The sequence below is a fragment of the Pseudonocardia sp. TRM90224 genome (assembly GCF_021245725.1).
GTDB lineage: Bacteria > Actinomycetota > Actinomycetes > Mycobacteriales > Pseudonocardiaceae > Pseudonocardia.
This window is the reverse complement of the sequence record NZ_JAJGSX010000056.1, coordinates 1-45,166: the sequence shown is the minus strand read 5'-3', so window position 1 is coordinate 45,166 and position 45,166 is coordinate 1. Positions and strand designations below refer to the sequence as shown.

39 protein-coding genes and 1 pseudogene are annotated in these 45,166 nt (G+C 70.3%); 18 read left to right on the top strand and 22 right to left on the bottom strand.

Annotated features, from left to right (window positions below):
* The first annotated feature begins 124 nt into the window (after positions 1–124).
* Positions 125–814, top strand: coding sequence for an HNH endonuclease signature motif containing protein (locus LL648_RS39620; RefSeq protein ID WP_374112179.1), 690 nt, complete (start codon positions 125–127; stop codon positions 812–814).
* Between the two features lie 2 nt (positions 815–816).
* Here the strand turns inward: LL648_RS39620 and LL648_RS39615 are convergent.
* Positions 817–1,299, bottom strand: a pseudogene (locus LL648_RS39615) (DinB family protein).
* 66 nt (positions 1,300–1,365) lie between these two features.
* Here LL648_RS39615 and LL648_RS39610 point away from each other — a divergent pair.
* On the top strand, positions 1,366–1,953 hold the full coding sequence (locus tag LL648_RS39610) for a helix-turn-helix domain-containing protein (RefSeq protein WP_232668110.1): 588 nt from the start codon (positions 1,366–1,368) through the stop codon (positions 1,951–1,953).
* Here the strand turns inward: LL648_RS39610 and LL648_RS39605 are convergent.
* Positions 1,938–2,876 (bottom strand): AraC family transcriptional regulator, encoded by a 939-nt coding sequence (locus LL648_RS39605; RefSeq protein ID WP_232668109.1) that lies wholly within the window; start codon positions 2,874–2,876, stop codon positions 1,938–1,940. The two genes, LL648_RS39610 and LL648_RS39605, sit on opposite strands and share 16 nt — an antisense overlap.
* Positions 2,877–2,949: 73 nt before the next feature.
* Here LL648_RS39605 and LL648_RS39600 point away from each other — a divergent pair, with 73 nt between their 5' ends.
* Positions 2,950–4,335, top strand: a complete 1,386-nt coding sequence (locus tag LL648_RS39600) for a mercuric reductase (RefSeq protein ID WP_232668108.1) — start codon at positions 2,950–2,952, stop codon at positions 4,333–4,335.
* Between the two features lie 89 nt (positions 4,336–4,424).
* Here LL648_RS39600 and LL648_RS39595 read toward each other — a convergent pair whose 3' ends face one another.
* The 8 genes from LL648_RS39595 to LL648_RS39555 all read right to left on the bottom strand — a co-directional run bounded on the left by LL648_RS39595 (position 4,425) and on the right by LL648_RS39555 (position 14,627).
* Positions 4,425–5,096: an RICIN domain-containing protein gene (locus LL648_RS39595; protein ID WP_374112178.1), complete on the bottom strand. Its 672-nt coding sequence runs from the start codon at positions 5,094–5,096 to the stop codon at positions 4,425–4,427.
* Positions 5,097–5,105: 9 nt separating this feature from the next.
* On the bottom strand, positions 5,106–5,426 hold the full coding sequence (locus LL648_RS39585; protein WP_232668106.1) for an RICIN domain-containing protein: 321 nt from the start codon (positions 5,424–5,426) through the stop codon (positions 5,106–5,108).
* A gap of 167 nt (positions 5,427–5,593) precedes the next feature.
* Entirely contained in the window at positions 5,594–6,607 is a 1,014-nt protein-coding gene (gene speB, locus LL648_RS39580) for an agmatinase (protein WP_232668105.1), read from the bottom strand.
* A complete protein-coding gene (locus LL648_RS39575; RefSeq protein ID WP_232668104.1) occupies positions 6,608–8,050 on the bottom strand; it encodes an aminobutyraldehyde dehydrogenase in 1,443 nt (480 codons plus the stop codon).
* Between the two features lie 22 nt (positions 8,051–8,072).
* Positions 8,073–9,947: a primary-amine oxidase gene (locus LL648_RS39570; protein WP_232668103.1), complete on the bottom strand. Its 1,875-nt coding sequence runs from the start codon at positions 9,945–9,947 to the stop codon at positions 8,073–8,075.
* Positions 9,948–9,958: 11 nt separating this feature from the next.
* Entirely contained in the window at positions 9,959–11,488 is a 1,530-nt protein-coding gene (locus tag LL648_RS39565; RefSeq protein WP_232668102.1) for an APC family permease, read from the bottom strand.
* 60 nt (positions 11,489–11,548) lie between these two features.
* Positions 11,549–13,141 (bottom strand): biotin carboxylase, encoded by a 1,593-nt coding sequence (locus LL648_RS39560; protein ID WP_232668101.1) that lies wholly within the window; start codon positions 13,139–13,141, stop codon positions 11,549–11,551.
* A 61-nt stretch (positions 13,142–13,202) separates the two neighbouring features.
* Positions 13,203–14,627 carry an amidase gene (locus LL648_RS39555; RefSeq protein WP_232668100.1) on the bottom strand — a complete coding sequence of 475 codons (1,425 nt, stop codon included), beginning with the start codon at positions 14,625–14,627 and terminating at the stop codon, positions 13,203–13,205.
* Positions 14,628–14,818: 191 nt separating this feature from the next.
* Between LL648_RS39555 and gabT the strand changes: the two genes are divergently transcribed.
* Positions 14,819–16,150 (top strand): 4-aminobutyrate--2-oxoglutarate transaminase, encoded by a 1,332-nt coding sequence (gene gabT / locus LL648_RS39550; protein WP_232668099.1) that lies wholly within the window; start codon positions 14,819–14,821, stop codon positions 16,148–16,150.
* A complete protein-coding gene (locus tag LL648_RS39545) occupies positions 16,147–17,520 on the top strand; it encodes an aldehyde dehydrogenase family protein (RefSeq protein ID WP_374112177.1) in 1,374 nt (457 codons plus the stop codon). The genes gabT and LL648_RS39545 overlap by 4 nt, the downstream gene beginning before the upstream one ends.
* Before the next feature lie 89 nt (positions 17,521–17,609).
* On the opposite strand, the gene LL648_RS39540 is transcribed toward LL648_RS39545, so the two are convergent.
* Genes LL648_RS39540 through LL648_RS39525 form a run of 4 tightly spaced genes read right to left on the bottom strand, consistent with a single transcriptional unit; the run spans position 17,610 to position 22,224 of the window.
* Positions 17,610–18,626: a C45 family autoproteolytic acyltransferase/hydolase gene (locus tag LL648_RS39540; protein WP_232668098.1), complete on the bottom strand. Its 1,017-nt coding sequence runs from the start codon at positions 18,624–18,626 to the stop codon at positions 17,610–17,612.
* 9 nt (positions 18,627–18,635) lie between these two features.
* Entirely contained in the window at positions 18,636–19,904 is a 1,269-nt protein-coding gene (gene lysA / locus LL648_RS39535) for a diaminopimelate decarboxylase (protein ID WP_232668097.1), read from the bottom strand.
* Positions 19,901–20,764, bottom strand: a complete 864-nt coding sequence (locus LL648_RS39530; RefSeq protein WP_232668096.1) for a universal stress protein — start codon at positions 20,762–20,764, stop codon at positions 19,901–19,903. Before LL648_RS39530 ends, lysA begins: the two co-directional genes overlap by 4 nt.
* Positions 20,761–22,224, bottom strand: a complete 1,464-nt coding sequence (locus LL648_RS39525) for an amino acid permease (RefSeq protein ID WP_232668095.1) — start codon at positions 22,222–22,224, stop codon at positions 20,761–20,763. The genes LL648_RS39530 and LL648_RS39525 overlap by 4 nt, the downstream gene beginning before the upstream one ends.
* Positions 22,225–22,444: 220 nt before the next feature.
* Between LL648_RS39525 and LL648_RS39520 the strand changes: the two genes are divergently transcribed.
* Both LL648_RS39520 and LL648_RS39515 read left to right on the top strand, forming a co-directional pair.
* Complete coding sequence (locus LL648_RS39520; RefSeq protein ID WP_232668094.1) at positions 22,445–23,980, top strand: PucR family transcriptional regulator; 1,536 nt, start codon at positions 22,445–22,447, stop codon at positions 23,978–23,980.
* 85 nt (positions 23,981–24,065) lie between these two features.
* Positions 24,066–24,902, top strand: a complete 837-nt coding sequence (locus tag LL648_RS39515) for a fumarylacetoacetate hydrolase family protein (RefSeq protein WP_232668093.1) — start codon at positions 24,066–24,068, stop codon at positions 24,900–24,902.
* 85 nt (positions 24,903–24,987) lie between these two features.
* On the opposite strand, the gene LL648_RS39510 is transcribed toward LL648_RS39515, so the two are convergent.
* The gene (locus tag LL648_RS39510) at positions 24,988–25,362 is read right to left on the bottom strand and encodes a DUF427 domain-containing protein (protein WP_232668092.1); all 375 of its coding nucleotides are present in this window, start codon (positions 25,360–25,362) and stop codon (positions 24,988–24,990) included.
* A 123-nt stretch (positions 25,363–25,485) separates the two neighbouring features.
* Here LL648_RS39510 and LL648_RS39505 point away from each other — a divergent pair, with 123 nt between their 5' ends.
* Positions 25,486–26,844 carry a pyridoxal phosphate-dependent decarboxylase family protein gene (locus tag LL648_RS39505; protein ID WP_232668091.1) on the top strand — a complete coding sequence of 453 codons (1,359 nt, stop codon included), beginning with the start codon at positions 25,486–25,488 and terminating at the stop codon, positions 26,842–26,844.
* Between the two features lie 21 nt (positions 26,845–26,865).
* On the opposite strand, the gene LL648_RS39500 is transcribed toward LL648_RS39505, so the two are convergent.
* Positions 26,866–27,975: a DUF4328 domain-containing protein gene (locus LL648_RS39500; protein ID WP_232668090.1), complete on the bottom strand. Its 1,110-nt coding sequence runs from the start codon at positions 27,973–27,975 to the stop codon at positions 26,866–26,868.
* Positions 27,976–28,046: 71 nt separating this feature from the next.
* Positions 28,047–29,069, bottom strand: coding sequence for a tetratricopeptide repeat protein (locus LL648_RS39495; protein WP_232668089.1), 1,023 nt, complete (start codon positions 29,067–29,069; stop codon positions 28,047–28,049).
* Between the two features lie 105 nt (positions 29,070–29,174).
* Here LL648_RS39495 and LL648_RS39490 point away from each other — a divergent pair, with 105 nt between their 5' ends.
* Positions 29,175–30,197 carry a polyprenyl synthetase family protein gene (locus LL648_RS39490; protein ID WP_232668088.1) on the top strand — a complete coding sequence of 341 codons (1,023 nt, stop codon included), beginning with the start codon at positions 29,175–29,177 and terminating at the stop codon, positions 30,195–30,197.
* A 10-nt stretch (positions 30,198–30,207) separates the two neighbouring features.
* Here LL648_RS39490 and LL648_RS39485 read toward each other — a convergent pair whose 3' ends face one another.
* The 3 genes from LL648_RS39485 to LL648_RS39475 form a co-directional block, all read right to left on the bottom strand.
* Positions 30,208–31,290, bottom strand: coding sequence for a Rieske 2Fe-2S domain-containing protein (locus LL648_RS39485; protein ID WP_232668087.1), 1,083 nt, complete (start codon positions 31,288–31,290; stop codon positions 30,208–30,210).
* 150 nt (positions 31,291–31,440) lie between these two features.
* Positions 31,441–31,860 carry an ester cyclase gene (locus LL648_RS39480; protein WP_232668086.1) on the bottom strand — a complete coding sequence of 140 codons (420 nt, stop codon included), beginning with the start codon at positions 31,858–31,860 and terminating at the stop codon, positions 31,441–31,443.
* Between the two features lie 26 nt (positions 31,861–31,886).
* Positions 31,887–32,771, bottom strand: a complete 885-nt coding sequence (locus LL648_RS39475; protein WP_232668085.1) for an AraC family transcriptional regulator — start codon at positions 32,769–32,771, stop codon at positions 31,887–31,889.
* Between the two features lie 291 nt (positions 32,772–33,062).
* Here LL648_RS39475 and LL648_RS39470 point away from each other — a divergent pair, with 291 nt between their 5' ends.
* The 4 genes from LL648_RS39470 to LL648_RS39455 all read left to right on the top strand — a co-directional run bounded on the left by LL648_RS39470 (position 33,063) and on the right by LL648_RS39455 (position 37,203).
* Entirely contained in the window at positions 33,063–33,734 is a 672-nt protein-coding gene (locus tag LL648_RS39470) for a winged helix-turn-helix domain-containing protein (protein WP_232668084.1), read from the top strand.
* A 113-nt stretch (positions 33,735–33,847) separates the two neighbouring features.
* Positions 33,848–35,371 (top strand): ABC transporter substrate-binding protein, encoded by a 1,524-nt coding sequence (locus tag LL648_RS39465; RefSeq protein ID WP_232668083.1) that lies wholly within the window; start codon positions 33,848–33,850, stop codon positions 35,369–35,371.
* 55 nt (positions 35,372–35,426) lie between these two features.
* A complete protein-coding gene (locus LL648_RS39460; protein WP_232668082.1) occupies positions 35,427–36,368 on the top strand; it encodes a carbohydrate ABC transporter permease in 942 nt (313 codons plus the stop codon).
* Between the two features lies 1 nt (position 36,369).
* Complete coding sequence (locus LL648_RS39455; protein WP_232668081.1) at positions 36,370–37,203, top strand: carbohydrate ABC transporter permease; 834 nt, start codon at positions 36,370–36,372, stop codon at positions 37,201–37,203.
* 61 nt (positions 37,204–37,264) lie between these two features.
* Here LL648_RS39455 and LL648_RS39450 read toward each other — a convergent pair whose 3' ends face one another.
* Together LL648_RS39450 and LL648_RS39445 are read right to left on the bottom strand one after the other, a co-directional pair.
* Positions 37,265–38,668: an alpha-L-fucosidase gene (locus LL648_RS39450; protein WP_232668080.1), complete on the bottom strand. Its 1,404-nt coding sequence runs from the start codon at positions 38,666–38,668 to the stop codon at positions 37,265–37,267.
* A gap of 120 nt (positions 38,669–38,788) precedes the next feature.
* Positions 38,789–39,055 carry a hypothetical protein gene (locus LL648_RS39445; RefSeq protein WP_232668079.1) on the bottom strand — a complete coding sequence of 89 codons (267 nt, stop codon included), beginning with the start codon at positions 39,053–39,055 and terminating at the stop codon, positions 38,789–38,791.
* A gap of 247 nt (positions 39,056–39,302) precedes the next feature.
* Here LL648_RS39445 and LL648_RS39440 point away from each other — a divergent pair, with 247 nt between their 5' ends.
* The 5 genes from LL648_RS39440 to LL648_RS39420 are packed head-to-tail and all read left to right on the top strand — an operon-like array spanning position 39,303 to position 44,675.
* Positions 39,303–39,740 carry a hypothetical protein gene (locus tag LL648_RS39440; RefSeq protein WP_232668078.1) on the top strand — a complete coding sequence of 146 codons (438 nt, stop codon included), beginning with the start codon at positions 39,303–39,305 and terminating at the stop codon, positions 39,738–39,740.
* Complete coding sequence (gene cysD, locus LL648_RS39435) at positions 39,724–40,635, top strand: sulfate adenylyltransferase subunit CysD (protein ID WP_232668077.1); 912 nt, start codon at positions 39,724–39,726, stop codon at positions 40,633–40,635. Before LL648_RS39440 ends, cysD begins: the two co-directional genes overlap by 17 nt.
* Positions 40,635–42,461 (top strand): adenylyl-sulfate kinase, encoded by a 1,827-nt coding sequence (gene cysC / locus LL648_RS39430; protein WP_232668076.1) that lies wholly within the window; start codon positions 40,635–40,637, stop codon positions 42,459–42,461. Before cysD ends, cysC begins: the two co-directional genes overlap by 1 nt.
* A gap of 13 nt (positions 42,462–42,474) precedes the next feature.
* Positions 42,475–43,347, top strand: coding sequence for a LysR substrate-binding domain-containing protein (locus LL648_RS39425; protein ID WP_232668075.1), 873 nt, complete (start codon positions 42,475–42,477; stop codon positions 43,345–43,347).
* Positions 43,344–44,675 (top strand): FAD/NAD(P)-binding protein, encoded by a 1,332-nt coding sequence (locus tag LL648_RS39420; protein ID WP_232668074.1) that lies wholly within the window; start codon positions 43,344–43,346, stop codon positions 44,673–44,675. Before LL648_RS39425 ends, LL648_RS39420 begins: the two co-directional genes overlap by 4 nt.
* Positions 44,676–45,166: the final 491 nt, after the last annotated feature.

Sequence of the window (45,166 nt, the reverse complement as noted above, 5' to 3'; positions counted from 1 at the left end):
ACTTCCCCGGACGACTCCCCCTGTGATACGTTAACAATCAGTCCACCCGTGGCTTACACGGGAAAAATGACAGGCTCAGGACGGGCCCGAACCCGACGACGGCCCGGAGTCCGAGGTCAACGAGCTGACCATCACCCGCCATCCCGACCGGGCCGGCGGGACGATCAAGGGACGGTTCGACAACCCGGTCCTGTTCGCCACCATCGCCACGTTGATCGATGCGAAGTCGAAGCCGGCCGGCGCCGACGACCAGCGCAGCAGCAAGGAACGCCAAGTCGAAGGACTCGCGGACATCTGCGGCTACGTGCTCGACCACGGCGACGTACCCCATGCCGGTGGCCACCGCCCGCACCTCAACGTGCACATCCCACTCGAAGAGCTGGAAACCCGGGTCCGGACCGCGATCCTCGACTTCGGCGGCACTATCACCACCAAGGATCTGCGGCTGCTCGCCTGCAACGCCGGTGTCATCCCGATCGTCATGAACGGCGACAGCCAGCCACTCGACATCGGCCGCGCAAACCGGGTGATTCCCGACGGAATGCGCCGTGCCGTCGCCGCCCGTGACCGCGGATGCGCGAGGTGTGGTTGCCCGGCGAGTTGGTGCGACATCCACCATATTGCTGAATGGCAGAACGGCGGACCAACCGAAATCAACAACTTGGTGATGCTGTGCAAAATGCATCACCGGGAGATCCATGCCACGGAATGGTTCGTGCGAATAGTGGATGGCCTGCCGGAGTTCATCCCGCCCAGATGGGTGGATCCGGATCAGGTGCCACGACGAAGTCCGAGTCATGTCTTCGCCGCCTGAACTCAGCGTCCGGTCGCGCCGTCGATCAGCTCGCGGAGGATGTCGGCGTGGCCGGCGTGCCGGCCCGTCTCCTCGATCATGTGGGTGAGCGCCCAGCGGGCGCTCGGTCCGGCGCCCGACCGGCCGGGAACCGGCGCGCCCAGGTCGGTGCAGCCGTCGAGCACGGCGTTGGCCTGTTCGACGGTCGCGCGGTAGCGGTCGACGACGTCGGCCACCGTGTCGTCGGGTGCTGCCCGGAACGTCCGCTACCAGTTGGTGACCCGCTCGCCGAGGAACATCGCGCGCTCGACGAACGTGAGGTGGTTGAGCAGGCCGAGCAGGTTCGTGCCCGACGCCACCGCGGCGGCGCGGACCTGCGGTTCCGGGGCGCCGACGACCTTTGCGGCGACCGAGGAGCGGAGGTAGTCGAGGAAGCCGCGCAGCACCTCCGCCTCGCTGCCGCCGGTGCGAGGCGGAGGGGTATCGCGGCGGCGGGTGGTGGGCATGCGGCCAGTCTTGGCAAGCGCCGGCGAAATGGCACGGGATCTTGCGGTTCTGGCAAGGTGAACCCGGTGGACCACGGAACCGACGACGTGCTCGACGCCGTCGGACCGCGGCTCCGCGCGCTGCGCCGCGACCGGGGCATCACCCTCGCCGACCTCGCCGCGACGACCGGGATCTCGGAGAGCACGCTGTCGCGCCTGGAGAACGGGCAGCGCCGGGCGACGCTGGAGCTGCTGCTGCCGCTGTCACGCACCTACGACGTGCCGCTGGACGACCTCGTCGGCGCGCCGCGCACCGGCGACCCCCGGATCCACCTGAAGCCGATCAAGCGGTTCGGCATGGTGTTCATCCCGCTGTCGCGGCGGCCGGGCGGCACCCAGGCCTTCAAGATGATCATCCCGGCGGTGCCCGAGCCGCTCGAACCGGCGCCGCAGACCCACGATGGCTTCGAATGGCTCTACGTGCTCAACGGCCGGCTGCGGCTGGTGGTCGGCGACCGCGACCTGACCCTGCCACCGGGTGAGGCGGCCGAGTTCGACACCTCCCTCCCGCACTGGCTGGGCAGCGCTGACGGTGGTGTGGTCGAGCTGCTGATCCTCTTCGGGCTGCAGGGGATGCGGGCACACGTGCGGAGCGGGCCTCAGCCGACGTCGTGAGGCTGCCGACGTCTGCGCTGGTCGATCCGGTACCGCGCCGGGGTGGTGCCGACCTCGCCGCGGAAGGCGCGGGAGAACGCGGACTCCGACCGGTAGCCGACCGATCCGGCGATGTTGGCGACGGTAGCGTCGCTGGAGTCGAGCAGCTCCGCCGCCGCCATCACCCGGGCGCGGGCGAGGAAGGCGCCCACGGTCGTGCCGGTCTCCCGCCCGAAGTGGCGGAGGAACGTCGCGCGTGACATCGCGGCGGCGCCGCTGAGCCGTTCGATCGTCCACTCGGCACCCGGATCGGCCAGCACGGAGTCGACGGCCTCGGCGATCCGGCTGTCGGCCGCTGCCGTCCACAACGCCGTTGTCGTGGTGGCGCCACGTGACGACCGCAGCACCATCGCCAGCAGGACCGTGGAGAGCGCCGACAGGATGGCGGCGGAGCCCGCGCCCTCCTGCCGCCCCTCCGCGCGCATCAGCGCGCTGACCGAGCGCAGCATCTCGGCGCTCTCGGGGGAACTTCCGAAGGAGACGTGCACGGGATCGGGCAGGCTGCGCAAGAGCACCGCGCCCGCGCCCCGGTCGAACACGTAGCTCCCGCAGAACAGGTCGATGACGGCAGCGCCACCACCAGCGCTGCGGGTGGTCGTGAACGCCTCTCCGACGGTCTCGCTGGTTCCCCGCAGCCGACCCGCCCCGGACGTCGTCACATGATGGGCGGCCCCGCCCGGGATCAGCACGACGTCACCGGTGCGCAGGTGGAGCACCGTGGCGCCGACCTGCAGCCGGCACTCGCCCTCCAGCAGGGCGTGGAACGGCGCCTCCAGCTCGGGGCTGCCGGCGACGTCCATCTGCGTGGCACCGCCCAGCAGGCAGCGTTTGTCGAGGCGGGCGTTGGGCCGCGCCGCGCGCAGCAACCGGCTGACAGTGTCCATGATGAGACTTTCAGGCTGGAAACTGAGACAGAAGCAGCTATTCATATCACCACAGCTGTCTTAGCTTCGCGGCATGGGTCAAGAGCAGTACGACGCGATCGTGATCGGGACCAGTCAAGGCGGCCGGTTCCTCCCCGTCGACCTGGCGAAGGCGGGGATGCGGGTGGCGCTCGTCGAGCGCGACCAGCTCGGCGGCGTCTGCGTCAATACCGGCTGCACCCCGACGAAGACGATGGTCGCGAGCGCCCGCCTCGCCCACCAGGCGCGCCGCGCCGCGGAGTACGGCGTGCGGGTCGGTCCCGTGTCGGTGGACCTGGCCGCGGTGCGCGAGCGCAAGCGGGCCATGGTCGCCGGCGCGCGGCAGAACTACGCGAGCCGTCTCGCGCACGACGGGCTCGACCTGATCGAGGGCGAGGCCCGGTTCAGCGGCCCGAAGACGATCGAGGTCGCGCTGCGCGCCGGCGGGACGCGGCACCTCGCTGCGCCGCTCGTCGTCGTCGATGCCGGTGCGCGGACCAAGCCGCTGGAGATCCCCGGCGCGAGCGACGTCACCGTGCTCGACTCGACGTCGATCATGGAGCTGGACGAGCTGCCGGAGCACCTCGTCGTGCTCGGCGGCGGCTACATCGGGCTGGAGTTCGGGCAGATGTTCCGCCGGTTCGGCAGCCGGGTGACGATCGTCCAGAACGCCGCGCGGCTGATGATGCCCGAGGACGACGACGTCTCGGAGGCGGTTGCCGCGATCCTGCGCGACGAGGGGATCACGGTGCTTACCTCGGCGACCCCGCTGCGGGTCGAACCGGCCGCCGGGGGTGTGCGGCTGACCGTCCGCACCGACGACGGCGACGAGGTGATCGACGGTTCACACCTGCTCTCGGCCATCGGCCGCATCCCGAACACCGAGGCACTCACGGTCGACGCGGCCGGCATCCGGCTCGACGAGCGCGGCTACATCGAGGTCGACGAGCGGCTGGAGACCAGCGTCCCCGGCGTCTACGCGATGGGCGACATCACGGCCGGACCGGCGTTCACCCACCTCTCCTTCGACGACTACCGCGTCCTGCACACCAACCTCGTCGAGCACGGGAAGGCGAGCACACGGGAGCGGGCCGTCCCGTACGCGGTGTTCATCGACCCGCAGCTAGGCCGGGTCGGTATCACCGAACGTGAGGCTCGGGCGCAAGGGCGCGCGATCAGGGTCGCGAAGCTCCCGATGAGCGCCGTCGTCCGTGCGATCGAGACCGGCGAGACCAGCGGTTTCATGAAGGCGATCATCGACGCCGAGAGCGGGCGGATCCTGGGCTGCGCGGTGCTCGGCAGTGAGGGCGGCGAGGTCATGACCGTGGTTCAGGTGGCCATGCTCGGCGGGCTCACGTATGCCGCCATGGCCGACGCGATCTTCACGCACCCGTTGCTGGCGGAGGGCCTCAACTCACTGTTCGCGAGCTTCGACGGCTGACCGGGCGCCGGTGATGGTGCCCGCACGCTGGACATTGCCTTCTTGGCACGCCATGTCTGCGGGCACCACCAGCTGTGTGCGATCGATCGTCAGGCCGAGTTCAGCCAGCGCCGCGACGGGTCGGCGTCGCAGTTGAACTGCAGCGCCTCGACGTTGTTCTCGGTGCTGACGCCGCCGGCGATGGTGAGGCACTTGCCGGTCTTCACGTTCCTCAGCTGGAACGTGTCGCCGCTCGGGTTGATCTTCGCCCAGCGCCGGGACGGGTCGGCGTCGCACTCGTACTGCAGCGCGACGACGTTGTTCTCGGTGCTGACGCCGCCGGCGATGGTGAGGCATTTGCCGGTCTTGGCGTTCTGCAGCTGGAACGAACCGCCGCTCTGGTTGATCTCGTACCAGCGGCGCGACAGGTCGGAATCGCAGTTGAACTGCAGCGCATGCACGTTGTTCTCCGCGCTGACACCGCCGGCGATCGTGAGGCACTTGCCGGTTCGCACGTTCTGGTACTGGACGTAGTTGTCGCTGTTGAACAAGCTCATCGCCCAGCGCCGCGACGGGTCGGTATCGCAGTTGAACTGCAGCGCCTCGACGTTGTTCTCGGTGCTGACGCCGCCGGCGATGGTGAGGCACTTCTGGGTCTGGACGTTCCGGAGCTGGAACGTGTCACCGCTCTCGTTGATCTTGCTCCAGCGGCGCGACGGGTCGGAGTCGCAGTTGTACTGGAGCGCGACGACGTTGTTCTCGGTGCTGCGCCCGCCCGCGATGGTGAGGCACTACAGCGTCCGCTCGTTCTTGATCTGGTAGGAGGCGCCGCCGTCGACGCTCGTCATGAGCCATTGGCGGGAGAAGTCGTTGTCGCAGGTGAACTGCAGCGCGTGGACGTTGTTCTCCGTGCTGCTGCCGCCGGCGATGGTGAGGCACTTCCCGGTCTGCACGTTCTTGAACATGACGTGCGGGATCGCGATGGCCGTCGGGTACGGGCCCGCGGGGGCTGCCGCTGCGGGACCGGCGATCCCCAGCAGCAATCCGGCGACGAGGACGGCGAGCGCGCCGAGCACTCCGGCGATCCTTCGGGGTCTGGTGGCAGCAGCCATGGCCTTTCCTTTCGGAAATGTGGACGTTGCCCCAGACGGTGCGCTCCGGAACCCGCGTGGACACGCGTAGTTCGCTACGCGGGTAGGCCACCGAAGTTCCCCACCGTTTTGCCTACTTGCACAGCCTGGAGGGCGTGCAGGTTGGCAAACGGTGGGGAAGTTGCGGGTCAGCGGTCGTCGAGCAGCGGCTGCTCCGGGTCCCACGTCGTGCCGTCGGCCGCGTCCTTGCGCTTGCGCGCGATGCCGGAGAGGGCCTCCAGCACCACCCGGTTCGCCAGGAACGAGGTGATCTCGGCGTGGTCGTACGGCGGCGACACCTCCACCACGTCGATCCCGACGACCGGCAGCTCGTAGGCGATCCGGCGCACCGAGTCGAGCAGCTGCCGCGCGGAGAACCCGCCCGGTTCCGGGGTGCCGGTGCCGGGTGCGTGGCCCGGGTCGCAGACGTCGATGTCGACCGACAGGAACACCCCGTCGCAGTCGTCGGTGGCGATCGCGAACGCCTCGGTGAGGCATTCGGTGAGCCCGCGCGCGACGATCTCCGTCATCTCGTACGAGCGCATGCCCTGCTCGGCCATCCAGCCCAGCGTCTCCGGCTCCGGCCAGTAGCCGCGCAGCCCGATCTGCAGGAACCGGTCGCCGCGCAGCGCGCCCGACTCGATCAGCCGCCGCATCGGTTGCCCGTGCCCGATCAGCGACCCGAACTCGATGTTGCCGGTGTCGGCGTGCGCATCGAAGTGGATCATCGAGACGCGACCCTGTCCGAGGTGCTGCGCCACCCCGGCCGCGTCGGGCCAGGCGATCGTGTGATCGCCGCCGAGCACGAGCGGGATGGCTCCGGCGCTGGTCACCGCGTAGACGGCGGCCTGCAGGTCGCGCACCGAACGCTCAGCGTCGCCGGAGAACATCTCGACGTCACCGGCGTCGTAGACCCGCAGGTCCTTCAGCCCGTCCACCCGCAGCGCCAGCGACGGACGGGATCCGTCGTGCGGCAGGTAGCAGGTCTGGCGGATGTACTGCGGGCCGAACCGCGTGCCGGAACGGTGCGACGTGCCCCCGTCGAACGGCGCGCCGAGGATCACCACGTCGGCGTCGGGGTAGGTGGACGCATCGGCCCAGTCGCAGCGGTCGACACCGAGGAACGTGATGTCCGGGCCGAACTGGGCGCCGTAGCGGGCCACTCATTCCCCCAGGTAGGACATGACGTGCTTGACCCGCGTGTACTCCTCGAGCGAGTACGCCGAGAGGTCCTTGCCGTACCCGGACTGCTTGACCCCGCCGTGCGGCATCTCGGCCACGAGCGGGATGTGGCAGTTGATCCAGACGCAACCGGTGTCGATCCCGGCCGAGACGCGCAGCGCGCGCCGGTGGTCGTTCGTCCAGACGCTGCTGGCGAGCCCGTACTCGGTGTCGTTGGCCAGCCGGATGGCGTCGGCCTCGTCGGTGAACGTCTGGACGGTGATCACCGGGCCGAAGATCTCCGTGCGGATCAGCTCGTCGCCCTCGTGCAGGCCGTCGATGAGGGTCGGGGTGTAGAAGTACCCGGCCTCGCCGGACCGCTCGCCGCCGCTGACGACACTCGCGTGCGACGGCGCGCGCGACACCAGCCCGGAGACGTGCCCGAGCTGGTTCACGTTGTTGACCGGCGGGATGTAGAAGCCGTCGTCGTCCTGCTCGTCGCGCGAGAGCTGCACGCTCGCGGCCTGCTCGGCGAGCGCGGCGACGAGGTCGTCGCGCAGCCCCTCCTGGACGAGCACGCGGGTTGCGGCGGTGCAGTCCTGACCGGCGTTGAAGTACCCGGCGACGGCGATGTTCTCGGCGGCCAGCGCGAGATCGGCGTCGTTGAAGACGATCACCGGGGCCTTGCCGCCCAGCTCGAGGTGCGCCCGCTTGACGGTGTCGGCCGCCGCCCGCGCGACCGCCTTGCCGGCCGCGGTGCTCCCGGTGATCGACACCATCGCCGGGATCGGGTTGGCGGTGAGCGCGGCACCGGTGGAGCGGTCGCCGCAGACGACGTTGAACACCCCGGGCGGGAGGATGTCGGCGAACAGCTTCGCCATGTGCACGGCGCTGGCCGGCGTGGTGTCGGAGGGCTTGAGCACCATCGTGTTGCCCGCGGCGAGCGCCGGCGCGAACTTCCAGACGGCCATCATCATCGGGTAGTTCCACGGCGCGACCGAGCCGATCACACCCACCGGCTCGCGGCGGATCGAGGAGCTGTAGCCGCGCATGTACTCCGCGGTCGCCTTGCCCTCCAGCAGCCGCGCGGCGCCGGCGAAGAACTTGATCTGGTCGACCATGGGCGGGATCTCCTCGCTCATGGTCAACCCCACCGGCTTGCCGGTGTTCTCGTGCTCGGTCCGCACGAGCGCCTCGGCGTCGGCCTCGATCGCGGCCGCCATCTTCAGCAGGTACTCCATCCGCTCGCCGGGAGTGGTCTTCTTCCACTCCGGGAACGCCGCGGCTGCCGCCTTGCAGGCGGCGTCGACGTCATCGGCCGACGACAGCGGCGCCGAGGTGTACGCCTCACCCGTCGAGGGGTTGATGACGTCGGTATAGGCGCCGCCCGCGGGCGGGACGAACTCTCCGTTGACGAAGTTGGCCAGCTGCTTGCTCTCGCTCATCTTCCGTGCCCTCCAGTAGTGCTCAGTGATCCGTCGGCGCGACGTCGAGCGCCGGGTTGAAGTCGAAGAAACCAGTCGGTTTGAGCCAGAACGAGACCGTGTCGGCCGGCATGATCGGCCAGTCCTCGATCCGCGGCACGTGGTGGATACCGAAGACGTACCAGAGCACGACGTCGGTGTTCTCGATCGAGCGGTTCGCCCGGGTCCATTTCGGGAGGCCCTCGTCGACCGCGCTCTGGTTGACGAACTCACCGCACGGCCACCGCTCCTCTGCGTCGAACGGCGTCACCCACAGCGTGTGCCCGAGCACCTGCGCGCGCTGGAACACCGGCGAGGAGTGGTCGAGCATCGGCGGGATCGCCGCGCCGGGCACCAGCTTGTACGCCACCGGCGTGCCGACCTTGTTGCGCCGGCCGGGGTTGGTGACCTTCCAGGCCCGCTGCGTCTCCCAGCGGTAGTCCTGCTTGCCCTCGGCCTCTGTGCGCAGCGGCACGGACCGCTGGGTGAGCGCCAGCCCGTACGGGTTGGCGGCGTCGATCGGCAGCTGCTCGGTCTCGGTCATGACGACCGTGTTGTACGGCCCGTCGACCTCCATGTCGAGCCTGGCGACGATGAAGTGCTGGTGGATCGGCGCGTAGGTCTGCGTGTCGACGACCGTGCCGTACGGCGGCGCCGTGCTGCCCTCGAACGGGGTGGTCACCATGATCCCGGTGGCGCGCACCTCGCACTCGATCGAGCCGTCCTCGTAGAAGCGCCAGTAGACGAGGTACTCGTAGTTCGCCACGGTCACGTGCGTCGAGACGACGAGCCGCCGCATCCGGCGCACCTCGGCGCCCGCCCGGTCGTCGACGTGCTTCCACAGGACCCCGTTGTCCTCCTCGTGCACGCAGATCGCGTTGGGGATCGGTGTCGGCTCGCCCGAGCTGTCGTGCAGCACGGCGTCGAGGTAGCGGATCTCGCCGAGGCAGTCGCAGCCCAGCATCAGCGACCGGGTCATGAACCCGAGGCCCCACTCACCGATGTCGTACGCGGTGCGCCGCACGTGGTCGGGGGTCGGGTCGCGGTACGGCACGACCATCTCCGCGAACGACATGCGGTGCGCCACCGAGCGTCCGGCGTACTCGACGCGGTGCAGGAGCAGACCTTCGCGGTAGTTGAAGCCGATCCGCATGCCCCAGCCCTGCCAGCGCAGCTCGTGGCCGTCGATGGTGAACGACGGGCCGTCGGGCTGGGTGATCGCGAGCGGTTTGCGGTCGGTCCGGGCCTGGTAGCCGGGGACGAACTCGGGGGTGTACTCGCCCTGCACCGGCGGGAACGCGGCGCCGCCGGTGTCCTCGATCTCCAGCAGCTCGACGGTGTTGAGGTCGACGACCAGCTTGAGCCCGCTGACGGGGTGCGCGTACGGGTTGGACGTGCGGTGCTCGCGCAGCCAGATGTCGCACCAGCCGATCCGCCGGCCCGCGTACCGCTCGGGGATCAGGTGCGCCCCGTACGTCCAGACGTCGATCAGCACGAGGTCCATGTCGGTGACCCCGCGGGCCGCGAGCGCCTCGGCGACCCGGCTGTCCTTGCGCATCGTGTCGTCGACGGCGTGCCACTCGTCGGAGGTGGCGTTGGGCTGGTGCCCCGGCTCGCCACGGCTGCCGAGCAACACGTCGTCGGTCAGCGACACGAGCGCGGTGTACGCGGCGCCGTCCGGGAGGTGCCACAGGACGACCCGCGCCTCGCGGGTGATCGCGTCGCCCGGGCGGAAGGCGCGCACCACGTCCTTCGCGGGCTCGCGCAGCTCGATCGAGGCGTACCGCCAGCCGTCGTCCATCCGGAGGTCGCGCCGCAGGATCTCCCTGACCTGGCTGATCTCCGCCGCGGACAGCGGATCGAGCGGGTGTGCGGTCACGGTTGCGCCTTTCACTCGGGAACGATCAACGCAGGGGTGTCGCGGCGGAGTGTGCCGCCGATGAAGAACTCGGGGTCGCGGACACGCTGGATCACCATCAGCCCGGCTCCGAGCACCAGCAGGCCCAGTGCCAGCACGAACACCAGCCCGACGCCGCCGACCGCGGCGCCGCTGCCGTTCGCCGGGTCGTAGCTGTCGATCATGGAGATGACGAACACGACCGTCAGCATGACCGCGCCGAGCAGCGGGAAGAGGAACTTGAACACGAAGTTGAACCTGTTGCGGAACAGCTCCTTGCGGAAGTACCAGACGCACGCGAACGCGGTCAGCCCGTAGTAGAAGCAGATCATGATCCCGAGCGTGAGGATCGTGTCGGAGAGCACGCTCTCCGAGAGCAGCGTCAGCAGGCTGTAGAACACCGCCGTGCCGATCCCGCAGGCCAGCGTCGCGTAGCTGGGGATGAGGAACCGCGGGTGGATCCGCGCGAAGCGTGCGGGCACCGCCCGGTAGACGCCCATCGCCAGCAGCGTGCGGGCCGGCGGTAGGAACGTCGTCTGCAGGCTCGCCGCGCTGGAGGCCAGCACCGCGAGGAACAGCAGCATCGACGCCCACGGGCCGAGCACCGGCTCGGCGAGCGCGCCGAACACGTTGTCCGAGGTCTCCTCGTTGCCGAGGCCGAGCCCGTCGGTGCCTACCCCGGCGTAGACCATCGCGGCGATCCCGACGAGCAGGTACGACACGAGGATCAGCACCACGGTGACCACCGCGGCCCGGCCGGGCGTGCGGTCGAGGTCGGTGCTCTCCTCGTTGACGGTCAGGCAGGTGTCCCAGCCCCAGAACGCGAAGATCGAGCCGATCAGGCCGGCCGTGAACGCGGTGAGGGTCAGCCCGGTGAACGGGTTGAACCAGTCCCACTCGAACGCGATGGCCGTCGGCGAAGCGGTCGCACCGGCGAACGCGGCGATGACGAACATCGCCAGCACCACCATCTGGAAGACCACCAGAGCGACCTGCACGCGCTTCGTCGTGGTGATGCCCCGGTAGGCGACGAACGTCGCGGCGGCCACGAACGCCACGCAGGTGACGATGTTGACGATCTTGTCGGCGGCCAGCTCGGCGATCGACTCGATCCCGGTGATCCGGGCGATGAACAGGTAGAAGAACGAGACCGCGACCCCGGCCAGGTTGGACAGGACGATCACCGTCGCGATGATCGCGCCCCAGCCGCACATCCAGCCGACGTACGTGCCGAACGCCTTCGTCGCCCATGTGAACGACGTCCCGCAGTCGGGGATCGCGCGGTTCAGCTCGCGGTAGGCGTACGCGGTCAGGAACATCGGGATGAACCCGGCGACGATCACGGCCGGCATCTTCACCGCCACTGCGGCGGCGAGGATCCCCAGCGTGGCGGTCAACGCGTAGGCCGGCGCGACGCTGGAGACCCCGAGCGTGACGCTGCCCCACAACCCCACCGAGCCGCCGGACAGGCCCTTCTCGTGCACGTCGTCCTGGACGACACCGACCTGCGGTGGACGGGCCACGGCAGCCTCCAAGGGGATGGGTCCGCCAGTCTTCAGACCGGGGACGGTTCGGGCTAGGTGTCAGGCGCTCTTCACACCCGCAGGGGCGGAACCGAGCGGCAGCTCGTCGAGCGGGGTGGCCGCGACGAGCCCCCGGATGCCGTTCACCCAGCGCTTGCAGAGCGGGGTGAGCCGGAAGTCGTTGGACTGGAGGCGCCCGCGACTGACCAGGATGCCGATGTCGGCGCCCTTGTAGAGGTAGTCGCCGGGCCCCGCGACCCGCAGGTAGAAGCCCTCGTCGTCGGCCTGCAGGTCGTGCCAGTCGGTGGCGGGACGAGCGAAGCGCAGCTTGCCGCGCGGCCCGCTGCGCCAGATCCCGGTGTCCGGCGATGCGGTGATGAGCCCGATCGAGTCGTCGGTCTGCTTGATCACCACCTGGCTCCAGACGTCGACGGTGTCCGGGTCCGACCAGCGCGCGTTGATCTCCGCGACGTCGATCTCGTAGTCGACGTCGAGGTACTCCAGTAGGTGGAACAGGAACAGCGGCAGCTCCGCGTACGCGCCCGCGGTCACGTTGGTCATCGACGAGATGCCGGAAAGGCGCGGGTTGAGCTCGCCGAGGTACAGCTCGCCGGTGTCGGTGTCGACGAGGTAGTCGACCTCGAAGAACCCGCGGTAGCCCTCGCTGCCCATGCGGTCGCCGAGGTTCTGCGTGAGCACCCGGGCCCGCGACCGCTGCTCCTCGGTGAGCACGTCGAGGTAGACGTCGTTGCCGGCCCAGCCGCCCTTGTACGGGGTCAGCTCCTCGTAGCCGGTGATGTCGGCCATGATCGGCCCGACCAGCGTGCCGTGCCGGGTCAGCACCGCCTCGACGGCCACCGCGCGGCAGTTGATCCGCTTCATCACCTTCATCTCGACGTCGGTCAGCTCGTGCTCGGCGACAGCCTCGTCCCAGGCCTCCCGCCCGTCGATGAAGAACGTCGTCTTGCCGGAGTCGCCCCACGGCAGCTGCACCACCAGGTCGTCACCGAGGCCGTGCGAGCGGGAGAGCTCGACCAGCCCGTCGTAGTCGGCGACGGTGCCCAGCACGTTCGGGACGCTCGGCACGCCGGCCTCGTTGCCCATGCGGGTCGTCACGAGCTTCGAGTCGAGCCGATGGCGCAGGTCGGCCGACGGCAGCGCGACCTGCAGCCCGAGCTCGCCGGCGAGCCGCTCGGTCTCCTCGTCGAACATCACGAAGACGGCCTTGCCCGGCCCCTTGTCCCGGACCAGGTCGTAGAACTCGGGGTGCGCGAGCAGGTGGTTGTTCAGCTCCTCCATCGAGCCGAAGTCGTCGTCGGCGCGGTGCTCGGGCACGAACACCCGCGGGTGCGTGCCGCCGAACGAGTCGTAGTAGTTGACGTAGTGGAAGTTGCTGATCCACCGGTCGACCCCGAGCAGGTTGAACGACGTGGGCGAGACGAAGTAGATCGGGGTCGTGTTCCGGCGGAAGAACGCCCGGATCGCCGAAACCCCGCGCAGCGGCTTGCGCGCCGGCGCCGTGCTCGCCTCCCGGGCCTTCGCCTTAGCGCCCTTCTTTGCGGCGCCCTTCCTTTCAGGGCCCTTCTTTTCAGGGCCCTTCTTTTCAGGGCCCTTCTTTTGGGGGGCCTTCTTCATCGGGGCCGACTTGGTCAACTGCTCGTCCTTCCTGGCGGTCGTCGTCGATGGCGTCGCTGCGGGGGAGCAGTTCTCGGGGTCAGATGGCGCGGGCGGGTTCGGTGCGGGCTGCGGAGCCGAGCGCCGCGGTGAGGACGGCGGCGGCGCGCAGGAGGCGGCGGTCGGACAGGCGCGGGCCCATGAGCTGCCCGCCGATGGGCAGCCCTGCCCGGTCGGCGCCGATCGGCACGGTGGTCGCCGGCAGGCCGGTGAGGTTGGCGTCGCACAGCAGCGGTGCCCAGTCGCGCCAGATCTCGTCGACGGGCACGCCGCCGATCCGCGCGGGGTAGTGCAGCGAGCCGTCGAACGCCGTCGTCCCGACGGTCGGGGTGAAAAGCGCCGTCGCGCCGGTCGCCGCGAAGAACTCCGCGTATACGGCGTGCAGGCGCTCGCGCGCGAACTGCGCGTTGACGTAGCTGACGGCGCTGATCGCCTCGCCGAACGCGAGGTAGTCGCGGACCTGCTCGGAGAGCAGCTCCGGGTACTGCTCGAACTCGACGGCCTCCGACCAGCGGGCCTCCGCGGTGGCGATGGTCGCCCAGGTGGCGATCGAGCTCGTGACCTGCGGTGCGGCCGCGACGACGTCGACGCCGGCCGCGGTGAGCGCGGCGACGGCATTGTCGAACGCGACCCGCACGGCGTCGTCGACGGGTGCGTACCCGAGGTCGGGGCTGACCGCGATCCGCAGCGGCGCGCCGCTCTCGGGCAGCAGCCCGACCGAGTGCCGGTCGAACGGGTCGGGCGCGGCGAGGACGGACATGAGCAGCTCGGCGTCCTCGACGGTCCGCGCGATCGGACCGACCGCCACGAGCGACTTCCAGCCGGGGCCCGACGGCTCGTGCGAGACCAGCCCGAACGTCGGCTTGTGCCCGACCAGCCCGCAGAACGCGGCCGGGATGCGGATCGAGCCGCCGCCGTCGCCGCCCAGCGCGAGCGGTCCGGCCCATGCCGCGACGTGCGCCGCCGCGCCGCTCGACGAGCCGCCCGCGGTGCGCGTGAGGTCGTGCGGGTTCGCTGTCACCCCGAAACCTGGGGCCGTCGACGTGGCGAAGTAGCAGAACTCCGTGGTCGTGGTCTTGGCGAAGACGACGGCGCCGGCGTCGAGCACCCGTTGCAGCGCGCCGACGGTGCGGTCGGGCACGAACCCGGCGCGGGCCGCGCTGCCCGACGTCGTCGGCACACCGGCGAGCCACTGCGAGTCCTTCGCAGAGATCGGCAGCCCTTCGAGCGAGCGGGCGGTGCCCGCGGCGATTCGCCGGTCGGACTCCGCCGCGGCCGCGCGGGCGGTGTCGTCGAGCCGCACGGCGAACGGGTTGACCTCGGCCGTGATCGCGTCGGCGCGCCCCAGCACCACTTCCAGCAGTTCGGCAGCGCCGACCTTGCGCTCGCGCAGCAGCGTCACCAGCTCGGTCGCCGAGGCCCGCAGCAGCGGCTCGTCCGGCGGCGAGGCGGGGGATCGGGGCATGACGGGAAGTCTGGGGCCGGCCCGTGGCGGCGCAGAACAGCCGGATCGTCCATCTTGCGGTGCGCAGGACGCCATTTCGGCACGTTGCCCGCGCGGCCCGATCCGAATATGTACGCCGTGTACAGGTCGCAGGATCGAATTGTCCGGTCCGGCGAGCCGGTGACGGGTGTTCCGAGGCCTACATTCCGGGCATGGTTGCGCAGAACGCCCAGCTCGTCACGCCCGTGCCCGGACCGTCTTCGCAGGCGCTGCAGGCGCGCCGGACGCAAGCCGTCAGCAAGGCCGTCGGCACCGTGCTGCCCGTCTACGTCGACGAGGCGTCCGGCGGGATCCTGCGCGACGTCGACGGCAACCAGCTGATCGACTTCGCCTCCGGCATCGCCGTCACCAGCGTGGGCAACAGCGACCCGCGGGTCGTCGCGCGGGTCACCGAGCAGGTGCAGCGCTTCACCCACACCTGCTTCATGGTCAGTGCCTACGAGGGTTACGTCGAGGTCTGCGAGCAGCTCAACGAGCTGACCCCGGGCGACCACGAGAAGCGCTCCGCGCTGTTCAACTCCGGCGCCGAGGCCGTCGAGAACGCCGTCAAGATCGCCCGGTACGCCACGGGCCGGCAGGCGGTGGTCGCGTTCGACCACGCCTACCACGGGCGCACCAACCTGACGATGGCGCTGACTGCGAAGTCGATGCCCTACAAGGCCGGGTTCGCGCCGTTCGCCGGCGAGATCTACCGGGTGCCGATGGCCTACCCGTATCGGTGGCCGACCGGGGCAGAGAACTGCGCCGACGAGGCGTTCGAGACGTTCGTATCGCAGGTGCACACGCAGGTCGGCGAGGAGCGCACGGCCGCGGTGATCCTGGAGCCGATCCAGGGTGAGGGCGGGTTCATCGTGCCGGCGCCCGGGTTCGTGGCGAAGGTGGCGCACTGGTGCCGCGACAACGGCATCGTGTTCATCGCCGACGAGGTGCAGACCGGCTTCTGCCGCACCGGCGACTGGTTCGCCAGCGAGCACGAGCAGGTCGTGCCCGACCTGGTCACGACGGGCAAGGCGATCGCGGGCGGGCTGCCGCTGGCAGGCGTGACCGGCCGCGCGGAGCTGATGGACGCCGTGCACGCGGGCGGGCTGGGTGGGACGTACGGCGGCAACCCGCTGGCCTGCGCCGCCGCGCTGGGCGCGATCGAGACCATGCGCGCCGACGACCTGACCGCACGCGCCGCGCGCCTCGGCGAGACGCTGCGCAACCGCCTGACCCAGCTCGCCGACAAGTACGAGGTGATCGGCGACGTCCGCGGGCGCGGGCTGATGCAGGCCGTCGAGCTGGTCTCCGACCGCGCCACGAAGACGCCCGACCCCGCCGCCACGGCCGCGGTCACCGCTGCCTGCCACAAGGCCGGGCTGCTGACCCTGACCTGCGGCACGTTCGGCAACGTGTTCCGCTTCCTGCCCCCGCTGGTGATCGGGGAGGACCTGCTCGACGAGGGCCTGTCGATCTTCGAGAACGCGCTGGCAGGTGTCGCGTGACGGGCACGCTGGTGGAGGTGACCAACCCGCTCGACGGCTCGGTCGTCGGGAAGGTGCCTTACGCCGAGCCCGCTGCCGTCGAGGCGGCTGTGGCTGCCGCGGCCGCTGCCGTCGCGGTCGGGCGGGAGCTGCCGGCGCACGCGCGCGCCGCAGCCCTGGACCAGATCAGCGCGCAGCTGGCCGCCCGTGCGGAGGAGTTCGCGCAGCTGATCACCGCTGAGAACGGGAAGCCGATCGTGTGGGCGCGGGCAGAGGTCGGCCGTGCCGTCTCGACGTTCCGCTGGGCGGCCGAGGAGGCCCGGCGGTTCTCCGGCGAGCTGCAGCGGCTCGACACCGACGCCGCCGCAACCGGCCGGGTCGCGATGGTCCGGCGCTTCCCGCGGGGTGCGGTGCTGGGCATCTCGCCGTTCAACTTCCCGCTGAACCTGGTCGCGCACAAGATCGCCCCGGCGATCGCGGTCGGCGCCCCGATCTTGCTCAAGCCCGCGCCGAAGACGCCGTTGACGGCCCTGCTGCTCGCCGAGTTGATCGCCGAGACCGAGCTGCCGGCGGGCCTGGTGACGGTGCTGCTCGTGCCCGACGCCGAAATGGACGCGCTGGTCGCCGACGAGCGGCTGCCGGTCGTCTCGTTCACCGGCTCCGAGCGGGTGGGGCGGCGCATCGCGGAGCTGGTGCCGCACAAGCACGTCACGCTGGAGCTGGGCGGCAACGCCGCCGTCGTCGTCGCGCGCGACTGGGCCGACCTGGAGTGGGCCGCCGACCGCGTCGCGACCTTCGGCAACTACCAGGCCGGGCAGTCGTGCATCGGCGTGCAGCGGGTGCTGGTCGACGAGGCGATCGCCCACGAGTTCGTCGAGCTGCTGGTGGCGAAGGTGCAGGCGCTCGACCCGGCCGCGGTGGTCGGGCCGGTGATCGACGACGCCGCGGCCGCCAGGATCGAGGAGTGGATCGCGGAGGCCACCGCGGGCGGCGCCGAGGTGCTCGCCGGCGGCACCCGCGAGGGACGCATGGTGGCCCCGACCGTCCTGCGTGACGCCCCGCCCGACTCCCGCGTCGTGCGCGAGGAGGTCTTCGGCCCGGTGCTGGTCGTCTCGACCTTCCCGACGATCGACGAGGCGTTCGCGGCCGTCAACGACTCCCGCTTCGGCCTGCAGGCCGGGGTGTTCACCTCGGACCTGCGCACGGCGTTCGCCGCGCACCGCGACCTCGAGGTCGGCGGCGTCGTGATCGGCGACGTGCCCAGCTACCGCGCCGACCAGATGCCCTACGGCGGGTGGAAGCACTCCGGCGTCGGCCGCGAGGGCCTCCGGTCGGCGATGGACGACTACACGGACACGCGCGTCCTCGTCCTGACGGGCATCCCCCTCTGAGGCCCCAACTTGCCCACCGTTTTGCCAACCTGCAGACCTCCGAGGCCGTGCAGGTTGGCAAAACGGTGGGGAACTTCGGGGTCGCGCCGTCAGCGGACGTGTTGGCGTTCGCTCTCGCGCACGACGACCGTCGTCGTTGCGTCGGGGTCGGCGTCGGGGTCGGTGAAGCCCCGCCGCCAGGTGTGGCCGGGCCAGCAGTAGTCGACGACGCCGAGCGCGGGCTGGTAGAGCGCCGTGTAGAGGGTGCCGAACGACCGTGAGTAGCCGGTGTTGCGCAGCGGTGCGTCGAGGAAGGCGGCAAGCAGCTCGGCGGGGCCGGGGTCGGTTGCGCTGAGCCGGAGCAGCGCCTCCCGACGTTCCACGCTGTGCAACGCGCGGGAGAGCTCGGGGAAGTCGGGCCGGTCGCCGCGGTGGTTGGTGGCGATCGGGATCTCGGAGAACTCCGGCGGGCCGTCGTGCGAGAGGTACGCGCTGACCGCGTCGCCGGTGGCGTCGACGATCGTGAGGTTGTAGGCCATCGCCAGCGGCAGCCGGCGCAGCAGCAGGCGGGCCTGCTCGGTGGTCTCGGCGACCTCCAGCAGATACCGGACGACGAGCGGCACCCCGAACCCCTGGCCCGAACCCGGCCGCCCACCGAAGGCCAGCGAGACGACCAGCCCGGCGTCGTTCATGCCGTCGAGCAGGCCCCACAGGCAGTCGCCGGTGCCGATCACCGGCCTCGTGAACGACGTGGTCAGCACGGTGCCTTCGAAGAGGTCGAGGCTGTAGTCGTAGTTGCGGCACAGCGCCGGCACCGGCGCGGTGAGCGCCATCTGCGAGCAGCCGGGGGAGAACCGCGGCGGGTCCCAGAGCGTCAGCATGCGGGCGGCGGTCTCGTCGCGCCCGGTGAGGTCGACGAGCCGCCGGTAGGTCGGGACGAGCTCGGGCATGTGCCGCACGAGCATCGCCGTCGCGGTGGTGAGATCGGGCCGGCCCGTGCCGTCCGCGCCCAGGTACCAGGCCCGGTAGGCGGGCCACGTCGTGGCGAACAGCTGCTGCCAGCGCGGCCCCGGCCGCGGCTCGGTGATGCCGCGCAACGTCACGGCGTACTCGAGCGCGTCGGGCATCGGACCAGGCTACGGCGGGACGTCCCGCGCCAGCAGGTCCTTCCACGTGTCGCGCCTGACCACGAGCCGGTGCGCGCCCGCGTCGGCGAACACGACGGGGATGCGGCGGGCGCCGTTGTAGGTGTTGGACATCGTGTAGCAGTACGCGCCGGTCGCCGGCACGGCGAGCAGGTCGCCGACCCGCGGCTCCCGCAGCGGGACGTCGGCGCTGAGCACGTCGCCCGACTCGCAGTGCCGCCCGACGACCGTCACCGGCTCGCCGCCGCCTACCCGGTCGGCGATGGTCGCCTCGAACCGCTGCCCCACCAGCGAGACCTCCAGGTTGTCGGCCATCCCGCCGTCGACCGCGACGAAGGTCGGCGTGCCACGCTTGATCGTCGTCACGGTGTAGACGGTGGTCGCGGCGGTGGCGACCATGCTGCGGCCGGGTTCGATCAGCACCCGCGCACCGGCCGGCAGGTGCTCACGGGCCGCGCCGATCAGCGCGTCGAGATAGGTGTCGAGATCCGGCGGGTGGTCGTCGTAGGTGTAGCGGGCGCCGAGCCCGCCGCCGAGGTCGTAGGTGCCGAAGTCGCCGAGCGCGGCCAGCGGCGCCACCGCGGCGGCCAGCTCGTCGGCCACCATGATCTGGGAGCCGACGTGGGTGTGCAGCCCGTCCATCCGCAGCCGCTCGCCGGCCTCGATCCGGGCGATCGCCTCCCGGGCCACCGCCGGGGAGAGCCCGAACTTCGAGCCCTCGTGGCCGGTCGCGTGCGCGGCGTGCGTGGACGCCTGCACGCCGGGGATGACCCGCACCAGGCAGCCCTGCGTCCGGCCCGGCCCGACGATCGACTCCAGGCGGTCGATGTCGTCGAAGTTGTCGACGACCACCGTCCCGACCCCGGACCGGACGGCCAGCTCCAGCTCCTCGCTGGTCTTGGCGTTGCCGTGCATCACGAGCGTGGCCGGGTCGGCGCCGGCCGCGAGCGCCCCGACGATCTCCCCGCCGCCGGCGACGTCGAGCCAGGTGCCCTCCTCGACGAGCGTGCGCTGCACCGCCGTGCACGGGAACGCCTTCGACGCGAAGACCACCTGGGAGTTCGGCCAGCGGCTGTGCAGCGCCTCGCGATAGGCGCGTGCCTTCCGCCGGATCGCGCCCTCGTCGACGACGAGCACCGGCGTGCCGTACGCGGCCGCCAGCTCGTCGAGCCGGCAGCCGCCGACGACGAGCATCCCGTCCTGGTCCTGCCGCGCCCCCTCCGGGAACAGGCCGAGCAGCTCGCTCACCCCGCCGCTCATGGCACCACCACGGTCGGCACCGGCGCGCAGCGGGCGATCTTGCTGGCGTTGGTGCCCATGAAGATCCGCCCGAGGCCGTGCCGGCTGGAGCCGACGACCAGCACCTCGCCGTCGGCCCAGTGCAGCGAGTCGAGCGCGTCCTCCCAGTGCGTGGCCGCGACCAGCTGGTACGTCGGCTCGACGGCCTGCGGGAGCTCGGCGACGGCCGCGCGCAGCGCTTCCTCGGCGTCGACGCGGACCTGCTGCTCGACGAGCTTCTCCGACTCGTACCCGACCAGCGACGGGTACATCTGCCGGTCCCTGACCAGCCCGGTGACGAGCCGCAGCGGCACCTCGTGCCGCAGCGCCAGTTCCAGCGCCGCGGCCACCGTCGAGTCCGAAGCGCCGGGCCCGACGTAACCGCACGTGATCCGCTGCAGCCGCACCTGCCGGGCCGGCCGGTAGCCGCGTGGCGCCAGCGCGACCGGCACCGGCGAGGTGTGCAGCAGGCTGCTGGTGACGCTGCCGAAGGCGAAGCGCCCCAGCGGCCCGCCGCGCGCCGAGCCGATGACGACCAGGCCGGCGTCCAGCTCCGCGACCAGCTCCAACGCACCCGCCGCCGGCGTGCGTGCCGAGCGGGCGAGGAACTCGGCGTCGACGTCCTCGCCGAGGAAGGCCCGTGCCTCCTCCAGCGCCGCGGCCGCGTGGCTGCTCAGGAACTCGGCGTACTCGACGTCGACCGCGGCCATCGACGGGTATCCCCAGGTCGCGGGCGTGATCGTGCAGACGCACAGCGAGGTCTTCCCGCCGGCGAAGAGCCGGGCGACCGCGAGCGCCGAGCGCCCACCGCTGTCCCGTGAGTAGGCGACGACGTACTTCATGACTTCTCGTCCCCCGACGACCCGACCGCCGGCTCGACCGCGAGGCGCGAGTGCGTGCGGCTGTAGAAGTAATAGAACGTGAACGCGATGAGCAGCCAGAGTGCGAACAGCAGGAACGTCTCCCACGGCAGCAGCACGATCAGGTAGACGCACGCCGCCACGCTCAGCAGCGGTATCACCGGGAAGAGCGGCACGCTGAACCCGCGCTTGGCGTCCGGCTGGCGCCTGCGCAGGACCATCACACCGATCGACACCACGGCGAACGCGACGAGCGTGCCCATGCTGGTGAGGTCGGTCAGGGTGCTGAGCGGCACGAACGCGCCCAGCAGCGCGATGAACAGACCGACGATGAGCGTGTTGCGCACCGGCGTCAGCGTGCGCGCGTTCACCTTGTGGAAGGTCTCGGGCAGCATGCCGTCGCGGGACATCGCGAACAGGATCCGCGTCTGCCCGTAGATGACCACCAGCGTCACGCTGAACAGCGAGAGCACTGCGCCGAGCGAGAGCACGAGCGACGGCCATCCGGTGCCGGTGACGTCGCGGAGGATGTCGGCGAGCCCGGCCTCCTGGCCTTCGAACAGCTGCCACTGCTGCGCACCGATGGCTGCGAGCGCCACCAGCACGTACAGCGTCGAGACGATCAGCAGTGCGGCCACGATCGCGCGCGGCAGATTGCGCTGCGGGTCCTTGACCTCCTCGCCGGCCGTCGACACCGCGTCGATGCCGATGAAGGAGAAGAAGATCGTCGCGGCCGCCGCGCCGATCCCGGCGACCCCGAACGGGGCGAAGTCGGCGAGGTTCGCGCTGTTGAACGCCGAGATGGCGATGAGGATGAACAGCACGAGGATGGCGATCTTGATCAGCACCATGATCGTGTTGACCAGCGCCGACTCACGCGAGCCGCGGACCAGCAGGATCACGCACAGCGCCACGAGGACGATCGCCGGGATGTTGACGATCCCGCCCTCACCCGGCGGTTGACTGATCGCGTCGGGCAGCTGGAAGCCGAAGAGGTCCAGGAAGACCTCGTTGAGGTACTGCCCCCAGCCGACCACGATCGCGCCGGCCGAAACCCCGTACTCGAGCAGCAGGCACCACCCCACGCCGTAGGCGACGATCTCGCCCAAGGTCGCGTAGGCGTAGGAGTACGACGATCCCGAGACGGGGATCGTCGAGGCCAGCTCCGCGTAGCAGAGCGCGGTGAGCGCAGCGGTGATCCCGGCGATCGCGAACGAGAGGATCACACCCGGCCCGGCCTTGGGCACCGCGGAGTTCATCACGATGAAGATGCCCGTGCCGATCGTCGCGCCGACCCCGAGCATCGTGAGCTGGAAGACCCCCATCGACCGCTTCAGCTCACCACCGTCGGACTTGGCGCCGGTCTCGGCGACGAAGGCGGCAACCGGTTTGCGGCGCATCAGCGCGGTTCGCAGGGGAGGGGGCGGCGGCGTTCCGGTCATGCGATCTCCCATCGCGTGGCGTCGGGCGATCAGGTTAAGTGGTATGGATCACACCGGGAAGGTGCCTGCGTGGCGATGTTCGAGTGTCGGGTGGGACATCGCGGCAGGCTGTAGAGACAGCACGAGCTGTGCTTCGCGCGACCGTTCAGCGGATGTTCGTCGCGTGTGCTCGTGTCACCATGAGACGTTCTGGTCAGGGCGACGAGCAGTCGGAGGTCGGATGCCTGTCACCCTCGGCGCGTTGCTGGCCCAGCCGGCGCTCGGGCTCACCGTGCTCGCCTGCGGCGAGATGGCGGGCCAGGAGGTGCGCTGGGTGCACGCGAGCGAGCTGGCCGACCCCACCCCGTACCTCGAGGGCGGCGAGCTGCTGCTCTCGGTCGGGATGTGGTTCGAGGCGGGCGCACTGGACGGTGTGGCGACCGCGTACGTGCAGCGGCTCATCGACGCCGGCGTCGCGGGGCTGGGCTTCGGGGTCGGCATCCAGCACGCGATGGTCCCCGACGAGCTGGTCGTCGCGGCCGCCGAACGCGGGCTGCCGTTGCTGCAGGTGCCGGAGAAGACCCCGTTCATCACGATCAGCCGCACCGTCTGGGAGGCGCTCGCCGCCGACCAATACGCCGAGGTGACCCGCATCGCGCAGGCCCAGCAGGAGCTGACCAGGGCGGCGGTCGCGGCCGGCCCGGCCGGGCTGGTGCGGCGGATCGCCGAGCGGCTCGACGGCTGGGCGCTGCTCCTGGACGCCGCGGGCACCGTCGAGCACGCGTTCCCGGCCGGCGCCGCGCGGCGCGGCGGCTGGCTCGCGACCGAGTTGGAGCGCTTCCGCGACCTCAGCACGCCGGTCAGCGCCACGCTGTCGGTCGACGGCGACCAGATCGTCGTCCAGTCGCTGCGGATCGGCCGTCGCAACGGCGGTTTCCTCGCCGTCGGCAGCACCCAGCGGCTCGGCCAGGAGCAGCGCAACGTCCTGAACACGGCCGTCTCGCTGCTGACGCTCATGCTGGCGCAGTCGACCGCGCTGCAAACCGCGGAGTCGCACCTGCGCACGACGATCTTCGACCTGCTGGTCAGCGGCGACGCCGAGCGGGCGGCCAAGCTGGCCGACGACCTGTGGGGCGGGCTGCCGCGGGAGCCGGTGCGGTTGTTGCTGGTCGCGGGGGAGCCGCGGTGCCGCGACGACCTCTCCGAGATCGTCGCGGCCGCCGCGGCGACTGCGGGGGAGCGGGTGTTCCGGGCCGAGGTCGGCGAGCGGCTGGCGATCGTGCACTCCGCGGGCGGGCGGATGCGCCAGCGGGTGCTGACCGCGGCCGCCGCGTCGGAGGAGCTGGTCGTTGGCGAGTCGAGCGAGGCCACGATCGTCGAGCTGCACCGCGCGTCCCGCGAGGCCGAGCAGGCGCTCGAAGCGGGGCAGCGCACCGGCCGGGGCTACACCGCCTTCGCCGACATCGGCGCGGCCGGCCTGCTGAGCCTGCTGGCCACGCCGTCGGCCGTGGCGTTCGCGGAGTCGCTGCTGCGGCCGTTGATCGAGCACGACGCGACCGGCCGGGGCGACCTGCTGCGCTCGCTGGGCACCTGGCTGGAGCACAACGCCGAGTGGGACGCCGCCGCCGCGGCACTCGGGGTGCACCGGCACACGCTGCGCCACCGCATCCGGCGCGTCGAGACGTTGCTCGCGCGCGATCTCGGGCTCACGGCCGTGCGGGTCGAGCTGTGGGCCGGGATCCGGCTGCTCGCGGCGTCGCGGGTGCCGGGCGACTGACCTCTCCCATACACATCGATCAGGTACGGTGTCCCCGATCAGACATCGGATGTCTGCCGTGCCGGATTGCAGGAGGGAACGCTCGATGAAGCTCGCGCGACTGGGGGAGATCGGGCACGAGATCCCCGTCCTGATCGACGGCGACCGCCACCTCGACCTGAGCGGCGTGATCAGCGACATCGACGCGACGACGCTCGCGCTCGACCTGCCGGCGCTCGTCGCGGCCGCAGACCTGCCCGAGCTCGCCGGCGCGGCCGAGATGCGCATCGGCGCCCCGATCGCCCGCCCGAGCGCGATCATCTGCATCGGCATGAACTACGCGGCGCACGCCGCCGAATCGGGCTCCGCCCCGCCGAGCACGCCGATCGTCTTCCTCAAGACCCCCAACACCGTCGGCGGCCCGAACGACCCGGTGGACGTCCCGCGCAAGAGCGAGAAGACCGACTGGGAGGTCGAGCTCGGCGTCGTCATCGGCGAGCGCGCGCTCTACCTCGACTCGCCCGCAGACTCGCGCAAGCACGTCGCCGGCTACCTCGTCGCCAACGACCTCTCGGAGCGCACGTTCCAGATCGAGGAATCGGGTGGGCAGTGGAGCAAGGGCAAGTCGGCGCCGGGCTTCAGCCCGCTCGGCCCGTGGCTCGTCACCGCCGACGAGGTGGACCCGTCGAACCTGCGCCTGCGCAGCTGGGTCAACGGCGAGCCGCGGCAGGACTCCTCGACGGCCGACCTGATCTTCGACGTCGACTTCCTGATCTGGCACCTGAGCCAGTACATGGCGCTGGAGACCGGCGACGTCGTGCTCACCGGCACCCCCGAAGGCGTCGCGCTCTCGGGCCGGTTCCCCTACATCTCCGCCGGTGACGTCGTCGAGATCGAGATCGAGGGCCTCGGGCGGCAGCGGCAGGTGTTCGGCCAGGCCTGACCGCCGACTTCCCCACCGTTTTGGGCACATGCGCGCCATTTCGGCGCGCATCCACCCAAAACGGTGGGGAACTTCGGGGCCGTGCTCAGCTGACGTCGATGGAGTCGACGCGGTCCGGGTAGAACGCCACGTGGTCCTTGATCTCGGCCACCGCGTCGTGCGGCGTCTCGTACGTCCAGATCGCGTTTGCCGAGCGGTCGCCACCGGCCGGGATGCTGTAGTAGGACGCTTCGCCCTTGTACGGGCACCAGCTCGTGTGCTCGGTGCGCTCGATCAGCGTGGTGTCGACGTCCTGACGCGGGATGTAGACGACACCGGGGTAGGACGCCTCACGCAGCAGCACGGCGTTGCTCGAGTCGGCGACGACCTTGCCGGCGACCGTGACGACGACCCGTGACGGGTTCGGTTCGATCGTGATGGGGTGGTCCGGTCCGGGCACGATTACCTGCCTGTCAGCCATGTCCATGCCAACCCCGCCGCGTCCGGGGCTGTTCCCCGGAATGTGCGCGGCGGACAGTTGGCGCAGGCAGAGGCGCCGTCGCGGCCATTGCCGCAGCCCGACGCCGCTGCCAACGTTCCGGCCATGCACAGCGTCGACGCCACCACCGAGCAGATGATCCGGTCCGTCCTCGCGTACGCGGAGAACCGGCTGCGGCTCGACCCCGTTCCCCTCGATCAGGGCCCGCGCGATGCGGCCGACCTCGCCCGGGCCACGCGCGGCCTGCTCTCCGCGGAGGGCACCAACGCCGACCAGGTGCTGGGGGTCTACACCTCGATGCTCGCCCCCACCGTCATCTCGGCCGACAGCCCGCGCTTCCTCGGGTTCATCCCCGCCGCGCCGACGAAGGCCGCGCTCCTGTTCGACATGCTCGTCTCCTGCGCGTCGATCCAGGGGATCTCGTGGCTGGAGGCCGCCGGCGCCGTGCACGCGGAGAACGAGGTGCTGCGGCTGATCGCCGACAAGGCCGGGCTGCCCGACACCGCGGGCGGGTGCTTCGTGTCCGGTGGGTCGGCGGCGAACCTCTCGGCGCTGGTGGTGGCCCGGGAGATGGCGAAGAAGAAGGTGGGCGCCGACGGGCGGCGGTGGCGGGCCGCCGTCGGCTCCGACGCGCACTCGTCGATCGTGAACACGTTGAAGATCCTCGAGATGGACGCGCTCACGGTGCCGACCGACGACCACCAGCTCACCGGCGAGGCGTTGCGCGCGGCGATCGACGCCGACGGCGACCCGTCCTCGATCGCGGTCGTCGTGGCAACCTCGGGAACGACCAACGCCGGCATCGTCGACGACCTCGCCGGGATCGCCGCCGTCGCCCGCGAGCACGACCTGTGGTTCCACGTCGACGGCGCCTACGGCGGCGGCGGGCTGTTCGCGCCCTCGGTGCGGCACAAGTACAACGGGATCGAGCACGCCGACTCGTTCATCGTCGACCCGCACAAGTGGCTGTTCGCGCCCTTCGACTGCGCCGCGCTGATCTACCGCGACCCGCAGAAGGCCCGCGGCGTGCACACGCAGGACGCCTCCTACCTCGACGTCATCCACGACCGCCCGGCCGAGTGGAACCCGACCGACTACGCCTACCACCTCACCAGGAGGGCCCGCGGCCTGCCGCTGTGGTTCTCGCTGGCCGTGCACGGCGTCGCGGCCTATACCGACGCCGTCGAGACCGCGTTGCAGCTGGCCCGCGACACCGCCGACGAGATCCGGGGCCGGGCGAACCTGGAGCTGATCCGTGAACCCGACCTCGGCGTCGTCCTCTTCCGGCGCCTGGGTTGGGAGCCGGCGCAGTACACGGCATGGGCCGACCAGCTGCTCGCCGACCAGGTGGCCTTCATCCCCCCGTCGGCGTGGGAAGGCGAGACGGTGGCCCGCTTCGCCTTCCTGCACCCGCACACGTCCATGGACCTGGTGCGGGAGGTCCTGGACCGGATGGACGGGTGACGGCGAGGTCGTGAGCGGCCCCTATTGCGAGATCCGTTCGAGCCGTCGGAGTGCCCATGCCGTGGCGAGCAGTGTCGCGAGCACGAGGCCCGCGACGAGCTGATCGGCGACCAGGAGCGGCACGGTCGCGACGGCCTTGACGTCGATGCCGACGAAGATGCAGAGGGCCGCAGTCAACCGTGTGGCGTAGCGGTGTGGCTCGCGGGCGAACCTGACGAGCAGCGCCGCGAGGCAGGCGGCCTGGGCGAAGAGGAAGAACGAGCCCATGAAGGGAATCGCGGCGAAAGCGGCGCCCGTCGGCCCTTGTGCGCTCCAGGCGAGCGCGACCGTGATCAAGGACAGTCCTGCGGCAGCTGTCGAGAGGGTCGGGACGGCGCACATGGCCAGCGTGAGGACAGGCCACGAGCGGCCACCATCGGCAGGGCCCTTTTCGGAGGTGTCCGGCTCGGGACGACGCACTTCGATCCGCCGGACGATGACGGCCAGCAGGACCGCGGCGCTGAGGACGAGCAGGACCTCGACCGTGTAGAAGATGCTGCCCACCAGCTCGCTGGTGACCCCGACGACGAGCTTGTCCACGAAGGCGGCACTCTCCTCGATGAGGAACGTCGTCGCGCTCCGGGCAGCGCTGACGAGGAACGCGCCGATCAGGCACGCCCGCCAAGCCCGAACGATCAATGGTCCTGCGCCTGGGCGGGCGGCCCACAGGTCGTCGACGATCCGCCGCGACCACCAGAGGTTGGCGAACGGGACGGCCAGGCCGCCGATCGCGAAGCGGCGGGAGAGCCGGAACCGGTGATGCGGGGCGAGCGTTGCAGCGTCGTCCCGGACCCTGGCGACCCACACCATCATCACCGCTGTGGCTGCGACGACGACGTACGGCAGCAGGGTGAGGGCAAGGTCCCATCGCGGAGCCGAAGCAACGGCGTCGGCGAAGGGCCCGGTATCCACCGAGGCGCCGTTCTCAGAGACACCCACACCCGGGCGGATGCTCGCGCGCACCGCGGCGTACTGAGCCCAAGCGGTGACGACCGCCGGCACCATCAACAGCGCCGCAACCATGGCGAGCGCCGCGGTGCCGCGCCCCCACCAGGTGGCCCGCAGCCGGACGTGCTCCAGCGATTTCTGCATGGGTCGCTCCTGTGATGGTGATGTGGACACAGGTGTTGACCAAAGAACCGGCGCGTTGGTTGGGGGCGGACCTACATCTCGTCCGTCGGCTGCCGCGCGACGAACCGGATGAAGACGACGAGGAGCACGCCGAGCACGGCCATGACGCCGAGGGAGAACCAGCCGAGCCCGGTGACCGCCGCCCCCAGCTGGAGCAGCAGGCCCAGCCCGACGGCGCCCAGCGTGAGGCGGTAGCCGGGCTCCGAGCGGGCGATCGTGAGGACGGCCGTCCGGTTCACGGAGCGGAGCGCTCGCGACACCCACCACGCGAGCGGGATCACGTCGAGGACGGACAGCGTCGCGAGGATGTGCACGACCGGTCCAGGGCTGCTGACGCCGCCGAACACCAGGACGACGGTTGCGCCGACGAGCAGCGTCACCACGTGCAGGAGCACGTGGCGCCACATCAGCCTGGTGAGGTTCTCCGCGACGAGCGGCTCGCGGGGATCCATCGAACCGGCCTCGACCATCCCGCGCAGCGCCGGGCCGATCCGCAGCATCGTCGAGTCGAGCGCGGCCAGGTTGTGGCGCGCGCCGAAGTGGGTCGGGTCGACGCGCAGGGCTTCGTGGTAGGCCAGCCGCGCGATGCGCCACTTCTTGAGGTCCGCGGCGACGTCGCCGACGAGCACGTGGTGATCGGCGTCGTCCGGGTCGAGCTCGACCGCCTGCCGCGCGGCGGGCAGGGCCCGCGCGTGCTGACCGGCGCGGTTCAGCACGAACGCGTGGTGCGCGTGGGCCTCCGCCGAGTCGGGGTCGCGCGCCACCGTCTGCTCCGACCGCAGCACGGCCTCGTCGTGCTTGCCCAGCCAGGACAGGTGGGTGGTGTAGAGCCGGAAGGCCCACTCGTGGTCGGGGGCGGCGGCCAGCGCGGCGCCGGCGGCGGCCAGCCCTTCCTCGTAGCGGTCGACCGCGAGCAGGGTCGCCGACAGCTCGGCGAGGAGGCCGGAGTCGCCCGGCTCGGCGGCGAGAGCCTCCCTCGCCAGCCGCTCGGCGTCGTCGAACCGGCGGAGCTCGCGCAGGTGCTCCACCCGCTCCGCGGCCTGTTCCGGCGTCACGGTTTGAGTATGTCCGGCGCCCGCGTTGCAACAGGGGCCGAGGTGCAACACCTGCGGTTCACCGTGCGTGTTCACATCAGCTGCGTGCTCCGCTGTCCTTGAAAGGTGACGACTTCGGTCTCGGCGGATGTGATCCTGGAAGCGACGCGGGCGAGCGTGACGGCGAGCATGCGGGCCGGGTCGGCGGCGCTGCTGCCCCGGATGCGGCTGGTCGGCGGGTATCACCTGTGCTGGTGGGACGAGCACGGCGAGGAGCTGGTCGGCGGGGCTGGGAAGGGCATCCGGTCGGCGCTGCTGCTGGCCACGACGAGGGCGCTCGGCGGCGATGAGGAGGAGGCGCTCGCGCCGGCTGCCGCGGTCGAGTTCCTGCACAACTTCACGTTGCTGCACGACGACGTCATGGACCGCGACACGGTGCGCAGGCACCGGCCGACGGCGTGGACCGTGTTCGGTGAGACCGACGCGATCCTCAGCGGCGACGCGCTGTTCGCGTTGTCGCTCCGGCTGGTCGCCGAGAGCGGGCACCCGGCCGCGCCCACAGCTGTCGCCCTGCTCGCCGACTGCGCGATCGAGGCGGCCGAGGGGGAGAGCCTCGACTGCTCGTTCCCGGACCGCGCAGAGATCAGCCTCGCCGAGTGCCTGGCCATGGTCCAGCTCAAGACCGGGGCCCTCCTCGGCTGCACGTGCGCGCTCGGCGCCCTCTACGCCGGCGCGGGCCGGCAGACCATCGCCGACATGGACGCGTTCGGCCGCAACCTCGGCCTCGCCTTCCAGCTCGTCGACGACCTGATCGGCATCTGGGGCGATCCCGCGAAATCGGGCAAGGGTGTCGGCGCCGACCTGGTTGCGGGCAAGAAGTCCGTCCCGATCGTGGTGGCGCTCGCCGCGGGCAACCGCGAGGCGGCGCAGCTGCGGACGCTGCTCGGATCCGGCAACCCGCTCACCGCCGCCGACGTCCGCCGCGCCACGGAACTGATCGAGGCCGCCGGCGCGCGGGAGTGGGTGCAGTCGGAGGCCGCCCGCTACGCCGCGCTGGCCGGCGACCACCTCGTGGCCGCGGTGCCCGATCCGGGTCGGACGGGCGAGCTGCGGGCGCTGGCCGAGCTGGTGACCAACCGCGCCTGGTGAGGCGCGCCCGCTACCGACCGGTCTCGGAGGGCGTGCGCGGCCGGTCCACCCGCTGCTTGCGCTGCCCGTTCACGGCCTCCGGCGGCGGGTAGAACTGGGCGGCCCAGTGCCGGTAACGACCGATCGGGCCGTCGCCGGACGCCAGCCGCGACGGCTGCTGGTACTTCTTGTGGGTCCAGATCGGGACGTCCTTCATGATGTCGGCGTGGAGTCCGCGGGTGACCAGCCGGGCCAGCACGTTCGCGAGCCGGATCCGGATCGCGCGGGGTAGCCACGACGGCCGCGTGAGCGAGCACCTCGTGCCGATCCGGATGTGGGTCAGCCACGGCTCGACCGGCGCGAGCATCCCCCAAGCCCGGACCTCGATCCCGAAGCGGTGGAACGCCAGCACGCCCATCGCGCACCCCAGCCCGCCGAGGCTGCTGTTCTGCTCGAGGGTGAAGCTGCCGATGATCGGCACCTCCCGCTTCGCCCAGAACTGGAAGGTCGCGACGGGACCGGCGAAGTCCGGCGGGCCGGTCTCCTCGACGCTGTCGACGCCGTGCACCGGGATGAGGTGCTGGTAGTCGGCGACGTTCTCCAGGATCTCCTGGGGATGGGAGTGGATGGCGAAGGCCAGCACCTGGACCGAACCGCTGCCGGGGTCGGGGAACGACGGGAACTCCCAGGTCGGCGGCTCGCCGGCGTGGTGGCGCCAGACCATCACGAAACCGTCGATCTCCCGGACGGGGAAGTGGCGCAGCGGTGCGCGCGGCGCCGGCCCGTACGGGACGTGCACGCAGGTGCCGCCCGGATCGAAGGTGAAGTTGTGGAACGGGCAGACGAGGTTGTCCCCGTCCACCTTGCCGCCGACGCCGAGGTGCGCCCCGAGGTGCGGGCAGTACGCGTCCACGGCCTGGACGGCGCCGTCGTCGGTGCGGTAGAGCACGAGGTCGCGGCCGGCCAGGCGTCGTGTGACGAGGTGGCCGACCCGCACCTCACCCGTCAGCGCCACGCAGAACCAGCCGTCCGGGTACGGCAACGGCGGATCGTCGGTGTAGGCCAAGGACACCTGCGGGACGACGCCGCGGACGGGGATCTTCGAGCGCTTCATCGGTGCCCCTTCGGTGGAGGACCGCTGCGGGGCAGAGGATCCACAGCGGTCACCGCCGAGCCAACCCGCAGCGCTGGCCGGACGGGAGTCGCGCCGCCTCCACCTGTTGTTTCAGGTGGGCTGCTGTTGCACTCCAGGACCGATCGGGCGTCAAACGGGCAGTGCGCCGAGCTGGCGCATCATGCGCAGGTCGTCGGAGACGAAGTCGGCACGCGTGATGCGCCCGCCCACGATCCGGTACATCGCGACGATCGAGTAGTTCACACGCTTCCCGGTGGGCTCGACACCGCGGATCGGCCCGCGATGGGTGCCGGTCACCGTGTACAGCGCCCAGACGTCGTCGTCGTGGCACACGATCCGCTCGATGCGGTGGTGCAGGTCCGGGAACGCGTCGATGAATGTGGTCATGAACGACTTGTACGCGGGCCAGCTCGGCTCGATCCCGAACCGTTCGAGCACCGCGAAACTGCAGTCGTCGGCGTAGAACCCCCACAACTCGTCGAGATCGCGGGCCTCGTACGTGTCCAGGAACCGGCGGAGGAAGCGCTCTGCGGTGTCGTGAGCCGTCACGATCACCGTTCTACCCGACGTCAACCTCACGAGTCGGTGGCGGGAAGCTCGACGTCGGCGCCGGGGACGAAGCGGCGTTGACCGCCGAGGTAGGTGCCGATCGGGGCACCACGATCGTCCATCGTGACGGGCGCGGAGCGCTCGGCGTCGGTACGGATCGAGCGTGGCGGGACGCCGAACTCCAGCCGGCAGGCGCGGTTGAAGGCCTGGATGTCGGGAATCCCCACCGCCGACGCGACGGAGGTGATCGACATGGTCGACGAGGCCAGCAGGTGCCGGGCCCGCAGCAGCCGCTGGCGGCGGATGTAGGCGACCACGGTCAGGCCGGTCGTCGCCCGGAACTGGCGGGTCAGGTGGTTGTGCGACACCCCCGCGGCCGCCGCGACCAATGGAACGCGGATCGGCTCGGTGAGGTGCGCGGCGATGAAGGCGATGGCATCGGTCACCGTGTCCGTCGGGCTCGGCCGGGAGAGCTGGGGATCGGCGATCCTGCAGAGCACGGACCAGACGTCCGCCTCCACCCGGGACCGGTCCGACACCGGGGCGGTCACGGCGTGCCGCAGGAGCTCGTCCAGCCAGACCGTCTGCTCGCCGGCGTGCTGGAGCACCGGGAACGTTCGCGGGTTTGCCCGGCTACGTGGGCGGAAGTGCACGTAGATGTGCTCGGAGCGGCCCTGGAAGCGTTGCTCGACGGCGCTTCCGGCCGGCCAGACGCTCACCGACCCCGGCTTGATCGTCAACGGGTGACCGTCGATCGATGCCTCGCAGGAGTAGCGGTACAGGTGGAGCTGCCACAGGTGGGGCAGGCTCCACGCCGCGTGGGCGAGGTGGACCCCGTGGACGGAGTTCCCGATCTGGACGACCTCGACCGGCTCGTCGAGACCGAGCTCGGCGCTCGGTGGCCCCGTCATGGCGCAAAGCTATCAGGCGGGGTGATTTTTCACCAGTGATCCGGTGTATGCCGTGTGGTTCCGCGCCCCTTCCTTCTTTAGTGTTTATGACCAACCTGCAGGACGTTCTGCGGGGCGGCGGGCAGGTCCGTGCAGTTCACGGCGATCCTGCCACGCGAGGAAGGAAGATCAGATGAGCATCGACGGCCATCGCGCGGGACGTCGGCCTCGTGGTGGGCCCCGAGATCCGCGTCCAAATTTTGCGAGCCTTTCACTAGCGTGGTCCCGGCGGATGCGCGATCGGGGCCGGGAATGTTGAGCATCGAGACCCGCAAGGACATTGCTCGGCGTCTGCTCGCGGAGCATCCGACCTGGTCCTCCCGGCGAATCGCGCTGGAGGCCCAGTTGGCTCCGCGGACGGTCGAGAAGATGCGCGACCGCGCGGTGGACCAATCGCGGCGCGAGAGCGCGAACGGGCGGATGCGGCCGTTGGACCCGACGATCGGCCGCCGCCGCGCGTTGAACCTCCTCACCGAGGATCCGGAGATATCGCTGCGTGAAGCGGCCCGTCGCCTCGGGATCTCGCCCAACACGGTGGGTGAGGTCCGCAAGCGCCTTCGTCGGGGCGAGGACGCTACTGCGCCACAGCTGGTCACCGATCACCCCGGGGCCGGCGCCGATGCCGCGAAGATGAACCCTGCGGACATCGCGGAGTTCCGCGATCTGGTTCGCCTCCTCCGTGGTGATCCGATCTTGCGGCACACCGATGCGGGCCGGCTCCTGATCTCGTTGCTGGCGAGGACGGTCGCGGTCGGCGAACACCGTGCCGACGTGGCGAACGCCCTTCCGGACTACTTCCTCGACTTCGGGGCCCGCGCGGTTCGACTAGCGGCCCGGGAGCTGATGGCCGTCGCCGCCGAAATCGACGAGCGTGCTCGCCGAATGGCGGATTCCCGATATCGGTCGCCGGCCGCAGGACAATGACGGATGTCGACGCAGCAGCAGATTGACGACACATGCGTGGCGTCTTCTGGGTCGAAGAAATACCTGACGCCCAACTCTGACCGTTCGTGCGTCTTGGGGTGTCGGATGTCCGCATGTCGAGCCTTGTGCAGATGGGTATCCATCCGACGTATTCGCTGCTAGCGTCCGGCGAGCCGGTGAAGAGATGGCTCCGTGAACGCACGCGGTGTAAGAGGCCGCGCTGGGACATTCATCCGATCGAGGCCGCACAACGTGTTCGACGAATCAAATTCAGACAGCAAGGATGGCCGATGACGACTGTTTCTGCTTCACGACCGCCGTTCCGGCGCGTCGCTGTCATGTCCGCGGTGCTGCTTGCCGTATCGGCCGGGATCGCGGGTTGCGCCGGTGGCGGGAGCGATGGGCAGACGGTGCTGCGTGTGCAGTTCGAACAGGGTGAGACGAGCAGCGCGGCGGCGCAAGCATTCGCCGAGGGCTTCGAGGCGGCGAACCCGAACGTCGAGATCAAGCTCGAGTCCGTCAGCAGCGAAGCGAAGACCACGACGAACTCCACCGTGTTGACCAGCGGCAACCCACCGGACGTCGGCCTGCTGCCCTCGAACGGAGCGACATTCGGGGCACTCGCCGCGAAGGGAGCCATCCTCGACCTCGCCGACGTGTGGAAGGCCGCCGACCTCGACAAGAGGTATGCGGAATCGGTGAACCAGGCGAACCTCTACAACGGCAAGCACTACAGCCTGATCACCGATTCCTGCCTCTACAGCATCGTCTACTACAACAAGGCGTTGTTCGAGAAGGCCGGGCTGACCGCCCCGGCCGACCACCGGATCACCTCGCCGGACCAGCTCTACCAGATGGCCGCGGGGCTGCGGAAGATCGGCGTCCAGCCACTGGCGTTCGCCGGGAAGTCCGGCTCCGCCCAGCCGACCTGGATGATCGACGCGTTGTTGCCGACGGCGGCCACGCCGGAACAGATGACCAACTACCTCCAATCATGGCAAGCCGACGCCTCGGTGACGGCCCGCTACACGGACGACCCGTTCAACAAGACCCTGGGTGCGCTCGCCGACTACGCGAAGAACGGCGTTTACCAGGAGGGCTTCCTCGGCACCGACAAGACGGCGACGGAGTCCGCATTCGCGACCGGCTCGGCCGGCATGGCGCTCGGCGGGCACTGGACTGCGGGAACGCTCCGGGACGACGGAGCTCCGTTCGATTTCGGGTGGATGCTGCTGCCGCCGGTCGACTCGACCCGCACCGCCCAGCTGACCGGCTGCTACATCGGCACGATGGTGATTCCCGCCGGTGCGCAGAACCAGGAACTGGCGAAGAAGTACCTCGAGCACATGGTGAGCAACGAGGCCCAGCGGGATGCCGTCGTCAAGGCGGCGCACGGGTTGCCCGCCGTTACCGGCCTTCCCGATTCGGCGTTCGACGAGACCGACCCGATCGTCAAGGAAATGCTCGAGGACATCAGGAAGAACGGCACGCAGAGCGGCTGGACCAGCACGGTCCCCGGTTCTCTCGGCCAGTCGTTCAGCTCGCCGTTGGTCCTGTCCATGTACGCAGGTGAAACCACTCCCGACGCGATCGGCGCGCAGGTGCAGGCGCAGTTGGACAAGGTGCGGGGACGTTGATCGACTTCCCGGCAGGACGGAGCGTTAGATGAACAGTGATCGCCGGAGCTCCGGGGTGGGCGTGCAGACCCGCCCACCGTTCGAAGGGGAGCCGCCCGGAATCGCCCCGCGCGAGCGGAAGACGGCTCGGCTGGGGCGGCACCTTCCCCTGATCGCCGTCGCGCCCGCCGCACTCGCGATCCTCGCGGTCTTCGGGTACCCGACCTTCGACGGCATCAGGCTGAGCTTCTCCGACTGGCTCGGCTTCGGCGAGCCCGATTGGGTCGGGGCCGCCAACTACGTCAGCGCGTTGAGCAGTCCCGACATGTGGCACAGCTTGTGGGTGACCCTGGTGTTCTCGGTCGGCACTTCCTTCGGGATCGTGGCGATCGGTTCCGTACTGGCGGCCACCATCAGCATGGGCGCACCGGGCTCCAAGTTCTACCGCGTGGTCTGGTACCTGCCGTCGATCGCACCGGGAACAGCCGTCGCGGTTCTGTGGTCGACCGGCTTCCAGCCGGACTTCGGATTCGTGAACGGCGTGCTGGGTGCTCTTGGTCTCGGCGACAACCACGCCTGGCTCGCCGACTCGTCGACCGCCATCTTCCCGACCATCTTCGTATCCATCTGGAGCGGTGTCGGGTTCTCGTTCCTGCTCCTGCTCGGCGCCATGGAGCAGATCCCGGTGAGCGTCTACGAAGCAGCGGGGCTCGACGGAGCCAGCGACACCCAGAAGTTCTTCCACATCACGATTCCGATGATCAGACCCGTCCTGGTGACCTGCTCTCTCCTGCAGTTCATCTGGGCGGCCAACGGGTTCGCGATGTTGTGGGGCATGACCCAGGGCGGACCGGGAACGGCCACCCAGACTCTGCCGCTGCTCGTTTACACCAAGGCTTTCGGCCTGGCCGAGTACGGCGTGGCGAGTGCCATGGCGGTGATCAGCGGCGTGCTTCTCCTCGGCGTCGGGATAGTCAGCCTCCGGCTGAGCCGCTCGCAGCAGGCAGGGGGACTCTGAAATGCGATTCATCCCGGCGATCGTCAAGAACGCCTTTCTGATCTTCTGGACGCTGCTCGCAGTCGGACCGTTCCTGCTGATCGTGCTGCTCTCGTTCCGGGACAACGTCGGAATCTTCGGCAACGCGCTCGGACTGACGGGCAGCCTGCACCCGGAGAACTACTCCGAAGCGTGGGCCGGCCCGGTCGGCTCGGCGGGGATGGGGGTGTTCCTCGGCAACTCGGCCGTTGTCTTCGTGGTCGCGCTCCTGGTCAACATCGTGCTCGGATCCATCGGCTCGTACTTCTCCACGAGATTGTCCTCGCGGATGCGTGCCGCCTACTTGGGCATCTTCCTGGCAGCCACCGTGGTCCCGTTCGTGCTGATCCTCATCCCGCTGTACCGGATGGTGAACGCGTTCGGGTTCGTGAGCAATCCCGTTGCCTTGGGCGTGCTCTACGGCGTCATGGCGTTGCCGACCACCGTGTTGATCATGAGTGCGTTCTTCGCCGACTTCCCGCGGGAGGTCGTCGAGGCCGCCTACGTCGACGGGCTCACCGAGTTCACGGCGTTCTGGAGGATCGTGCTGCCGCTGTCGAAGGGCACGCTCGTCACCGTCTCGCTCCTGCTCGCGATCTGGACCTGGAGCGAGGCGCAGATCGCCATCGTGATGCTGCAGGACGCGTCGAGCCAGACAGCGGCCGTCGGTGTGCTGGGCTTCAAGGGGCAGTTCACCACGAACTACGGGTCGCTCTTCGCGGGCCTGAGCATCGCGGCGATCCCCGTCGTCGTGCTCTACCTGGTGTTCAACAAGTACATCACGAAGGGGATCGCCCTCGGCGGCATCTCCAAGTGACGGCCTGCCGGACCGCGGCGGCGTCGAGGGCCTTGCCGGCCTTCGGCGCCGCCGCGGTGCGTCAGTAGACCGCCAGCTCGCTGAGGGCGGGACCGGCGGCCGCGGTGATCCGCAACCTCAAGGCCGTCGTCTCGATCGGCGTGGTGAGGCGGATGAGGCGGGACATGCCGATCGACGTGGCAGCCGCCGTCTCGGTCCAGGCCCCGTCCGCCCAGGCGTCCAGGGCGACGCGGTCGACGCGCTGGCCCAGGTGGACCGCCTCACGCAGGCGGACCACGGAGACGACGGTCGGTCGGCCGAACTCGATCGCGAGATGCGGCTCGTGGACGTCGTCGGCGGTGGCCCAGTACGTCTTGGGGTCGCCGTCGACGAGGTGGCCGGGCGCGAACCCCGGTCCGCGGCAGTCGGAGGCGCTGATCATCGCGTCCGCAGCGAGGTCCGTCTCGAACAACGCGCGACGCTGCGCGGTGAAGGTCCGCAGCACGTCCACGTCGCGGGGATCGAGCCGCCCATCAGGGCCCGGTGGCAGCCCGAGCAACAGCACGGCCCCGCGTCCCACCGAACTGAAATACACGTCCATGAGCTTTTCGGGACCCATCGGCGACTCGTGCTCGTGCCAGAACCAACCCGGGCGGATGGAGACGTCGCATTCCGCAGGCATCCACCTGTCGGCTCCGCGTTGCCCGACGGGCGCCACCGCGATGTCGATCGCGCCGGGAGCCGGCTCACGGCCCTCCAGCCCGACGGGGCAGTAGGTCGCCCAGCACGTCTCGCCGGCGATCCCGTCCTCGTTCCCCACCCAACGGACATCCGGGCCGACATCGCTGAAGATGACGGCCTCCGGCTGGAGCGAGCGGACGAGCTCCCAGTTGGTCGGCCATCCGTAGTAGGTGGTCACGTCGACGTGGCGCTGCTCGTTCGCGCCGCCGTAGTGCCCGTCGCCGCCGTTCGCGCCGTCGCACCACACCTCGAACAGGGGTCCGTAGCCGGTGAGCAGCTCGCGGAGCTGGGTGCGGTAGATCTCCAAGTACTCCGGCCGACCGTAGTCGGGGTTGTTGCGGTCCCACGGCGAGAGGTAAATGCCGAACTGGACGTCGTGCCGCTTGCAGGCGGCCGCGAATTCTGCGACGACGTCACCACCGCCGGCCCGCCACGGGCTGTTCTTCACGGAATGTTCGGTGGTCGCCGTCGGCCAGAGGCAGAAACCGTCGTGGTGCTTGGCGGTGAGGATGATCCCCTTCATGTCGGCAGCGGCGAGTTCGCGCACGGTCTCGTCGGCGTCGAACTCCGTCGGCTCGAAGATCTCGGGCTCTTCGTCGCCGTACCCCCATTCGCACCCGGTGAACGTGTTCGTCGTGAAATGGACGAAGGCGGTCGTCTCCAGCGCGTGCCAGCGCAGCTGAGGCGCAGTCGGTACAGGTCCGAACGGGGTCGGGGGTGCGGTCGCAGAAGCGTCCTCGGGCAACAGAACTCCCACAGTAGGAACAGGTGAGGCCGGCGCGAGGCCGGTTTGCCCGATCGTATGGCCCCGCGCCGCCTTCGCCGAGGGCGTGACGGCATGTTCAGATGGTTAGCCCGTCGATGTTCAGCGATCCGCCGGCTGCATCGGGATCGGGGGCACCTCCGGAATCGGATTGTCGGCGGTCTGCCGGAGTGCCTTGTTCACGGCCTCGCACCAGATCTGCTCGCGCAGGTGCTCGGGATTCCACCAACGCATCAGTTCGACGTTCCCGCAGTCGGGGCACACCAGAGCGCGCTCGGACTCCACGATCTGCGGAGATCTGTCGGTGACAGGGCCCACCCGGCCGCAGAAACAAACCTCCTGCATCACAACTCCGTCCTGAACCTGCATGCGTCGATTACGGCTGGAATCCAGTATCGGATCGAGCGGTCGGCGCGGACAGGGCGTCGATGAGCAATGCGAGCATGAATTGTTCACGTGCGCCGTGGTGCGGGCCTCACCTGCACGCGAACGGTGTACGGCGTTGGGCCATTCGCGCAGGAAGCACCTGTGCAACTAACGGAGTGCGTCGAGTCGGTTGCGACCACCCGTCCACGGCGTCGGCCCACCATCGATCCGACCGACCCGGGGAGGACTGGTGGGTATTGCCAGCGATACGCGTGACAGACAGCTCTGTCCGCACGATGTCGACGGTCAGCTCTCCTGGTGCGGGCGTTGCCTGCAGACCGTGACCCTCGATCTGCTCTCGCTGCCGGCTCTGTACCGCGACTGCGAGGCACGCCTGTCCGTCCAGGCGGACAACGAGGCGATGCTGACGTGCACGCGCATCATCGGAGTTCTTTCGTCGTGGTGCGCGCTCGTCTTCTGCGAACGCGGCGAGATCAGCCCCGGTGAGCTCGTCGTGGAGAACATGGCCGTGTTCCTCGACATGAACCTCGGCTGGCTCGCCGCACACGGCCGCGCCGAGGAGTTCGGGATCGCGATCCAGGAAATCGCCGGAAGGTCCTGCACCCGGCCGGCCGCAGAAGGTCTGGTTCCCGCAGAGAGGACGTTCCTCCGTGTCGACCACGTATGAGCTCACGCATCTCCAGGCGCTCGAAGCCGAAGCGGTGCACATCTTCCGGGAGGTTGTCGCGACGTCACCGCGGCCCGTGCTGCTGTTCTCCGGCGGCAAGGACTCGGTGGTGATGCTCAACCTCGCGCTGAAGGCGTTCTGGCCGGCCCCGTTGCCGTTCCCGGTGATGCACATCGACACCGGCCACAACTTCGACGAGGTCATCGAGTACCGCGATGCGGTGGTCGACCGGCTCGGCGTCCGGCTGGTCGTCAGCAGCGTGCAGGACGACATCGACAGCGGTCGTGTCGTCGAGGAGTCCGGGGTCGGCGCGAGCCGCAACAGGCTGCAGACCGCCGCGCTCCTGCGCGGTATCGCGGACCACGGTTTCGGTGCGGTGTTCGGCGGTGCCCGCCGCGACGAGGAGAAGGCCCGCGCGAAGGAGCGGGTGTTCAGCTTCCGCGACGAGTACGGCCGGTGGGACCCCCGCAACCAGCGGCCGGAACTGTGGAACCTCTACAACGGGCGGCACCGCAAGGGCGAGCACATCCGCGTGTTCCCGCTGTCGAACTGGACCGAGCTCGACATCTGGCGCTACATCCGCGACGAGGCCATCGAGCTGCCGTCGATCTACTACGCGCACCGGCGGTCCGTGGTGGCGCGCGACGGGATGCTCCTGGCGAACACCCGGTTCCTGACGCTCTCGGAGCACGAGGAACCGGTGCAGATGCGCGTGCGGTTCCGCACGGTCGGCGATGCGACGTGCACCGGTTGCGTCGAGTCCGACGCCAGGACCCCGGACGAGGTGGTCGACGAGATCGCCGCCACCCGGGTCACCGAACGCGGCGCCACCCGCGCCGACGATCGGATCTCCGAAGCCGGCATGGAGGACCGCAAGAAGGAGGGGTACTTCTGATGGGGCCACTACTGCGCATCGCCACGGCCGGCAGCGTCGACGACGGCAAGTCGACCCTGATCGGGCGCCTGATGTACGACACGAAGACGATCTTCACCGATCAGCTGGCCGCCCTCGAGCGCGCCAGCAGCGAGCGCGGTGAGGCGGCGCCGAACCTGGCGCTGCTGACCGATGGCCTGCGCATGGAGCGCGAGCAGGGCATCACCATCGACGTCGCGTACCGCTACTTCGCCACGCCGCGCCGGACGTTCATCATCGCCGACACCCCGGGCCACGTGCAGTACACGCGGAACATGGTCACCGGCGCCTCCACCGCCGACCTCGCGCTGATCCTGATCGACGCGCGCAAGGGTGTGCTGGAGCAGTCGCGCCGGCACGCTTTCATCGCGAGCCTGCTCGGCATCCCGCACCTCGTGGTCTGCGTCAACAAGATGGATCTCGTCGACTGGTCGAAGGAGCGGTTCGACGAGGTCCGCGAGGAGTTCCGCCGCTTCTCCTTGAAGCTGGACGTGCAGGACCTCTCGTTCATCCCGATCTCCGCGCTCCACGGCGACAACGTGGTCGGCCGCAGCGCCGAAAGCGCCTGGTACGAGGGCTCGTCGCTGCTGCACCACCTGGAGGAGGTGCACGTCGGCTCCGACCAGAACCTGGTCGACGCCCGGCTCCCGGTGCAGTACGTCGTGCGGCCGCACCAGGACTTCCGGGGCTACGCGGGCACGATGGCCGGCGGGGTCCTCAGGCCGGGTGACGAGGTCGCGGTGCTGCCCTCCGGCTGCACGTCGAGGATCGCCAGGATCTGGGGTCCCGGCGGGGTGCCCGTGCAGGACGCGTTCCCCCCGCAGACGGTCACCGTCGAGCTGGACGACCACATCGACGTCGGCCGCGGCGACCTGATCTGCCGCCCGAACAACCGGCCGCACGTCGGGCAGGACCTCGACGCGACGGTCTGCTGGCTGAGCGACCGCTCGACGCTCACCCCGGGCGCCACCTACCTGGTGAAGCACACGTCGCAGCTGGTGCGGACCTCGGTCGAGCACCTCAACTACCGCCTGGACGTCAACACGCTGCACCGCGACGAGTCCGCGGGCTCGCTGACGTTCAACGAGATCGGGCGGATCCGGCTGCGCACGCAGGAACCGCTGCACTACGACCCGTACAAACGCAACCGGGGCACCGGGAGCTTCGTGCTCGTCGACGAGGTCACCAACAACACCGTCGGCGCTGGCATGATCATCGGCCCCGCTGCGCAGCAGCCGGCCGACGTCGTGTGGCACGCACCGGCCGTCAGCCGCGATCAGCGGGCGACCCGGGGCTGCACCGTCTGGATCACCGGGCTCTCCGGCGCCGGCAAGTCGAGTGTGGCGGCCGAGCTGGAACGACGGCTCGTCGCGGCCGGCCGGCCCGCCTACCTGCTCGACGGCGACAACCTGCGCCACGACCTGAACTCCGACCTCGGCTTCGGCCGGGCCGACCGGGCCGAGAACGTGCGACGCACCGGTGCGGTCGCGAAGCTCTTCGCGGACTCCGGCGCAGTGGCGATCGTGTCGCTGGTCAGCCCGTACCGGCAGGATCGCGACGCGGTCCGGGCCGCGCACGCCGCGGCGGGCATCGACTTCGTCGAGATCTTCCTGGACACCCCGCTGGCGGTGTGCGAGTCGCGCGACCCCAAGGGCCTCTACGCCCGCGCCCGCGCCGGGGCCATCCGCGGCTTCACCGGCATCGACGACGCCTACGAGGCACCGCTCGACCCGGATCTCGTGCTGCGGCCCTCCGACGGGGACCCGGCGGCCCTCGCCTCCGCCGTACTCGCGCGACTCGACCGATGACGGCAGGTGCACCATGTTCCACGATCTGCAGATCAACCGGCTCCGAGCGCTGGTGACCGTCGTCGACCTGGGCGGCTTTCGGCGGGCGGCGGAGGCGCTGCACGTCACCCAGCCCGCTGTGAGCCAGCAGATCCGCCAGCTCAGCACGCTGGTGAAGGCGCCCATCTTCCTGTCGACGGGGCGTGATCTCCAGCTGAGCCAGCAGGGCAACGAGCTGCTCGGGTACGCCAGGCGGATCGTCGCGCTCAACGACGAGGCGGTCGGCCGGTTCCTGCCGCCGTCCGGGACGGTCCGGTTCTCCCTCGGGGTGGGCGACCAGCTCGCCGAGGCGTTGCCGGAGATCCTCGGTCTGCTGGCGAACGCGATGCCGAACGCGCAGGTGAGCGTCCGGACGGGGCCGAGCGAGTCGTTGGAGAGCCAGCTCGTCTCCCGCCGGCTCGACCTGGGGCTCCTGCTGCAGTCACGGCCGTCCGCGTCGACGGCGACGAGCATCGAGCTCGGCCGGATCAAGATGGACTGGTTCGGGCAGCCGGCGCACTCCGACGGCAGCGTCCTCCCGCTGACCCTCTTCACCGAGCCGAACACGCTGCGCGGCCGGATCCTGGACGTGTTCGACGCCTCCGCCGTGCCGTGGCGGGTCGGCTACGAGGGCTCCGAGCTGATCGGCCTGCGGGCCGCCACGAAGGCCGGGCTGGGGGTGTCGTGCCTGGTGGCGAACGGCGACGAGCTCTGGGGTCTGCCGAAGACCGAGCGTGAGCTGCCGCCGCCGCCCGGGCCGCTGCCGGTGATCATGGCCGTGTCGCCGGGGGTCTCGAGCCCGCAGATCGTCCGGGTGGCCAGGCGAACGCTGCAGAGCGCGCTGCGCGGCTATCCGTTCGTCGAATGAGCAGCGCCCGGATCGTGATCGTGGGGGCCGGTGCGGCCGGCGCCCTGGTGACGGTGCGGCTGGCCGAGGCCGCGACGGGTGCCGAGGTGGTGCTGGTGGACCCGTGCGCCGACGCCGGTCGCGGGGTGGCCTATGCGACCGGCGATCCGGCGCACCTGCTCAACACACCGGCGGGGCGGATGAGCGCGCATCCGGCCGATCCCGACCACTTCGTGGGCTGGGCGTCGCGGCATTTCGGACGGATCGTGGGGGCCGGGGAGTTCCTGCCGCGCGGGGACTTCGGCATGTACCTGGGAGAGGTCCTGGGTGGTGCCATCGGGGTGCGCCGGGTCCGGTCCCGGGCGGTCGGCGTCGAGGCCCGCCGGCTCCTGCTCTCCGACGGCTCCACGATGGCGTTCGACGCGGCTGTGTTCGCTTTCGGCGCCTATCCGCTCGACAGCGGGTGGGCTCCGGTGGCTGTGCGGAAGCACCCGCGGTTCGTCGCGAACCCGTGGGCGCCCGGGGCGTTGAGCGCCGTCCCGGAGGCCGGCGACGTGCTGCTCGTCGGCACCGGGCTGACCATGGCGGACGTCGCCATCACTCTGGACCGGCCCGGCCGGACCGTGCACGCCGTGTCGCGCAGCGGGCTGCTGCCGCGGGTGCATGTGCCAGTGGCGTCGGCGCGGCAGTCGCTGCCGGCCGTCCTACCCGCGGACCTCGACTCACTGCGGCGGCTCTACCTGCAGCGATTGCGGGCCGGCCGCGACTGGCGGGCCGCCGTGGACGGTCTTCGTCCGGTCACGGCGCAGCTGTGGCAGGGGCTCTCGACGGCCGACCGGGCCCGCTTCCTGCGCGAGGACCTGCGGCACTGGGAGGTGCGCCGCCACCGGATGGCCCCGGCGACCGCCGCGCGGCTGTACCGGATGCGCGCCGCGGGCCGGCTGCGGCTGTACGCGGGCGAGGTGCTCGACGCGTCCGCGGACCTGCGCGTCGTGCTCTCGGGCGGCCAACGGATCGCGGTGGGCGCCGTGATCGGGTGCACCGGCACCGCGACCGACCTGAGCGCGGTGCACGACCCGCTGCTGCGCTCGATGTTCGACGCCGGGCTCGCCAGGCGCGGACCCTGCGGCCTGGGCCTCGACACCGCCGCCGACGGCCGCCTCCTGCCCACCGCGGCCCCGCTGTGGACGCTCGGCGCGATGCGCAAAGGGAACCTGTGGGAGACAACCGCCTTCCCGGAGATCCGAGAGCAGGCCACGACCGTGGCCGCGGCGGTGGCCGAGCACGTCGCCCGCGCGGCCGTGCGCGAGTCGGGGCCGGGCTGCGCGCGAGTCGGGGTGGACGGGTGAGTCGTCACTTCCGGCACGGTGAGTCGACGCTTTCAGCACGGTGAGTCGACACCTGGGGCACGGTGAGTCGACGCTTTCAGCACGGTGAGTCGACACCTTCGGCGCGGCGAGTCCCACGTCTCGGCGCGCGAGTCCCACGTTTCGGCGCGCGAGTGGCGCGTTTGAGTGGGTGGAGGTGGGTTCTCGACGTAGCTCGTTGGGTGGGTTCGTGGCGGGTGGTCTCGCGGCAGTGGTCTTGTTGGTCTTGGTGGTCGCGGTTTTTAAGTGCGCCCTCGCCGGGCGGGCAGATCTCCGGGATGGTTGGGTCGTGCCATCCCGTCGACCTCTCTGGGGATACCACACGGCCGCCCGTGGGCGGAGCTTTGGGCTTCCCCCCTGAGCACGGACACCTCGTCTGAGGTGGCCTCGGCCACCAGCAAGGATGTCCTCGTGCCTGCTCCTCATCCTCCGGAGTTCCGTCAGCGTGCTGTCGAGCTGGCCCGACAGCGGGC

Bases quoted from the DNA above. Each gene is read 5' to 3' on its own strand.
- LL648_RS39520 (WP_232668094.1), top strand. From the start codon at position 22,445: ATGCCTGTCACCCTCGGCGCGTTGCTGGCCCAGCCGGCGCTCGGGCTC.
- LL648_RS39505 (WP_232668091.1), top strand. From the start codon at position 25,486: ATGCACAGCGTCGACGCCACCACCGAGCAGATGATCCGGTCCGTCCTC.
- LL648_RS39425 (WP_232668075.1), top strand. From the start codon at position 42,475: ATGTTCCACGATCTGCAGATCAACCGGCTCCGAGCGCTGGTGACCGTC.
- LL648_RS39600 (WP_232668108.1), top strand. From the start codon at position 2,950: ATGGGTCAAGAGCAGTACGACGCGATCGTGATCGGGACCAGTCAAGGC.
- LL648_RS39455 (WP_232668081.1), top strand. From the start codon at position 36,370: ATGCGATTCATCCCGGCGATCGTCAAGAACGCCTTTCTGATCTTCTGG.
- LL648_RS39475 (WP_232668085.1), bottom strand. From the start codon at position 32,771: ATGACGGGGCCACCGAGCGCCGAGCTCGGTCTCGACGAGCCGGTCGAG.
- LL648_RS39500 (WP_232668090.1), bottom strand. From the start codon at position 27,975: ATGCAGAAATCGCTGGAGCACGTCCGGCTGCGGGCCACCTGGTGGGGG.
- LL648_RS39585 (WP_232668106.1), bottom strand. From the start codon at position 5,426: ATGGCTGCTGCCACCAGACCCCGAAGGATCGCCGGAGTGCTCGGCGCG.
- LL648_RS39420 (WP_232668074.1), top strand. From the start codon at position 43,344: ATGAGCAGCGCCCGGATCGTGATCGTGGGGGCCGGTGCGGCCGGCGCC.
- LL648_RS39540 (WP_232668098.1), bottom strand. From the start codon at position 18,626: ATGCCCGACGCGCTCGAGTACGCCGTGACGTTGCGCGGCATCACCGAG.
- gabT (WP_232668099.1), top strand. From the start codon at position 14,819: ATGGTTGCGCAGAACGCCCAGCTCGTCACGCCCGTGCCCGGACCGTCT.
- LL648_RS39445 (WP_232668079.1), bottom strand. From the start codon at position 39,055: ATGCAGGTTCAGGACGGAGTTGTGATGCAGGAGGTTTGTTTCTGCGGC.
- cysC (WP_232668076.1), top strand. From the start codon at position 40,635: ATGGGGCCACTACTGCGCATCGCCACGGCCGGCAGCGTCGACGACGGC.
- LL648_RS39510 (WP_232668092.1), bottom strand. From the start codon at position 25,362: ATGGCTGACAGGCAGGTAATCGTGCCCGGACCGGACCACCCCATCACG.
- LL648_RS39605 (WP_232668109.1), bottom strand. From the start codon at position 2,876: ATGGACACTGTCAGCCGGTTGCTGCGCGCGGCGCGGCCCAACGCCCGC.
- LL648_RS39575 (WP_232668104.1), bottom strand. From the start codon at position 8,050: ATGAGCGAGAGCAAGCAGCTGGCCAACTTCGTCAACGGAGAGTTCGTC.
- LL648_RS39465 (WP_232668083.1), top strand. From the start codon at position 33,848: ATGTCGAGCCTTGTGCAGATGGGTATCCATCCGACGTATTCGCTGCTA.
- LL648_RS39470 (WP_232668084.1), top strand. From the start codon at position 33,063: ATGTTGAGCATCGAGACCCGCAAGGACATTGCTCGGCGTCTGCTCGCG.
- LL648_RS39485 (WP_232668087.1), bottom strand. From the start codon at position 31,290: ATGAAGCGCTCGAAGATCCCCGTCCGCGGCGTCGTCCCGCAGGTGTCC.
- LL648_RS39525 (WP_232668095.1), bottom strand. From the start codon at position 22,224: ATGACCGGAACGCCGCCGCCCCCTCCCCTGCGAACCGCGCTGATGCGC.
- LL648_RS39515 (WP_232668093.1), top strand. From the start codon at position 24,066: ATGAAGCTCGCGCGACTGGGGGAGATCGGGCACGAGATCCCCGTCCTG.
- lysA (WP_232668097.1), bottom strand. From the start codon at position 19,904: ATGAGCGGCGGGGTGAGCGAGCTGCTCGGCCTGTTCCCGGAGGGGGCG.
- LL648_RS39530 (WP_232668096.1), bottom strand. From the start codon at position 20,764: ATGAAGTACGTCGTCGCCTACTCACGGGACAGCGGTGGGCGCTCGGCG.
- LL648_RS39555 (WP_232668100.1), bottom strand. From the start codon at position 14,627: ATGCCCCGATCCCCCGCCTCGCCGCCGGACGAGCCGCTGCTGCGGGCC.